The sequence below is a fragment of the Stenotrophomonas sp. PD6 genome (assembly GCF_049199305.1).
In the GTDB taxonomy this organism is placed as follows: domain Bacteria; phylum Pseudomonadota; class Gammaproteobacteria; order Xanthomonadales; family Xanthomonadaceae; genus Stenotrophomonas.
Genome location: NZ_JBLZQD010000001.1, coordinates 173015 through 229423 on the forward strand (window position 1 = coordinate 173015; position 56409 = coordinate 229423).

Genomic DNA, 56409 nt, shown 5'->3' on the forward strand with positions numbered 1-56409 from the left:
AGCTTTTCGGCCACCGGAGGGTTCAAGGCGCCCGGGACGACATTGGGAAGGTGTTGCATGGGGGTTGTCCTGCCTATTCGATTCGACTATTCTAGAAGCATGGAACATAAAAACGCAACTCACGCCCTGGCCGCCCTGGGTCACGCCACCCGGCTTTCCATCTTCCGCCTGCTGGTCCAGGCCGGAAGTGGCGGCAAGCTGGCCGGCGACATCGCCCAGTCCCTCTCCCTTCCCGGTGCCACCCTCTCTTTCCATCTGAAGGAGTTGCTGGCCGCTGGCCTGATCACCGCCGAGCAGCGCGGTCGCACCATCTGCTACCGGGCCGAGTTCGAGGCGATGAGCGCGCTGGTGGCCTACCTGACCGAAAACTGCTGCGCCGACGAACAAGCCTGCGAACGTCCTGCTGGCTGCTGACCTTCCCCCGTCATAGAGATCGCTCAAATGACCCGTCGTGTTCTGTTCTTGTGTACTGGCAACTCCGCCCGCAGCGTGCTTGCCGAATCGACCCTTAAAAAATGGGGCGAAGGCCGCTATCTCTCCTTCAGTGCGGGCAGCCAGCCGGCCGGTCGCGTCAATCCCTTTGCCATTGCCCAGCTGGAGCGCGAAGGCTTCCCGGTCGAGGGCATGCGTAGCAAGTCCTGGGACGAATTTGCCGAAGTCGATGCCGCTGCCATGGACCTGATCGTCACCGTGTGTGACAGCGCGGCCGCCGAGGCGTGCCCGGTGGTGTTTGGTGACTTCGTTCGCGTGCATTGGGGCCTGTTCGACCCGGCCGGCGTGGAAGGTTCGGATGCGCAGAAGGCAGAAGCCTTTGACCGTGCCCATCAGACCATCAAGCGACGCCTACAGGCCTTCCTGGAGATTCCTGACAGCGACTGGGACGACCGCGCAGCGCTGAAGGCCCGCCTCGACCCGATCGCGCAGATCGACTAACCGCTTTTCCGAGACCTGCCATGACTACTGATTCCCCCCGCCTGTCCTTCCTGGACCGGTACCTTACGCTCTGGATTTTCTTGGCGATGGCCCTCGGCGTCGGCTTGGGCGCGATGTTCGAAGGCGTCCCCAGCGCGCTCCACAGCCTGTCGATTGGATCGACCAACATCCCGATCGCCATTGGCTTGATCCTGATGATGTATCCGCCGCTGGCCAAGGTGAAGTACGAAGAGCTGCCCAAGGTGTTCGCCGACAAGCGCGTGCTGATGCTCTCGCTGGTGCAGAACTGGATCATCGGTCCGTTCCTGATGTTCGGCTTGGCGGTGCTGTTCCTGCGCGACTACCCCGAATATATGACCGGCCTGATCCTGATCGGCCTGGCACGCTGCATAGCCATGGTGCTGGTCTGGAACCAACTCGCCCGTGGCGATGGGCAGTATGTGGCGGGCTTGGTCGCCTTCAACTCGATCTTCCAGATCGCGCTGTTCAGTGTCTATGCCTGGTTCTTCCTGTCGTGGCTGCCGCCGGTGTTCGGGCTGCAGGGCAGCGTGATCGACGTCAGCTTCTGGACCATTGCCGAGGCGGTGCTGATTTATCTGGGCATCCCCTTCCTCGCAGGGTTCCTCACCAGCCGCTGGCTCAAGGCGCGCAAGGGCGTGCGTTGGTATGAAGATAAGTTCCTGCCGGCGATCAGTCCGATCACGCTGGCGGCGCTGCTCTTCACGATCGTTGCCATGTTCAGCCTGAAGGGGGGCGATGTGCTGCGCATCCCGATGGACGCAGTGCGCATCGCGATCCCGCTGACGCTCTATTTCATCATTCAGTTCGTGCTGAGCTTCTTCATGGGCAAGTTCATTGCCAAGGACTATCCGCGCACGACCGCGATCGCCTTCACTGCTGCTGGCAACAATTTCGAGCTGGCCATCGCCGTCGCCATCGCCGCCTTTGGTCTGGCTTCGCCGGTCGCCTTCGCTGCGGTCATCGGACCGCTGGTGGAGGTGCCGGTGCTGATCCTGTTGGTCCATGTCGCCCTGCGGCTGGGCAAGCGCTACTTTCCTGCCGACGCACGGAGTCATTGAGTCATGAGCAAGACCCAACACATCCCGCTGTTGATCCTCGGTTCCGGCCCGGCCGGCTGGACGGCCGCGGTCTACGGCGCCCGCGCCAACCTGAACCCGGTGGTGATCACCGGCCTGCAGCAGGGCGGCCAGCTGATGACCACCACCGAGGTGGACAACTGGCCGGGCGACGCGCACGGCCTGATGGGCCCGGACCTGATGGCACGCATGCAGGCCCATGCCGAGCGCTTCGAGACCGAGGTGATCTTCGACCACATCCACACCGCCGACCTTTCCAAGCGCCCGTTCACGCTGATCGGCGACAGCGCCGAGTACACCTGCGACGCGCTCATCATCGCCACCGGCGCCACCGCCAAGTACCTGGGCATTCCGACCGAAGAGGCCTTCAAGGGCCGCGGCGTGTCGGCCTGCGCCACCTGTGACGGCTTCTTCTACCGCGACCAGGACGTGGTCGTGGTCGGCGGCGGCAACACCGCCGTGGAAGAGGCGCTGTACCTGTCCAACATCGCCCGCAAGGTCTACCTGGTCCACCGCCGCGATACGCTCAAGGCGGAAAAGATCATGCAGGACAAGCTGTTCGCCAAGGTCGCCGCCGGCAAGATCGAGACCGTCTGGCACCACCAGGTGGACGAGGTGCTGGGCAACGACGCCGGCGTCACCGGCGTGCGCGTGAAGTCCACCCTGGACGGCAGCACCCGCGACCTGGAGGCGCACGGCTTCTTCGTGGCCATCGGCCACCACCCCAACACCAGCCTGTTCGACGGCCAGCTGACCATGAACAACGGCTACCTGGACATCCGTTCGGGCCTGGGCGGCAACGCCACCCAGACCTCGGTGGAAGGCGTGTTCGCCGCCGGCGACGTGGCCGACCAGCACTACCGCCAGGCGATCACCTCGGCCGGCTTCGGCTGCATGGCCGCGCTGGATGCGGAGCGCTATCTGGATGCACTCAGAATTTCCGATCAACAGCAGCGTAAGAACGCCGCCTGAGTGCGGCGGCGCGAGGGAGCACAGATGGACAGCGTCGACGTGCTGATAGTCGGAGGTGGGCAGTCGGGTCTTTCGGCCGGCTATTTCCTGCGTCGCAGCGGGCTGTCCTATGTGATTCTCGATGCGGAAACATCGCCCGGCGGGGCATGGCAGCATGCCTGGCACTCGTTGCATCTGTTTTCCCCGGCGGGCTGGAGCTCGATTCCCGGGTGGCCCATGCCCGCCAGCCAGGGCCCCTACCCTGCGCGGGCGGAGGTGCTCGCTTACCTGGCGCAGTATGAACAGAAATATGCGCTTCCAATCATTCGCCCCATCCGCGTGCAACGAATCAGCCGCGCCGGCGGACGGCTGCGGGTGGAGGCCAGCGACGGTCGGCAATGGTTGGCCCGGGCGGTGATCAGCGCCACCGGAACATGGGGGAAACCCTACATGCCTGAGTACGAGGGGCTGGACTCCTTTGCGGGGATCCAGCTGCACTCTGCCCACTACAGTACCGCTGCGCCGTTCGCCGGAATGCGGGTGGCCATCATGGGCGGTGGCAATTCCGGTGCGCAGATTCTGGCCGAAGTATCGATGGTGGCTGAAACCACTTGGATCACCCAGCAGGAACCGGCGTTCCTGGCCGATGACGTCGACGGCCGCGTGCTGTTCGAACGCGCGACTGAGCGATGGAAGGCGCAGCAGGAAGGCCGGGAGCCTGACCTGCCACCAGGCGGTTTCGGCGACATCGTCATGGTGCCGCCGGTGCTCGATGCGCGCGCGCGGGGGGTGCTCGCCGCAGTCCCACCGCCGGCCCGCTTTTCCCCCACCGGCATGCAATGGGCCGACGGCACCGAGCGGGCGTTCGATGCGGTTATCTGGTGTACCGGCTTCCGCCCGGCGTTGTCGCACTTGGACGATCTGCCGCTGCTTAACGTGCAGGGCCAGATCGAAATGGATCACTCCAAAGTTCGCTCTGTTGCAGAACCGTCGGTCTGGCTACTGGGCTATGGCGACTGGAACGGCATGGCGTCGGCCACATTAATCGGCGTTACACGCTACGCGCGCGAAGCGGTCAGGCAGATCAGCGACTACCTCCGACCCTCGAATTCGTCGACACCCGGTGAGTGATCTGCGCCAACGTCGGCGAGGCTGCGCGCCTCTGTCTGCAGTGTCATGCGGTCCAATGCTTCAGGCTTAAGCGCAAGCAACAACGTCAGGCGATGTTGAAGCTGATGAAGTGCTGTCAGGAAGGCCTTATGGACCTGCTCCTCACTTCCGTGCACCGCCGCCGGGTCGGGAATGCCCCAATGAGCCGTGACCGGATGACCAGGCCAAACCGGGCATGCCTCGCCTGCTGCACGATCGCACACCGTCACGATCAGATTCATGTGCGGCGCATCGGGGCCCGCGAAGACCTCCCACGGCTTGCTGGACAGATTCTCTATCTCGAAACCCGTCTCCTCAAGCACTTGGATGGCCATGGGGTGGACAACGCCCTTCGGATGGCTTCCTGCGCTATAGGCGTGCAACCGCTCGCGCCCAAGATGGTTGGCCAGAGCCTCGGCGATGATGCTCCGGGCTGAGTTGCCCGTGCAGAGGAAAAGAACGTTCAACTTTCTCATGCTCTTTAAACCATCTATCCGGAATAATGGAAGTATTCTCCGGCTGTGTGACTGTTCAATGACAGTCTGTGCCAGAACTTCCCGCCATCGCCGTTGAGCGGCGGTAGGCGGCTTGCAGTGGGCAAAGTCTGCACGGTGGAGCAGCCTAGCCGCAGGTTGCCCAGGTGAATTTGGCTACAATTGAGCTAAATAATGGTGGCATCCATGACCAGCAAGGCTCAGCGCCAACAGGCGCTCGTTGAAGCCAAGGCTTCGCTCCGATTAGAAGGCTTGCCCATTTCGACGCGCGATGATGACCTCTACGCGGCGGCCGTTGAGGGATCTATCTCAGGGACGCTTCGCGATGTCGTTTTGGCGCGAATTCGCGCTGAACTGGCATCAGAGACGAAGCTTGGCCGTCGATAGGCGGGACAGCTCGGCCGAACGTGCCTTTCAAATCCCGCAATTCATGGCACGTAGTTGCCCCAGTCCAGGGATGTCCTCAGCGCAACGGTCGCAACAGGGCCGAGGGGAAAGGCGGAGATGGGTGTTGCGTACTCGCCGGGTGCGAACGCAACACCTGAGGGGATGCGCGAGGCGCAACGGGTTCCATCCCCTTTCGAGAAGAAATGCCTGCGGTGCCGGGCATTTGCGAGCGCAACGCTTTGGATATGTACCAAGAATGCGAAAAGCTGGTACTTTTGCTGGTGTTGCGCGCAAAGTCCTTGGCTAGACCTTGTTACCGCAACACCGAGCTGATCAATGGTACAAAAGCCACGGTTCATGCAGCGAGGAACTCGCCATGCTTCAGCAGCTTGCCGACAATCATGTGCCCGGGCTACTCATGACGCACCTGATCAGCGTGCGCGGCGCCCTTCATTCATTCAGCCAGACACGTGGCCCTTGGCTTTACGTGTCTCATCTGGGCGTACATCATGTATACTCCAGCGCATGTCTGTGCGCGCACTCCTGATGCGGTTGTTTCTGATCGTGGCCGTGCTGGTCAACGGTCCCGGGGTCGCAGGTGCTTCTATGCATATGCACGCCGAGCACATGCGCGATGCAATGGGTCACGCAACTCCCATGACCACCACACAGACAATGGCTGAGGGCATGGCCTGCCACGACGCTGGGGAGATCACCCTGGCGGCCCTCGAGCATCATCCGCTGGCCGCTGGTCAACCCGATGCAGCGCCCCAGACAGACGATTGCTGTGAGACGGGCAACTGTTGCGCTTGTATGCATCACTGTTACGCCGCAGTGGATGGGCCCGCGCTTGCCGACATTACCGTCCGTTACCGGCAGATCGCCGAGCCGCTGTTGTCAGTGCATGCGTCCGCTGCACTGACCAATCTCTTCCGACCTCCGATCGGCTAAGTGTCGCCACGCGCCTCCTAAGGCGCGGATTTACCCTGCCTGCGGTTCCGCACGGGGTAACGCTCGCTTCGCGAGCACTCGACATTTTTTCCCGGGAGTTCCCATGTCATCCGATTCTTTCGGCCGTGCCGAGGGGCTGCTTGCCCCTTCCCGGCGCCGCTTTGTCCAAGGTCTCGCCTTTGGCGGCGCCGCCGCTGCCCTAGGCCTGTGGCCCCGTTTGAGTTGGGCCGTGCAAGCCCAAGGTGTACCCAATGTGCTTTCAGGCACCGACTTCGACCTGACCATCGGCGAGACGCCGATGAACTTCACTGGCGCCACGCGCCCTGCGATCACGGTCAACGGATCGATACCCGCGCCGCTGCTGCGCTTGCGCGAAGGCACCACCGTCAACCTGCGGGTCCGTAATGCCCTGCCCCCCGGCTCCATCCATGGCGACCAGGCGTCGATCCACTGGCACGGCATCCTGTTGCCGGCCGACATGGACGGCGTACCAGGGCTAAGCTTCAATGGCATCAACCGTGGCGAGACCTATCAGTACCGGTTCAACGTCGTGCAGAACGGCACCTACTGGTATCACAGTCACTCCGGCTTCCAGGAGCAAGCGGGGCTCTACGGCCCGCTGGTGATCGAGCCTTTGGAGCCCGAGCCCTTCGCCTATGACCGCGATTACGTGGTCATGCTGACCGACTGGACCGATCTCGATGCGAAGCGCCTATTCGCCCGGCTCAAAAAACGCTCCGACTACGACAACTTCTCCAAGCGAACGGTCGGCGACTTCTTTGACGACGTGAAGCAGAACGGCTGGGCCGCCACGACCGAAGACCGCAAGATGTGGGGCGATATGCGGATGACGCCAACCGACCTGTCGGACGTCAATGGCAACACCTACACCTTCCTGATGAATGGCACGACTTCGCTCGGCAACTGGACCGGACTGTTTCGGTCGGGCGAAAAGATCCGCCTCCGCTTCATCAACGGGTCGGCGATGACGTACTTCGACGTGCGCATTCCGGGCCTGAAGATGACGGTGGTCGCAGCCGATGGCCAGTATGTGCATCCGGTCGCGGTCGACGAGTTTCGCATTGCCACCGCTGAGACCTTCGACGTCATCGTCGAACCGACCGGGCAGGATGCGTTCACCATTTTCGCGCAGGACACGGGTCGCAGTGGCTACATCAGTGGCACCCTCGCCGTCCGGGAGGGATTGCGTGCGCCCGTGCCCAACCTCGATCCCAAGCCGATCCTGACCATGGACGACATGGGACACGGCGGAATGGGCGGCGGCGGTCATGATATGTCCTCGATGTCACACGGTGCGATGACCGGCGGTGCCATGGCGGGAATGGACCACAGCGGCCACGACATGTCATCGATGGCCGGAGGCGCGGCAGCCGGCGGGAGCATGGCGGGGATGGATCACGGTGCCGGCGGGATGCAGGAACACCCTGCAAGCGAAACCGGCAATCCGCTCGTCGACATGCAGACGATGGCGCCCGCGCCCAAGCTGGATGACCCGGGCATCGGGCTGCGCGACAACGGCCGCCGCGTGCTGACCTACGCCGACCTGCGCAGCACGTTCCGCGACCCGGACGGGCGCGAACCCGGGCGCACGGTCGAGCTGCACCTGACCGGCCACATGGAGCGCTTCGCTTGGTCATTCAACGGAGTGAAGTTCGCTGACGCGGAACCACTGCGCCTGAAATACGGCGAGCGCCTGCGGATCGTGCTGGTCAACGACACGATGATGTCGCATCCAATCCACCTCCACGGGATGTGGAGCGACCTCGAGGACGAATCCGGCAACTTCATGGTGCGCAAGCACACCATCGACATGCCGCCCGGTACCCGACGCAGCTACCGGGTACGCGCCGATGCCCTTGGCCGCTGGGCCTACCACTGCCACCTGCTCTACCACATGGAAGCGGGCATGTTCCGTGAAGTACGGGTGGAGGAATGAACGCCATGATCCTTTCCAGTCGCCACCCCCTGGCCATCGGCCTGGCCTCCGCAATGTCTCTCGCAGCTGGTTTATCGCCGGCGTGGGCGCAGGAGACGGACCACGCCTCGCACCACCCGGAAGCCAAGCCGGCTGCGACACCCTCGTCGCCCGAGCCCGTCGATCCACACGCCGGCCACCAGCCGATTCCGACAGACACGCGTTCCGACGACCACGGAGCCATGGACCACGGAAACATGGGCCACGGCACCAGGAAACCCAAGGGTGCGGAAGCTGCCGGAAGCGACCACTCCATGATGGATCACTCGGGCATGGACCACGCGTCCATGGGCCATCAGCCTGCTGCCAGTCAGGATCTCCCGGCGACGGCGGAGCCGCACGAGCCCATTCCTGTCATTACCCCTGCCGATCGGGCGGCGGCATTCCAGGACCTCGAGGCGCACGCGATGCACGGCGAATCGATTAACTCCTACTGGTCCCTTGACCGGCTCGAGGCGTGGGACGCGGAGGAGGACGGCACCGGCATGGCCTGGGAAGCGAAGGGCTGGATCGGCTCCGACTTGAACCGGCTCTGGCTTCGCAGCGAGGGCGAGCGTGCGGGCGGATCCACAGAATCGGCGGATGTGGAAGTCCTGTACGGCCGGGCCATTGCCCGATGGTGGGACGCAGTCGCCGGTGTCCGCCATGACTTCGGCTTTGGCGGCGGCCCGTCGCGCACCTATGCCGCCCTTGGCGTCATCGGTCTTGCCCCGTACAAGTTCGAAGTCGAAGCGACCGCCTACGTGGGCGAGTCCGGCCAGGTCGGCCTCGGCGCGGAAGCCGAATACGAAACGCTGTTTACCAATCGTCTGATCGGCCAGTGGCTGGTCGAGGGCCAGGCCTGGAGCAAGGACGATCCGGCGGTTGGAATCGGCAGCGGGCTGAGCAAGGTCGAAGCCGGTTTCCGGCTGCGCTACGAGTTCCACCGGCAGTTCGCTCCCTATGTCGGCGTGGTCTGGGAGCGTGCCTACGGAGGCACGGCGGACCAACGTCGCGCCCAGTCCGGGGACATCGACGACACCCGCATCGTGGCCGGCGTTCGAATCTGGTTCTGACAGGGCCAGAACATTGAAACCTGATACACCCGAAGCACGCTTGGCGGGTCGGCGTCTCCGCGGGCAAGCACACAACCACTGATTTCTTGGAGTCCACCACGCATGAAAGCAATAACAACTTCATTCACCCTAGCCATGGCGCTGGCGGTCATATCGCCCGCCATGGCGCAGGCGACACAGTCGCATGCACATCACCCCGCAGCCGCGGCATCGGCGGACATGGACGTCCCGGCGGCGGCAAAGGCCGCTGTCGCCGTGGCGGAGCGATTCAACACCGCCCTCTCCAGCGGCGACCTGGCCACGGTCGAATCCCTGCTTGCTGCCGACGTCCTCATCCTCGAGTCCGGAGGCGCGGAGCGCACTCGCGGGGAATATATGGGCCATCACGCCGCCAGCGATGCGGCGTTCCTCAAGGGGGCCCATCGACAGTTGCTCCGTCAGCGCGCACGCGCCGCTGGCGAGTTCGCATGGGTCGGAACCGAAAGCGAGTTGCATGCCCAGAAGAACGGAAAGCCACTGACCGTCCAGAGCGCCGAGACGATGGTGCTGAAGCAGACTGCGGACGGCTGGCGGATCGTCCACATTCACTGGTCCTCGCAGACCAGGTCCTGAGGAATGTTCCAGATGCGCACTTACGGATTGAATCGACTGGCTTGGGCCGCGCTTGCCATGGCAGGCCTAAGCGCCTGCAGCCAAGCCGCTGCACCCCTTGGAGTATCACCACCCGCACCTGCTGGACAGGCCGGATCGCAAGCAGGCCAAGCGCTTACGGCATTGCCGCGCATAACAGTCCACAAGACCCCGACCTGCGGCTGCTGCAACGCGTGGATTGACCACGTGCGCGAAGCCGGGTTCGCGGTGAATGTGCACGACATGGAGGACCTGGGCCCCGTCAAGGAACGTCTGGGTGTCCCGTATGCGAAGGGCTCCTGCCACACGGCCCAGGTCGAGGGATACGTCATCGAAGGCCATGTTCCTGCAGCTGACATCAAGCGTCTGCTGGAAGAAAAACCCGACGCACGTGGCTTGGTGCTGCCGGGAATGCCGCTCGGTTCACCGGGCATGGAGGTCCCGGACGGGCGCCAGCAGCCGTACACGGTCGAGCTGGTCCACCACGACGGGACCACTGAGCCGTTCGCACAGCACTGATCCGTCAGGGCAAAAGGGCAGCGTTACGAGCAAACCGGAAACATCAAAAGCGGAACAATGTTGGTCTCGCGCACACCCCGAAACATAACGCTTGCACCACAGCACGGCTCCACGAAACGAGCTTTTTTCACATTCCCAATGAGGATTATCCAAATGAAGTCGTCAAATATCTTTCGTTCCTTCGCGCTCGTCCTCGGCATTGCAGCGGGGCAGTTTTCACTACAGGTCGCCCACGCCCATGCAGCTCTGCAGCAGTCCACACCGGCGGCAAATAGCGTGGTGGTTTCTCCAAACGAAATCGATCTCGTGTTCAATGAAACATTGCTGTCGCGGGCGTCGCGTCTCGAGTTGCTGATGGTGCACGGCAATTCCACGATGCCGATCAAAAACTTCACCACGGAGATCGTCAATGATGGCAAGACCTTGCGTGCCAAGCTGCCCAAGCCGCTGGCTGCGGGTATGTATCGCGTGGAGTATCGCGCCGTTGGAGGCGACAACCACCCCATGACGGGCAGCTTCAGCTTCACGGTGCGCTGAGGAGATCCAAATGTTCGACTTGTCGGCTTATGCACTGAGATTCCTGGAATACCTTGTTCTCATGGTGCTCTTCGGGATCCCACTGTTCGGATGGTACGGTTCGCGTCGATCGGCAGTCGCCGACGCCTTGGCCGGGTGGCCACTCATGGGCGTTCTATTGGCGAGTGCCGCCGTCGCTGTCGTACTTACCGGGGCCGATGTCGTCTTCAAGACCGCGGGCATCATGGGAATGGCGATTGCCGAAGTTGATCGTGATTCGCTTGGCTGGTATCTGCTCGAGACGTCCGCGGGTCGGGCAGCGATGGCGAGAGGCGCACTGCTGGTCGCCCTGATGTTTGTGCTCGGATGGCATCGCCGCCACGGGAAGGTGGAGTCCGCCTTCCCGCTGGCGGCGACGCTGGCGGGCGGCGCACTCGCTTCACTGGCATGGAACGGCCACGCGGCCGCTGGTGAGGGCGTGGCAGGCGTGGCCCGGCTCAGTGCAGGCATCGTCCACCTTCTCGCGGCAGGCGGCTGGATCGCAGCGGTCCTGATGTTTCTGGGGATGCTCCTGCGCGACAAGCAGGCCTCGGGCAACGGGCGTCTGCGATCAACGCATGACTTGCTGCATGGATTTTCGACTCTGGGAACGATTTTCGTTGGGGCGCTCATGGTGTCCGGCATCGTGCATTACGGGGATCTCACCGCTTGGTCGTTTTCCGCGCTGTTCCTGACCACCTACGGGAAGTTGCTGCTGTTCAAACTGGCCCTGTTCGCTGGAATGCTGGGCTTGGGCGCGCTGCACCGATGGACGTTGGTGCCGCGCTTGGGACAGGCGCTGACCAGCGGTGATCCCGCGCAGGAGGTGCGTGCGTTGCGGCAGAGCGTTACGGCTGAGTCCGCCCTGGCCCTCTTGATCCTGATTGTTGTTTCAGTGCTCGGGACGCTCAGTCCTGCGTAACAGTTGCTTGCTTTGCGGCAGTTGAAATATCGAGCGCCTCTTCAGCACCACTCGCGGCATTAGTGTCGAGGCGTGAGTCGTTATCACTCATTTTGGCGGGATTTTTTCATGGGAAGTTTCAGTATTTGGCACTGGCTGGTCGTGCTGTTGATCGTGGTACTGGTGTTCGGTACCAAGCGGCTGAAGAATGCCGGCAAGGACGTCGGTGAGGCGGTCAAGGGTTTCAAACAGGGCATCAGGGACGACGCGCCGCCCCTGCAGTTACGCGACGCCAGCCCTGAGGCCGGGCTCGAGGCCCAGAGCAGCCGCAGCACCGAAACGACCTCGCACTAAATAGGCCACTGGCCTGAGCCACGTAGCCGGCATGCTGGTTTACGTTCCCTCAGACCAGATCGTCAGAGGGCTGACGACACCGATACCAAACTTGGCTGAAGTTTCCCGGTGATGCCCCACGTTCGGTGCCAGTTTCGCGATGGATGTTGCAGGCCCCCTTTCTCTGGGGGACAGGCCAGGGCAACTGCGAGACTTGCGCCGTTCCGGCAGATACGGGCGCGCCGCTCGAGACGGTCTTGACCTTGGTTACTCACCGGCCGAGAGGACACCGTGCGAATTTATTCGTCCCTGCCCTACTGACCTACGCCAGAGCCCCATTCAGCTGTAAAACTCCTGTAGCAAACTTCCTTGGCAGCCCATTCAACTCAACGAGCACCGGTATGACCGCACCGTCCTCCCAGCACCATTCCTCCCCTAAAGACGCAACTGCTGCAGAGGCCGTCGGGGGACAGGTGACCGATCCGGTCTGCGGCATGCAGGTGGATCCTGCCAGCACGGCGCATCATGCGATCCACGCCGGCACTCCTTTCCACTTCTGCTCGGAGCGATGCCGCGCGAAGTTTGTGGCCGACCCTGATCGCTACCTGACGCCCCAGGATGAGCCCGAGGTGGCACCGGCCGGCGCCATCTACACCTGCCCCATGCACCCCGAAGTCCGGCAACAAGGACCAGGCAACTGTCCCTTCTGCGGCATGGCGCTGGAACCGGAAATGCCGAGCTTGGAGGACGACGACAACCCCGAGTTACGCGACTTCTCGCACCGCTTCTGGTGGACGCTTCCGCTGACGGTGGTGACACTCGTGCTGGCCATGTTCGGCCGGCATCTCCCGCGGCTCGAGCTGGGCGGCGTCGAGATCCTGCCACTGTCGATCCACGTGCAGACCTTGGTCGAGCTGGTGTTGACCACGCCGGTCGTGCTGTGGGCGGGCTGGCCGTTCTTCGAACGCTGCGTGCAGTCGATCCGCAACCGCAGCCCGAACATGTTCACCCTCATCGGGATTGGCGTCGCGGCTGCCTTTGGCTACAGCCTGGTCGCCACGCTGGCACCCGGCCTGTTCCCGCCGTCGTTTACCGAGCATGGGCGCGTCGGTGTGTATTACGAGGCGGCGGCGGTGATCCTGTCGCTGACGCTGCTTGGCCAGATGCTGGAGCTGCGGGCACGTTCAAAAACGTCCGCGGCGATCAAGGGCCTGCTTGGCTTGGCCCCAAAGGAAGCCCGGCGCGTCAATGCCGACGGCACCGAGGAGGACATCCCGCTGACCCACGTGCATGTCGGCGACCACCTGCGCGTGCGCCCCGGCGAGAAGGTGCCGGTGGATGGCGAAGTGGTGGAAGGCCGCTCCAGCGTCGACGAGTCGATGCTCACGGGCGAACCGATCCCGGTCGAGAAGACCGCGGGCGACCAGGTCATCGGTGCGACCCAGAACGGCACCGGTGCACTCGTGATCCGTGCCGCCAAGGTGGGTTCCGATACCGTTCTCTCGCAGATCGTGCAGCTGGTTGCGCAGGCCCAGCGCTCCCGTGCGCCGATGCAGCGGATGGCCGACACTGTCGCCTACTGGTTTGTGCTCGCGGTGCTGGCGATCGCCGTGGCCACGTTCTTCATCTGGGGCGTCTTCGGCCCGGACCCGGCCTGGACCTACGCGGTGCTGAACGCGGTTTCGGTGCTGATCATCGCCTGCCCCTGCGCGTTGGGTCTGGCCACGCCGATGTCGATCATGGTTGCCACCGGCAAGGCGGCACAGGTGGGCGTACTGTTCCGCGATGCCGAGGCCATCGAGCATATGCGCCGCATCGACACCCTGATCGTCGACAAGACCGGCACGCTCACCGAAGGGCGCCCGGCTTTCAAGGAAGTCGTGGCCTTCGAGGGCTTCGATGCAGACCGGGTGCTGCACCTGGCGGCCAGCTTGGACCAGGGAAGTGAGCACCCGTTGGCGGACGCCATCGTCGCCGAGGCCCGGCGCCGTAAGTTCGAGTTCGACCGCGTGGAGGGCTTCGACTCGGTGACCGGCATGGGTGTGCGCGGGACCGTGGCGGGCCACGAATTGGCGCTGGGCAATACCGCACTCATGGAGGATCTGGGAGCCAACCCCGGTGCGCATGTCGACGTGGCCGAGCGTCTGCGTCGCGAGGGCGCGAGCGCCATGTTCCTCGCCGTAGATGGTCGCTTGGCGGGCCTGATCGCGGTCGCCGACCCGATCAAGGCATCAGCCGCGGCCGCCATTGATGAGCTGCACGCTGCCGGGCTGCGCATCATCATGGCCACCGGCGACGGGCTCACCACCGCGCGGGCCGTGGCCACGGAGCTGGGTCTGGACGAAGTGCATGGCGAGGTCCGCCCAGAGGACAAGGCCGAGCTGGTGCAGCGCCTCAAGCGCGAAGGCCGGCGGGTGGCGATGGCGGGCGACGGCATCAACGACGCGCCCGCGCTGGCCGCGTCCGATGTCGGCATCGCCATGGGTACGGGCACCGACGTCGCGATGTCGAGTGCCCAGATCACCCTGGTCAAGGGCGACCTGCGCGGCATCCTGCGCGCGCGGAAGATTTCCCAAGCCACCGTGGCCAACATGAAGCAGAACCTCACCTTCGCGTTCGTCTACAACGCGCTGGGGGTTCCCGTTGCGGCCGGGGTGCTCTACCCCGCGTTCGGGATCCTGCTGAGCCCGATGGTCGCGGCGCTTGCCATGAGCCTGAGCTCGGTGTCAGTGGTGGCCAATGCGCTTCGCCTGGCCAAGTCGGCAGCGGTTCCTGCGACACCGAACACGATCGCGCCGGACCGTACCCCCGGTCTGGCCAGGGATTGATCTGGATCAGTTGCGCAGACCGGAGAAGAGGTAAGCTCAACTTATGGCCCGCCTTCGCCATCGGAAATGGTTCCAGCGCACCATCCTCTTGGCGATGGCGGCGCTGCTCTGGTCGCAATTAGCGCTGGCGGGCCACGGCGGTTGCCTGGATCTTGCAGGTACATCGATGGCTGCCGTCGCGGACACCCGTCACGGCCACGATTGCGAATCGAAAGTTCCGTCGGCGGACAAGGCTCTCTGTGACACTCATTGCAACGAGGGGGGCATCTCGGCAGATAGTGGGCGCATCCCCCCGATCCCACCGTTGTTTGACTGCCCCGCACATCCGTGCGGCGCAGTGCTGTGCGTTCGTGCCGTGCGCGTCACGGCATGTGCTCCTGCCCTCGTCTGAGCGACCTGCGTCGCGTCGGCACAAGGACACTGATATGGCATCCCTGTTCGAACGGTTTCAGGCTAGACGCCTGCACCCTCGCCTGCTGATCCGCCGTCGGCCACCGCTCCGGCACCTGCTTTCCTTCGTGCTCGCCGCCGCATTGTGGACGCTGGCGCTGCCTGTCACCGCAACCGAACCCATACCAGGGCACAGCCTCGAGTCGATCCGCGCCTGGGTTCTCGCGCACAACCCCGAGCTGCGGGCGCTGGACTTCGAGGCACAGGCGGCCGAAGCACGGATCCAGCCAGCGGGTGCCCTGCCCGACCCGACGGCCTCCGTTGGATTCCGCGGCCTCGATCCGGACAAGCCCTGGCGAAGCGCCGGTGCTGACCGCGAGCTCGACTACGCGCTGCGCCAACGCTTCCCGCTCTGGGGCAAGCGCGGCCTGGCGCGGACCGCGGCCAGCCAAGACGCGGTCGCGGTCGGGCTCGACCGCATCACCACTGCGCGGGATCTGCTGGCTGACGCCGAGGCGGCCTACGCACGCTACTGGCACGCCGATCAAGCCGTGGCCATACTCGATCGCCGCATCGCCCTGCTCCGCCAGGTCGAAGAGATTGCCGGGGTGCGCTACGCCCTGGGCCGCGCGGCGCAGCAGGATGCCATCCGTGCCCAAGTCGAGCAGACCAGCCTCAAGCGCGAGCGGATCGAACGCCTCGCGGCCAAGCAGGAGGCGGCTGCAACCTTGAACGCCGTGCTGGGGCGCCGTTCCGATGCACCGCTGGTGACTCCTGATGAAGCGCCGCGTCTGACCGTTCACAGCGCCTCGCTCGCCGAGGCGCTGGATCGCGCCGACGGGCACCCCGCGGTGCGTTCACAGCAGGCCCGCGCCGCAGCCGCACACACGAACGTGGTGCTGGAGCGTCGCAACCGCTTTCCCGACCTCACCCTGGGCGTGGGTGCGATGCAGCTCGGCAATGGCATCGAGAGCACAGAGCTGATGCTTGAACTCGAGATCCCGTTCCAGCAGCGTGCGCGCCGCGAGCGCGAGCGCGGATCACGCCTGCTCGAAGACGCGGCGCTGGCACGCATGGACGCCACGCTACGGGCCGTCGAGGAACGCAGCACCACCGCATGGTCGCAGTGGACCAGCGCACGCGAGCGCCGCGGGCTGATCGAGAACACGCTGCTGCCGCAGGCCGACGCCACCTGGCAATCCGCGCTGGCCAGCTACCAGGTTGGCGAAGTCGACTTCGGAACACTGCTGGAAGCACTCAATGAATGGCAGGGCGCCGACCTCGCACGGGTCGATGCACTGCGTGACGAACTGTTGGGCGCCGCCGCCGTGCGCGCTATCGAAGGAGAGATCCGATGACCCGTGTCCAGACCCTGTCGCTCGCCATCGGCTTCGCAGTCGCCGCCCTCGCCGTCGGCTGGATGGCTGGCCGCGCAACGAATGATTCCCCGACCGCAGCCACGTCCGCCGAGGCGCCGGCCGCGGAACGCAAGGTGCTCTATTACCGCAATCCCATGGGTCTGCCGGACACCTCGCCGGTGCCCAAGAAGGACTCGATGGGCATGGACTATGTTCCGGTTTATGCCGACGACACGCCACCAGCGGCGCCGGGCACGGTGGTGATGCCACCCGACAAAGTGCAGGCGCTGGGCGTGCGCACCGAAGCGGTCAAGCGCGGGGCCCTGGCCAGCACCGTGCGCGCCAGCGGCACGGTCGAGGTCGACGAGACCCGGCTATACGCAATCGCGCCGCGCTTCGAAGGCTGGGTGGAGCGGCTGTACGCAAACCAGACCGGTATGCGGGTCCGTGCCGGGCAGCCACTGCTCTCCGTCTATAGCCCGCAGCTGGCTGCGGCGCAGCAGGAATATCGGCTGGCCGACGAAACTGCCCGAAGGCTGGCCGATTCTGATCCCGCCAGCGCGGTGTCGATGGTCCGTCTGCGCGATGCCGCCCGCACCCGCCTGCGCAACTGGGAAATCAGCGACGCACAGCTGGGCAAGACGGGCCTGGTCCTCACTGCGCCAGCGGACGCAGTCGTGACCGAGAAGCCGGTGGTCCAAGGCGCCCGCTTCGCGCCCGGCGAAACCATCCTGCGCCTGGCGGACCTGTCAACGGTGTGGGTGATCGCCAAGGTTCCGGCGGCGCAGGCCGCAGGCATCAAGCCCGGCCAGCCGGCCCGGTTCGAAACGGTGGCCCTGCCTGGCCAGGTGGCACAGGGCGAGGTCACCTTCGTGCAGCCCGTCATCGATGCGATGACCCGCACCGTGGACGTGCGCATCGCCCTGCCCAACCCTGATGGCGATCTGCGGCCGGGACTCTACGGGACAGTGCTGCTCGAGGAGCCGGGGGCCGGGCCGGTCCTGACCGTTCCGCGCTCGGCCGTGCTCGACAGTGGCACGCGCCAGGTGGTGCTGGTCGAGACCGGCCCCGGTCGCTTCGCCCCCCGCAACGTCATCCTGGGGCGGCGCGGTGGCGATCGTATCGAGATCCTTGACGGACTGGCCGAGGGCGAGCAGGTCGTGGTCTCCGCCAACTTCCTGATCGACGCCGAAAGCAACCTGCAGTCGGCCCTCCAGGGTTTGGAGGGTCACGCAGGACACGGCGCGCCCTCGGGCACCGCTGAGGATCCACACGCCGGGCACGGCGAGGACGCCGCCGACCCGGACGCAGGTCATGGTGACGACGCCTCTGATCCGCACGCGGGTCATTCCACGCCCGCCACCCCGGAGGAGACTCCGCCCTCCCCCACCGGTCACGAGAGGCACTGACATGCTTGGCCGCCTCATCGAATTGTCGGTCCGCAACGTCTTCCTGGTGCTGGTGATGACGCTGGCGATCGTGGCCGGCGGCATCTACGCACTGATGCACACCCCGCTGGACGCACAGCCGGACCTGTCGGACGTCCAGGTGATCGTGTTCACCGAGTACCCGGGGCAGGCGCCCCAAGTGGTCGAGGACCAGGTCACCTATCCGCTGACCAGCGCCCTGCTGGCGGTGCCGAAGTCGAAGGACGTCCGCGGCTTCTCGTTCTTCGGCGCCTCCTTCATCTACGTCATCTTCGAAGAGGGCACGGACCTGTACTGGGCGCGCTCGCGCGTGCTCGAAAACCTCAACGTCGCGTCGAAGAACCTGCCGGCCGGCGTGGCACCGGCGCTCGGGCCCGACGCGTCGGGCGTGGGCTGGGTCTACCAATACGTACTGAAAAGCGACCGCCACTCGCTGGACGAGCTGCGCGCCATGCAGGACTGGTACCTGCGCTACCAGCTCACCACCGCGCCCGGCGTGGCCGAGGTCGCCAGCGTCGGCGGCTTCGTGCGCCAGTACTCGATTACCGTCGATCCCGTCCGGCTGCGCGAGTTCGACGTCCCGATTTCGCGGGTGTCCGAGGTGATCGCCGCGAGCAACCGCGACGTCGGCGGCCGCGTGATCGAGATGGCCGAGACCGAGTACATGGTCCGGGGCCATGGCTATCTGCGTGGCATCGAGGACATCGAGAGCCTGGTGCTGCGCGCCGAAGGGGGCGCCCCGGTGCTGATCGGCGACGTCGCCCGGGTCGAACTGGTGCCCGACGAGCGCCGTGGCATCGCCGACCTGGACGGCGAAGGCGACGTCGTGGCCGGCATTGTCATTGCGCGATTCGGCGAGAACGCCTTGGCCGTGATCGGCGGGGTGAAGGACAAGATCGCGGAACTTGCACGGGGCTTGCCCGAAGGCGTCAGCGTCCAGGCGGTCTACGACCGGTCCGATCTCATCGTGCGTGCAATCAAGACCCTGCGCACGACACTACTCGAGGAAAGTCTGATCGTCGCGCTGGTGTGCCTGGTGTTCCTGTTCCATGCGCGCAGCGCGCTGGTCGCGATCGTCATGCTGCCGGTTGGCGTGCTGATCGCGGTGATCGCGATGCGGACGCTGGGCATGAATTCCAACATCATGAGCCTGGGCGGCATCGCGATCTCGATCGGCGTGATGGTCGACGCGGCGATCGTGATGATCGAGAACGCGCACAAGCACATCGAGCGCTCCGACGGCTCCCGAAGCCGGGCCCAGCTGATCATCGACGCCTGCCGCGAGGTCGGGCCGGCGCTGTTCTTCAGCCTGATGATCATCACGGTCTCGTTCCTGCCGGTGTTTGCCCTGGAGGCGCAGGAAGGCCGCCTGTTCAAGCCGCTGGCCTTCACCAAGACGTTCGCCATGGCCGGGGGCGCGTTGCTTTCGGTGACGCTGGTGCCGGTGCTCATGCTGTTGTTCGTGCGCGGCAAGATCGTGCCCGAGCGGAAGAATCAGGTGAACCGGTTTCTGATCGCGGCCTACCGTCCGGTGATCAACGTCGTGCTCCGACACCGGATGGCCACGATCGCGATCGCCTTGGTCGCCCTGTTTGCCAGCGCGTGGCCGGCGTCACGTCTGGGCAGCGAGTTCATGCCCACGCTCAACGAGGGCACGCTGCTGTACATGCCCGCGTCGCTCCCGGGTATGTCGGTGACCAAGGCGTCCGAGCTGTTGCAGCAGCAGGACCGGATCATCAAGGGCTTCCCGGAAGTGGAGTCGGTGTTCGGCAAGGCGGGTCGCGCCCTGACCGCCACCGACCCGGCGCCGCTGGAGATGTTCGAAACCGTCATCAACCTCAAGCCCGAGGACGAATGGCGGGACGGCATGACCACCGACAAGCTCATCGCCGAGATGGACGCGGCGCTGAAGTTCCCGGGCGTCGCCAACTCCTGGACGATGCCGATCAAGGCCCGCACCGACATGTTGGCCACCGGCATCCGCACCCCGGTGGGCATCAAGCTGTTCGGCAATGACCTGGCGCAACTCGACGCCCTGGCCACCGAGATCGAAGCGGTGGTGCGCGAGGTGCCAGGGACAACCAGCGCGTTCGCCGAACGCCTGACCGGCGCCTACTACCTCGACATCACCCCCGACCTGGGCCGCCTGGCCCAATACGGCGTGACCCTCGGCGACGTGCAGGACGTGGTAGCGGCCGCGCTGGGGGGTGAGATGGTCACCACCATCCTCCAGGGCCGCGAACGCTTCAGCGCGATCGTGCGCTATCCACGCGAGCTGCGTGACGACCCGCACCGCATCGGGACGCAGGTCCTGGTGCCGGTGCCCGGCGGCGCCCAGGTGCCACTGGGTGAGCTCACGCGCATCGAGGTCACGATGGGTGCGCCCAGCATCCGCACCGAGAACGCGATGCTGGCGGCCTACATCTACGTGGATACGCGCGAGAGCGACCTCGGTCGCTACGTGCAGGCGGCCCAACAGGCCGTTGTCGAACAGGTGCAGTTCCCGCCCGGCTACTACGTGACCTGGAGCGGGCAGTACGAGTACATGCAGCGCGCCGCCGAAAAGATGCGCGTCGTCGTCCCGGTGACCTTGGCGCTGATCTTCCTGCTGCTGTACCTCAACTTCCGACGCGTCACCGAGTCGCTGATCGTGATGCTGTCCGTGCCGTTCGCACTGGTCGGCGGCGTGTGGCTGATGTGGCTGCTCGACTACAACATCAGCGTCGCGGTGATCGTGGGCTTCATCGCCCTGGCCGGCGTCGCCGCCGAAACCGGCGTGGTGATGCTGATCTACCTCGACCACGCGCTGGAGGCGCGCGCCGTGCAGCGTCAGGCCGAAGGCCGCTCGCTGGATGCCGGCGACCTGCGCGAGGCGATCATCGAAGGCGCGGTCGACCGGGTGCGGCCGAAGATGATGACCGTGGTCGCGATCATGGCCGGCCTGCTGCCGATCATGTGGAGCAGCGGCACCGGCTCGGAAGTCATGCGCCGCATCGCCGCACCGATGTTGGGCGGCATGGTCTCTTCGACCGTCCTCACCCTGGTCGTGATTCCGGCGCTGTACTCGCTGATCAAACAGCGGCAGCTGGCCAGGAAGCTGCCGACACCCGCCGCGCTGCCGGTGGAAGTGCCGTGATGCGGCGCACGTCCAACGTAAGCGGGCAATGTCGGTCCGCAGGTGCGCGGGGGCCGTCTCTGGAGCATCGAGCCTTTGTAGATGGAATCGCGCCAGTCGCGCTTGACCTGTGTGCGAGACACAGGTCTAGCCTGCTCAGCATCTTTCCAGGAGTCGGCCAATGATGTCCAAAGACGAAGCAGGCCCGCCTCTGATGACAGTACGCCAGCTGGCACAGCGGGGCGATGTCACGGTGCATGTGGTGCGCAACTATCTGCGGCGCGGCCTGCTGCAAGCAGCCACGCAAACAGAGAGCGGCTACCAGCTATTTTCAGCCTCGGAGCTCCAGCGCCTGCACTTCATTCGTACGGCGCAACAGCTCGGTTTCACGCTGGCGGAAATCGAGGAGATTATCCGCCGCAGCCTGGTGCGACATAGTCCCTGCCCGCTCGTGAGGGACATCATTCGGCGCAGGCTCGACGACACTCGCCAACAACTGGACACGCTGCTGGCCATGCACGGACGGATGGAGCAGGCCATCCACGCCTGGGAAACGCTGCCGGACTCCATTCCGACTGGCGGCGATGTCTGCGCATTGATCGAGGCCGTTGCCGCGACGCAAGGCGGCAAGTTCGTCAAGTCCACCCCGCGACGACTCCTCGGACGTCGCCTCACTCGGGAGAATTTGCCATGAATCGTCTCAACCCAATCACTACCGGACTGTCTCTGGCCATTACCGTGGGACTGCTCTACCTCATGTGCGCGCTTGTGGTCGCGTTTGCCCCCGGCGCGTTTATGGCAGCGCTCGGTCTGGTCGCGCACAGTCTGAATCTCGCCCCGTTGATGCAGCAGGTGGCGCCGATGAGCCTGACCGCCGTGCTGGTGGGCCTGCTCGTCATCATGGCTTACAGCTTCATCGCCGGGCTGCTGTTCGGCCTGGTCAACAACGCGTTTGCCCGCAGCCGGAATCGTTGAGTCATCGCGCACCGTGTCCATCTCGTCGCGGGTGCGCGCTGGCTTCCCATCCTGTTGCTGCTCGCCGGTCCGCTGATCCACAGGCGGTCCGCGCGCGCAGATCCGATCTCCCGGCCGTCCGCGGCGCGTCCGGGTCACGCCACCCGATCGCCGCCTACCGAGGGTATCGCCATGACTGCCAACCGTACTCAAAACACGCCCGGATCCCGACGTTGGGTCTTCTGGATTTTCCTGGCGTTCGCCGTGTTCTACCTGGGCGTCGAACATCGTGCACACCTCGCAGGAATGCTCCGCTGGTTGCCTTTGGCCATCCTGCTGCTGTGCCCGTTCATGCACATGTTCATGCACAAGGGGCATGGAGGTCACGGGCGCGGCGGCAATGCCGACGACAAACCCAATGGCAGCCCCGACAGCCGTGGCAAGCCCGCAATGACCGACGAAAGGTCCGACACCCCACATGGAGGACACTGACATGCATGCATCTGAAAATGGCTATGGCCTGTGGCTCCTTGCGGCCATCAACGCCGCGTTATTCATCTTCTTTGCCTGGAGCTTCTACAAGCCGTTGACCCGGTGGGACTGGCGGGGATTCGGGATGTTCTCCGCCTTCGTCGTGGCCCTGTTCGCGGAAATGTATGGTTTCCCGCTGACGCTGTACGTCTTGGGCGGCTGGCTCAGCGCCAACTATCCGCAGGTGAACTGGCTCAGCCATGACGCGGGCCATCTGCTGGAGATGTGGTTCGGCTGGCGCGCCAACCCGCATTTCGGTCCATTCCACATGGCGAGTTTCGTCCTGATCGGCGGCGGCTTCTGGCTGCTGTCGGCAGCCTGGCCCGTGCTGTACCACGCACAGCGAGAGGGCCGGCTCGCCAGGGAGGGCGTGTATGCGCGTATGCGCCACCCGCAGTACGTCGCCTTCGTGCTGGTGCTGAGCGGTTTCCTGCTGCAGTGGCCCACGCTGCTCACGCTCGCCAGCTATCCGGTGCTGGTGTGGGCCTATGCCCGCCTGGCACGCCGTGAGGAAAAAGACTGCCTGAGCCGCTTTGGCGACGACTACGTCCGCTACATGCAGCAGGTGCCGGCCTTCATCCCGCGACTCCGGCGCGGCCCCGCCCCATCCCAAGGAGAAGCCCCATGACGCACGTCCACGAACCCACGGTGCGCACGCGCACCTGGCCTATCGGCGACATGGTCAGTACCGGTTGCGCGCGCACGCTGGAGAAGGCTGTGGCCGCGCTGCCTGGAGTCAATGCCACCCGCGCCAATTTCGCCACCGCGACCCTGCAGGTGTCCTACGATCCGGCCCGCCTGTCGTCGGGGGCGGTCGCCACCGCGATCCGCAACTGCGGCTTCCGATGCGACGCACCGATGGAGGATGCCGACCCGGCCGCAGGGGCACTTTCCCATCCTTCGCAGGCCGGGCACGGACAGAGTCCGGCCGTGCAGCACCCTGCCGCCGCCCACGCCGGCCACAGCGATGACGTCAAGGCTGCGGGGGGCCACGACGCCCACGCGGGCATGAACCACGGCAGCGATCTGCACGCCGCGGCGCGCGATATGGGCCGCCGCTTCCTCGTCGCCCTAGCGTTCGCGATCCCGGTGTTTCTGTGGTCGCCCATGGGCGGTCTCATGGAGCCGCCGCCGGTGCCGTTCGGGCTGCGCGACAACGTCTGGCTGTTCCTGCTGGCGACCGGCGCGGTGCTGTATCCGGGCTGGCCGTTCTTCAGCGCAGCGATCCGTTCGCTGCGCCGCGGTGTACTGGACATGGCGGTCCTGGTGCTTCTCAGCGTAGGCACCGGATATGGCTTCAGCATCGCGTCGACGTTCTTCTTCGACGGCCCCAACTTCTACGAGGCCTCGGCGGTCCTGTTGACGTTCGTCCTGCTCGGCCACTGGCTCGAGATGCGCGCCCGCGCCGGCGCCTCGGACGCGATGAAAGCACTGCTGAAGCTGTCCCCGCCCCGCGCGGTGGTGCGCCGCTACGGCCAAGAGCTCGAGATCCCCACTGCCGAAGTGCTGGTTGGCGATATCGTGGTGGTGCGGCCCGGGGCCAAGATTCCGGTCGACGGCATGGTCACCGAAGGCAGCTCGCAGGTCGACGAATCCATGCTGACCGGCGAGTCGATGCCGGTGCGCAAGGACCCGGGTGCGTCGGTGGTCGGTGGATCGATCAACAAGAGCGGCGCGTTTGCCTACACCGCCACCAAGATCGGCAGCGACACGGCATTGGCGCAGATCATCAAGCTGGTCCAGACCGCGCAGAACTCCAAGGCGCCCGCGCAGCTGCTCGCCGATCGCGCTTCGCAGTGGCTGGTGCTGGCCGCGATCGTGATCGGGCTGCTGACGTTCGCGGTCTGGTTCTGGTGGCTGGGACAGCCGCTCCTGTTCGCGCTCACCCTGACGATCACCGTCTTCGTCATCGCCTGCCCGGATGCGCTCGGCTTGGCGACGCCGATGGCGATCATGATCGGCACGGGCCTGGGCGCACGCCACGGCATCCTATTCAAGCATGCCGAGTCCATCGAGAAGAGCGCACGCCTGGACGTGGTGATCTTCGACAAGACCGGCACCCTTACGGTCGGCGCCCCCGAGGTGGTCGACATGGCGGTCGCTCCAGGTTGGACGCAGGAGCGGTTGTTGGGCACGGCTGCCGCGGTCGAAGCGCACTCCGAGCACCCGCTGGCCCAGGCCATCCTCAAGCGCGCCGGTGCGGTCGCCGAGCGCGCTACCGCGTTCACCAACATTGATGGCCAGGGTGCCACCGGCGTGGTTGACGGGGTGCAGGTGCTGCTGGGCAACCGGATCCTGATGGTCGAGCACGGCATCGACCTCTCCGGACTGGAAGCGGAGGCCGCACACCTCACCGGTGCCGGTCGCACGGTGATCTATGCCGGGGTGGGTGGCCAGCTCGCGGGCTTCTTCGCGATTGCCGACGCGATCCGCGAGACCTCGCGCGCCGCCATCGACGAGCTGCACCGGCGCAATATCAAGGTGGCGATGATTACCGGCGACAACCGCCCCACCGCCGAGCGCGTGGCGCAGGACCTGGGAATCGACATCGTGCTGGCCGACGTGCTGCCGGGCGGCAAGGCCGACGAGGTCATCAAGCTGCAGTCGCAGGGCCTAAAGGTCGGCATGGTCGGCGACGGCATCAATGACGCACCGGCACTGACCCAGGCCGACGTGGGATTCGCGATCGGCGCGGGCACCGATGTCGCGATCGAAAGCGCGGACGTGGTGCTCATGCACAGCGACCCCTACGACGTCGTGCGCGCGACCACCATCGCCCGCGCCACCCTGCGCAAGATGCACCAGAACCTGGGTTGGGCCGTGGGCTACAACGTCCTGGCGTTCCCACTGGCGGCCGGCGTGCTCTATCCGTTTGTGCTGTCACCCGAGATCGCCGCGCTGTCGATGTCGGGAAGTTCGGTGATTGTCGCGGTCAACGCCTTGCTGCTGCGCCGCGTGCGGCTAGTCCCGCGTACCGCAGGCGGCCCAACCCCTTCCTCTCTCGAGACCGTGGCGTAGCCGCCGCCCCACAGGAGCACCCATGAACAACGATACCAATCCCACCCTCCAGTTCCTTGGCGCTGCGGGTACTGTGACCGGCTCGCGCTATTTGGTTGAAGCCAATGGCCAGCGCGTGCTGGTGGACTGCGGCCTGTTCCAAGGCTACAAACAATTGCGCGACCGCAACTGGGCTCCGTTTCCCGTCGACCCGGCGTCAATCGACGCGGTGGTCCTGACCCACGCCCACCTGGACCATTCGGGCTACCTGCCGGCGCTGGTCAAGCAGGGGTTCCGCGGCTTGATTCACTGCACCCATGGCAGCGTCGCCCTGTGTGGTCTGCTGCTCCCCGACAGCGGACACCTGCTCGAAGAAGAGGCGAAATACGCGGCGCGCAAGGGTTACTCAAAACACAAGGAGCCCCGACCGCTCTATACCGAGGACGATGCCCGTCGCAGCTTGAAGCAGCTCAAGGGATATAACTACGAGCGCGACGTCGAGGTTGCCCCCGGCTTTACGGTCCGCTTCCATCCCGCCGGCCACATCCTGGGCGCCGCCCACGTCAGTGTGGACGTGCAAGGCCAGCGCCTGCACTTCAGCGGCGATCTGGGGCGGCAGCACGAGTCGCTGATGAACCCGCCGACGCCCCTTCCCGCCTGTGACGTGCTGGTCTGCGAATCCACGTACGGCAACCGGGCGCATGTGGCCATCGACCAGGAGGCCGAGCTGGCGCCCATCATCCGCCGCGTGGCCGCCCGCGGGGGCGTGATCGTCATCCCCGCCTTTGCCATCGGCCGCGCCCAGGCGCTCATGCTGCATATCGCCCGGCTGCGTGAGCGCGGGGAGATTCCGCGCGTGCCGGTCTACCTCAACAGTCCGATGGCGATCAACGCCACCAAGCTCTACCACGCGCACCATTCCGAGCACCACGTGTCCGAAGAGGACTGCCAGCGGATGTTCGAGGTGGCCACCTTCGTCAACACGGTGGAAGAATCGAAGGCGCTCAACCGCCAGCGCGGACCGATGATCATCATCTCCGCCAGCGGCATGGCGACCGGTGGGCGCGTGCTGCACCACATCGAAGCGTTCGGCCAAGATGACCGCAATGCGATCCTGCTGGCGGGCTACCAGGCCGGCGGAACACGCGGTGCCGCGCTGGCGGCGGGAAAGCGCACGCTGCGCATGTTCGGCCGGGAGGTCCCCATCCGCGCCGAGGTGGTGCAGCTGGAAGGCTTTTCCGGTCACGCCGACGCCGGGGAGCTGTTGGACTGGATGCGCACCGCGCCGTCCGCGCCGCGCATCGTCTACCTCACCCACGGCGAGCCCGACGCAGCCGACACGCTGCGCGGGCGCGTGCAACGCGAGTTGGGCTGGCGCGCACGGGTGCCGGAGCACCTGGAGCGCGTTGGACTGGAGGATGCGCAATGACCAAGCAGGTCCCCGGCCACAACCGGCTGCGCGTCACCCGTGCCGGCATCGACACCTACCAGCAGCCGGTGGTCTATATGCACCGCGACTGCGAAGTCTGTCGCTCGGAAGGCTTTGCTGCGATGACGCGCGTGAGACTGGACGTGGGCACGCGCACGCTGGTGGCGACGCTGAACGTGGTCATCGATGATCGGCTCGGCCTGGACGAGATGGCGCTGTCGGAGGTCGCATGGAGGCTCCTCGACCCCATGCCAGAAGCCTTGGCTTGGGTCCAGCATGCGGAACCCGCGGCGTCGGCCGGTGCGCTCCGCGCCAAGGTGTTCGGTGCACGGCTGGACAACGCCCAGTACCTCGCCCTGGTGCAGGACGTGATGGAAAGCAGGTTGTCGGATCTGGAGCTTGCCGCGTTCGTCACCGCCAGCGCGGGCGACCGCCTGGACCATACGGAGACGACTGCACTGACCCGGGCCATGATTGCCGTTGGCCAGCACCTGGACTGGGGCGAAGGGCCGGTGCTGGACAAACACTGCGTGGGCGGCCTGCCAGGCAATCGCACCACGCCGATCGTGGTGGCCATCGTGGCTGCGCTGGGCTACCGCATTCCGAAGACCTCATCACGCGCAATCACGTCGCCCGCGGGCACCGCCGACACCATGGAAGTCATGGCGCCGGTGGCGCTCGACCTGGCGGCGATGCGGCGGGTGGTAGAGCGCGAGGGCGGCTGCATCGTCTGGGGCGGCAACGTGCGCCTGAGCCCGGCCGACGACATCCTGATCCGGGTCCAGCGGCCGCTGGACTTCGACAGTGACGGCCAACTGGTCGCCAGCGTGCTGTCGAAGAAGGTGGCCGCAGGCTCGAGCCACGTCCTGATCGACATGCCGGTAGGTCCGACCGCCAAGGTGCGCAGTGAGGCCGCGGCTGACAGCCTCGGCTCGCGGCTCGCACACACCGCGGGCGCGCTTGGACTGCAGCTGGGCATCCATCGCTCCGACGGCAGCCAACCGGTGGGTCGGGGAATCGGTCCGGCGCTCGAAGCGCACGATGTGCTCAAGGTGCTGCGCAACGCCGCCGATGCACCGGCCGACCTTCGCGAACGCGCGCTTGCGCTGTCCGCAGCGCTGCTGGACATGGCACCGGGCAGCAGCGCCGGCACCGGATTGGAGCGCGCGCACAGCGTGCTGGATTCCGGGGCCGCACTGGCCAAGTTCCTGGCGATCTGCGAGGCCCAGGGAGGTTTTCGCGAACCGCCACGGGCGGCGTTTACCGCCGACGTGCCGGCAGCCACATCGGGACGCATCTTTGAGATCGACAACCGCAAGCTGGCCAAGCTGGCCAAGCTGGCCGGCGCACCGACATCCCCCACCGCCGGCCTGGAAACCGGTCTGCGGGTCGGCGATACGGTCGAGCGCGGACAGCCCTTGCTGACCCTGCATGCGGAGTCGCGCGGAGAACTGGCCTATGCCCTGGAGCACGCCGTCACGTTGCAACCCTTTGTCCTGGGAGAGGCCCCATGACCCGTGTGCTGATGCCGTTCCCGGCCGATGCAGTATTAGGCGGCACCATCAACCAGCCCCTGCAGGCGCGCATTGCACCCGTGGCCTGGCGGCACTTTCCCGATGGCGAGTCGCTGGTCACCCTGGACGACGCGCTGGCCGGCGCCGATGTTGCGATCCTGGCCAGCCTGCGCAACGCCGATGCCTTGGCCCTCCCGTTGCGCTTCGCCGCCCGGACGGCGCGCGAATTCGGGGCGCGCTCGGTGGGCCTGATCGCACCTTATCTGGGATACATGCGCCAGGACACCCGTTTCCATCGCGGTGAAGCGGTCAGTACGCCGCTGTTCGCGCAGTTCCTGGAGGAGTCGTTCGACTGGCTGGTGACCGTGGACCCGCACCTGCACCGCGTCGACCGCCTGCAGTCGCTCTACCGAATGCCGGCGGCCCACGTATCGGCGACCCCAGCGGTGGCCCGCTGGATCGCCCAGACCGTCCCCGACGCGGTGCTGATCGGACCCGATAGCGAGAGTGAGCAATGGGTCGCCGACATCGCGGCCCGGTCCGGCATGCCGTACCAGGTGCTGGCCAAGGAACGCCATGGCGACTATGACGTGCGCGTGAGCCTGCCTGACCCGGCGGCCGTGGCCGGCCGGACCCCGGTCCTGATCGACGACATCGTGTCGTCCGGCCACACGATCCTGGAGACCCTCGCGCACCTGCGTCGGTTGTCGCTGCCGCCGCCGTTGCTGGTCGCTATCCATCCGGTGTTCGCCGGCGATGCCTATGCCCGCCTGCAGCAGGCGGGCCTCGCCCGCATCGTGAGCACCGACAGCATTGCCCACCCGTCGAACGCGATCGCGCTGGGCGCGGACCTTGCCGCCGCAGCCTTGTCCTTGATGACCGCTTCGCCCGATTCCCCGGAGGACCCATGAACCTGCATCTCAACTGCTGTACCGCCGACCAGCTGTCGGCCGCCGAGCGCCAGCGGATCTCCGAATTGGCTAACGCCCACCGGCAGGCCGATCCCGCGTTCGCCCATTGGGCGGCCGGTTACGGCGTAATCCAACATGACCCGCTCACCCAGCTGAGGGTCCGCCAGATGGTGGACGAGCTGGTAGCCCTGGGCCGCACGCCCGATGCCCGCACCGCCTGGCAGCGGCTCGCCGCCGCCGACCGCGTCACCAGCGCCGGGATGTGGCTGGTGGCGCACATGACCTACAGTCACCGGGTCCGTACCGACGGTACGGCGCTCGAGTTTGAGGACTTCAAGACCACGCCTGAAGGTCACACCGGCGGGTCCCTCAACATGGTGCCCGCCTATGCCGGCTACCTGCTGATGGATTCCCTGGATGGCGTCACCCGCGCGTGGATGATGGGCCAAGGGCACTGTGTGGCAGCCATCGACGCGCTGAACCTGCTGGTGGACAACATGACCGACCGCCACGCCGAACGTTACGACCGCTCCGACGCGGGGCTGAGCAGGTTCGTCAGCGACTTTTACGCCTACACCCTCAATCCGGACGGAACGCCGGCGTCGCCCCTGGGATCGCACGTCAATGCGCACACCGCCGGCGGCGTGATGGAAGGCGGCTATCTCGGCTTTGCCGAGCTGCAATACGTGCATGGGCCGCTCAAGGACGAACGCCTGGTGGCGTTCCTGAGCGACGGCGCGTTCGAGGAACAGCGTGGCAGCGACTGGGCGCCGCGCTGGTGGCGTGCCGAGGACAGCGGGCTGGTCAGCCCGATCATCATCCTCAACGGGCGGCGCATCGAACAGCGCAGTCAGATCACCCAGCAAGGTGGCGAGCGGTGGCTGGACCGGCACCTGCGCTTGAACGGCTTTGATCCGATCGCGCTGGACGGGCGCGATCCGGCCAGCATCGCGTGGGGCATCCACGTAATGGAGTCGCGCCTGCAAGCTGGCGCCGCCGTTCCCGATACAGACGTGCGGCTGCCCTACGGCATCGCCGAAACCGTCAAGGGCTTCGGCTTCCCCGGCGCCGGGACCAACGCCTCGCACAACCTGCCCTTGCCCGGAAATCCGGCGAAGGATGCGCAGGCGCGCACGCTCTTCAATGAAGGCGCTGCGGCGCTGTTCGTGGCCGCGGCCGAGCTCGATGAGGCCGTTGCCGCCCTCAACAGCCACGAGCTCCAGCAGCGGGTGCGCGAGCGCGATCATGCGCTGGCCGATCGCCAGGTGCACCCGCCCCGCGTGCCAGCGATCGCCGACCGCGGCGCGGGCGGCGAGAGCTCACCGATGATCGCGCTCGACGAGCAGTTCGTCGCCATCGCTGAAGCGAACCCCGGGCTGCGCGTGCGCGTGGGCAATCCTGACGAACTGCGCAGCAACAAGCTCGACCGCACCCTGGACGCGATGAAACACCGGGTGCACGAGCCCGAACCCGGCATCGCCGAATCAACGACCGGCGCGGTCATCACCGCACTCAACGAGGAAGCCGTGGTCAGCGCTGCACTCGGCAACAAGGGTGGGTTGAACCTGGTGGTCACTTACGAGGCGTTCGCACCGAAGATGCTCGGCGCCGTGCGCCAAGAACTGATCTTCGCCCGCCATCAGGCCCAGGCGGGGCGTCCGCCCGGCTGGTTGGGCGTGCCTCTGGTGCTGACTTCCCACACGTGGGAAAACGCGAAGAACGAGCAGTCCCATCAGGATCCGACCATGGCCGAGGCGCTTCTGGGCGAAATGGCCGACATCTCACGCGTGGTATTTCCGCCTGACGCCAACGGCGCCGCAGCAGCCCTTGCCCACGCCTACTCGCAACGCGGCACGGTCACCGCCCTGGTCGTCCCCAAAAGGCCGGTGCCCCATGAGCTGACGCCGCAGCAGGCCCACTCACTGGCCGTGACCGGCGCGATCTGCCTGGCCGGCGATCCGGCGTTGGCGGCGATCCTGCTGGTCGCCACTGGTGCCTACCAGTTACAGGAAGTGCGCCGCGCGCAGGTGCGTCTCGTCGAACGCGGTGTGGCGGCGGCGATCCTCTATCTCGGCGAGCCCGGCCGGTTCCGCACGCCGCGCGATCCGGAGGAGGCGCGGTACGTGCACTCCGGCAGCGACGTCCATGCACTGTTCCCGACGGGGCGGCCGCGCGTATTCGTCACCCATACCCGACCTGAGCCTTTCCTGGGCGCGCTGCGTCGGCTCGACACCGGTCCGGCGACGACCGCGGCACTGGGCTTCGTCAACCGCGGCGGCACGCTGGACGTGCCGGGACTGTTGTTCGCCAACCGGAGCACTTGGGCGCACGTGGTCGATGCGGCCGCGGGTGTCCTCCGCTGGTCCCGTGGCAGCCTTTTGTCCGAGGTGGAACTGGCGGCAGTGGATGGTCGGGGCGATCCGGCCACCATCCTGCGTCCAGCAAGTGGGTCGACGCCGCTGAGTTGGCCAACCGGGAGCGCGCACTGATGGCGGGCACGGTGCGGCGCGGAGGCCAGATCGCTTGGGCCGGACTGACGCTCGGAGTCGCTGTGCTGCGCCTGCGCCGGCGCGCACCCGACCGCCTCCCCGCCTACATCAGCACGACCCTGGTGGGGCTGGGGACCACCTTCGTCAAGCTGGGCCAGGGCTTGAGCCTGCGCTGGGACCTGCTGCCAGTGCCCTATCGCGAGGCGCTGTCGCGATTGCACAGCGACGTGCCGGCGTTTCCTGCGGACCAGGCCAGGCACATGGTCGAAGAGGCGTTCGGCGCACCGGTCGACGCGCTCTTTGCCAGCTTCGATGACAAGCCGATGGCTGCAGGTTCAGTAGCCCAGATCCACCCTGCGCGCATGCATGATGGTCGCGACGTGGTCGTCAAGATCACCCGCCCCGGCATCCATGCCCAGGTGCAGGCCGACTTGCGGCTCCTGCGGCGCACGATGCGCGTAGCCCAGTGGATCTGGCCGCCCCTCAAACGGCACCGCCCGCTCGAACTCGTGGATGAACTGGGTGCCTTCCTGCGCGACGAGATCGACATGCGTCACGAGGCGCAGAACATGCGGCGCATGGCCAAGGTGCTCGACCCCCTGCCCGGCATCACCCAGCCACACGTCGTCGAGCCCTACGCCACCCGCGACGTACTGGTCCAGGATCGAAGCCACGGCACCCGTTTGGAGGCGGCTTACGGGACAGCGGTCGCTCCTACGCTCGCGAGCGCACTGCTCGATGCCTACGTGCATCAGCTCTTCGGCGCCGGCGTATTCCATGCCGACCCGCACCCAGGGAACCTGTTCTTCTTCGGCGACGGTCGTCTGTGCCTGCATGACTTCGGTTCGATCGGCGTGCTCGACCCGGCATCCCGGCTCGCGCTTGGCGGCATGGTCGAAGCCATCGCGGCGGACGATGCCGAGGGCGTGCTGGATACGGCAATCGCTCTGGGCTTCTTCCCGCCGCAGGTCGAGCGGCGCTCGCATGTGCGCGAGATGTATCTGATCCTGGCCGAGATGGCCAGTCGTCCATTGGCGCAGTGGTCCATTGCCGAAGCGATCTGGCGCGTGGCGCGTATTGGCCAGGGCGCTGGCTTCCGGCTTCCGGCCCACCTGCTGTCTCTGATCCGCACGCTCTTCCTGGTCGAGAACACGCTGCGGGCGCTGGATCCGGACCTTGACCTGCTGGGGTCGCTGTCGGCGCAGGCATCGGACATCGCCGACATCGCCGATGCCAGCCGCCCCGACGGTAGCAGACCGCTGGCCATGCGGCTGGCTCGCACTGCGCGTCAGTTGCCGCAGATCGCCACCGACCTGTTGCGACAGGCACAGCTTAGCGATGGCCGCCCAGCATTCTCGGTTCACCACCATGGCCTGACTTCGACCCAAGAGGCACTAGCGCGCACGGGCAACCGGCTGGCGCTGGCTTTGGTGACGCTGGGGCTGTACGTAAGTGGAGCGCTGCTGACACTGCATACGGACGGCCCCCAGGTGCTCGGCCACCTGCCCTTCCTTGCGGTGATGGCATTCGCCGCAGCAGGGTTCCTCTCGCTGCGGCTGGTCATTGCCATAACCCGATCGGGACACCTATGACCGGCCGCCGTCTTCTCGCCCTCAATGTAGGTTCTACGACGCTCAAAGGCGCCGTGTATGCGCTTGAGTCCGCAACGGCCGGCACGCCACCTCAGCTGGTCGAATGCAACCGAGCCGAGATCCATACGGGACCCGAGCCGGAGGAAAGTCTTGTTGCCCTGCTCAAGGCATTGTCGGAACCCGTACAATGCCCTGACGTGGTAGTGCACCGGATCGTGCATGGGGGTGGCCTGAGGGGCGCGCACGAGCTCAACGAGCAACTGATCGCTAAACTCGATGCATTGGCACCCTTCGCGCCATTGCATCAGCCGATTGCCCTTGCCTTTGTGCGCGCCGCGCGCGTGCGGTGGCCGCTGGCCCGGCAAGGCGTGGCGTTCGATACCGACTTCCACGCTTCGCTTGCGCCCTGGAGCCGGCGCCTGCCAGTCCCTGCGGAGTGGGATGCCACGGGCGTTCGCCGCTACGGCTTTCACGGGCTTGCCTTCGCGTCCGCTCTACGCGAAGTAACCGCCCACGACTCAAGCATCCTGAAGGGTCGCGCCGTACTGGCACATCTGGGTGGCGGCTGCAGCATCTGTGCGGTCAAAGACGGCCGCAGCCATGACACCACCATGGCACTTACTCCGTTGGGCGGCATCCCGGGACCCACCCGATCGGGGGACCTCGATCCGGGCGCGTTGCTGTATCTGCTGCGAAAGGACGGTCTGGGTGCTGACGCCGTCGAAGACCAGCTGTACCACGCGGCGGGTCTGGCAGGAATCGCGGGGCACGGCGACATGCGCGTGCTGCTCACCGACCCCGGTCCGCGTGCGCAGCTTGCCTTGGAGCTGTTCACCGTACGCATTGCACAGTCGATTGCCGCGATGGCGACGGGGATCGGAGGCATCGACCATTTGGTGTTCTCCGGCGGCATCGGCCATCGCGCGCCTCTGCTGCGGGCAGGAATCGTCGCGCGCCTGGAATGGCTCGGCCTTGGGTTGGATACTGACAAAAATGAGGCCGGTGCCACCCGTATCGACCGAGGCGTGGGGCCTGCCATATGGAACATCGCTGTCGATGAGGAGCGCGAGCTGGCCGAATCGGCGGCCTGGATCTAGAACCTGCCCGGTCCAGCACGCAAGCAATCAGCAAGAAGGATCAGAAGCCATGGCTGTTGTCGGCAGTACCGCAAGGGAATCCCCGCTCGGCAACGCACGGTTAGCTTGGCAAACTTTACAGCAGGAATAGTTAGACGTTGGCACCTGCGCCGGCTGCGTTTTGATGCCGGCGTCCACCCGTCGGCCATTGAGGTCGACAAACCTTGGAGAAAACTTATGAGCATGCAAATGTTGGCCACAAATGTCCGCACCCGAGACACCCGCAAACGCTTTGCCTTAGGCATAGCGATGGTGCTGGTGTTGTCGCTTGCAACTGCCGCTAATGCCGCGAATTTCACCCACAAGTACGTGATGCGCGGCCAAGTACTCGATGTCCAGGACAACACGCTGGTCGTTTGCATCGGGAAAGAGGACGGCGCCCAGGTGGGCCAGGTACTCAATGTTGTCCGCCACAAGCGCGGCCCTCACAGGCACAAGTCAACCTCGCCTACTTTCGTGCGCACGGACATTGGAAAGGTCCGCATCACTTCGATCATTGATGATCACTATGCCAACGCAGTCGTGGTGGACGGCAATGTAAAAATAAACGATAGCGTCGAACTCCTGCGCGACTGACTCACTGCCGGGTATCGGCTTAGCCGCCGCTCCGATACCCGGCCTGATTCCAAGAGACACTCCGCGCACTGGCTTTTGGCGAATTAAAATGTCGCCATCGCGTGGCTGTGTCGCGTGAATGAATGGTTGCTCATTGGGATCGCAGCGTCGACGAGGGACAAACACCGCTTGAGACCGGGGATCATGCAATCACGGCTGGCGTGGTCAGCACAGCTGCGAATCCGCCGCCTGGCGTGCGCATGTTCGTGGTCTGGCCTTGGTACAGCCTAGCTGCGAACAACAGCACACCGGCCTCGGTCGCGAAGCAGCGCACATCGGCCTTGAGGGACTGGCCCCCATGCACGATCCGAATGCTCGGTGGCGCGAAGGCCTGTGCGATATAGGTGGCGGACGTCATCGACTCCCACGTCCGCCGGGTGAGCTTGTCGCCTCGATAGCTCCCGCGGCTGCCGAACCCTGCTGCAGGCTTGAAAAAGTAGTTGTTGCGCGCTGCCCACAATGCATCCCGGTTCCCGGGGACCACTTCGACCGTGGGCGGAATCACCTGGGCCAGCAAGGCCGCCGAAGCCGCATCCACCCCAAAGCCGCCGAGCACCGCCGGGTCCCCGAGCACCGCAAGGTTGCGCTTGTCGGCGAACAGCGCGTGCGCACGCGGATGTGGGGTCATCGTGACGTCTCCTGCCAGGTACGCCTGCCGAAGGGCGGTATGCGAGGCTTCTTCAAGTGCGAAATCGGTCAAGCGGTTGTAGACCATGTCGATCCGGCCGTGGGCATCTGCAAGCCCGTCCGGACCAAGCCATAGTTCGTTGGGTGCGCGTATCACGCAGTCCACGCCGTGCTCCCGGAACGCGTCCGCGTAGAGCCCAAACTCGGGGTAAAGGAACTGTTCCCGCGGGGCGCTGTCCACGATGGCCAGACGCGACAGCGCATAGCCCGACTGCTGCCGGGCATCCTGCAGCCATGCATGGACCGCCGCGTTGCGAGCCTTTGCAGCGGTGGTCCAGGTGGTCCACGCAGCCGGCGCGCAGGACCGCACGCCATCGAGCAGCACTGCATTGAGGAGCAGCCCGCCGGGATTGGTGTTGACCTCGATCAACCGCGGGCCGTCGACGGTCAGGTGAAAGTCCAGTCCCAGGACGCCACCCGCCGAACCTGGCTCATGGGTTGCTATGTCGGGGGCCCATTGCAGGACGTGCTGGCGGTATCGCGGATTCCCTGCAACGTCGAAGACCGCCGCTGCGACACGCCCCATGGCGTCCAACGCCGCACGGTCAACGAACAGGGCATACGGGGAAAACAGGTGCGCGTGCACGGCGGGATCAGTCATGAACTCCGGAAAGGCACCGCGGATCGACTCATGTAGACGAAAGACGTCAACCACTTCGCATGCACACCGCTGGTTGAGCGGCGCACCCACCGAGGTGACGCATTTGATATCGCAGCCTGACTGGCCATTCATTACCGGAGGTTTCCTAGATTGCGACTCGACGCTGGGTGGCTGCTGCGCCGCTGCTTCAAGTCTTCCAAGCAGTCATGTTAGATGCTTTCGGGACAAACACCGCTGCGGCGTGACCCACGAAATGGAAGTCGGTGCCGTCTACAGGGGGAAGGCGCAAAGTAGGTCGCGTGTCTGCCAAAGCTTAAAGCTCCATTTCACTTGGCAGCCGCCCTGTTACCCCCGATAACGGTCCCTAGTCGCCGACGGCTCCTCGTTGGGGGCCAAGCTGATTGGGATCGGGGCACTGAGTCGTCCGTGTTAGAGATCTCGGCGCTCAAAATGACCGAAATTTCGGACATGAGGCTCGGGATGTGTAGAATAACGGACATGAAAGACATGATCCTCTTCCGCTTGGCCGACCAGATCAAGAGCATGCGCATTCGGCGCGGTCTGAGCCAGTCGGACCTAGCCGCAGCCGCAGGCGTGAACCGGAAAACGATCATCGAGCTGGAGAAGGGTGCTGCCGGGATCGCCATTGGGACCGTTGTCGCGGTATTGGAAAGGATGGGCGGCGAGCTGACAGTGGTGCCTGCGTCCAAGCCAACTACGGCTGAAGTGCAGGCGCTGCTTGGGCTCGAGTGAATCGCCCAGGGTTCCGTAGACACCTCGCAGCCATAAACTATGGCTTAGGCGGAGGTGGTTATGAGCACGAAGCGGTACACCGATGAGTTCAAGATCGAGGCGGTCCGACAGATCGTTGAGTACGGCCGTCCGGTAGCGGAGGTTGCCGAGCGACTGGGCGTGTCGATCCATAGTCTTTACGGCTGGAAGCGGCAACAAGGCAAAGGCGATGTTGGCCGGCGTGTCGAGCAGGACCAGAACGCGGAAGTGCGCCGCCTCAAGGCTGAGCTACGCAGAGTCACTGAATAGCGAGACATCCTAAAAAAAGGTTCTTCACCCAACTCCGGGGAAGGCCGCCCGGATCTTCAGGAAGAAGTACGCGTCGTCTCGGTATCCGTAGGCGACGCGCTTGATGACCTTGATCTTGTTATTGATGCCTTCCACCAGGTTCGTCCCGAGCGGCCATCGGCAGTGGGCCAGGATGCCCGGGAGATAAGGCTGCAGACGGCGGACAAAGATGCGCAGCGGCTCCAGCCCGCTTCGCAGGGCGCGATGCTTCCATGATCGCCAGGCCTTCTCCGCCCAGCTCTGGCTTCGGTAGCGCCACAGCTGCTTCAGGTCGTCTTTGAGCAGATAGGTGGTCAGCAGGGCTTTGTTGGCGGCCAGCAACTCCTCGAGTTGGACGCGCTGCTCTGCCGGGACGTTGTGCCGATTGCGCAGTAGGAGCCAGCGCGAGGTCTTCACCACCCGTCGGGCGGGCTTGTCGTTGCGCAGGCGATTGGCCTGGTCCACCCGCACCCGATCAATGACTTCGCGCCCGTACTTGGCCACCACATGGAAGAGGTCGTAGACCACTTCAGCATTGGGGCACTGGGCTTTGACCTCCACATCAAAGGCCGAATTCATGTCCATTGCTACGGCTTGGATGCGTTCGCAACCGACCCTGCCGAGTAGCTCAAAGAAGGGACGGATGTCAGCGCGGCTGCGTCCTCGGCCGACCCATAGCACGCGCTTGCGCGATGGCTCGACGACCACGGTGGCGTAGCGATGCCCCTTCTGGATCGCAAACTCGTCCATCGCGATCACGCGTACGTCCGATAGGTCCACCGGGCCCAGCGTCTGCATCAGATGCCTGAAATCAAGCGCCTTGACCGTCTTCCAGTCCAGACCATGCCACTTTGCGGTGGCGTGGATGGAGGTGGTGGCGCACATGCGTGCCACGCTCTGCGCAAGCCGTTGCGTTACCCGGGCATGCCGCTCCAGCCAATCCAAGTGCTCCAGTTTCGGCCCACAGCGAGGACAGGCCAGCCGCTGCCGCTGGACTTCCAACTCCACCGGCTCGTCGAACACGGGCAAGTCACGGATGCGCCGGAGCGTCTGGTCGTGGATGGCCACGACCCACTTGCCGCAGCCACTGCAGCGCCGTCGACGGCGTGAATCAGGCAACAGCGAAAGCACCAGCCACGTGGCTCCGCCACGTGTCTCGCGGCGCCATCCATCCAGGCGATACCCCGCCCAGCCTCCCAGTAACGGCATACAATCCAGCTTGGCCACGGCCGGCCTCGGTTTGTTTTCTCGACAACTACAAATCTAGCTGGTCGGCCGTGCGCCTTCTCCCCTCAGATGGGAGAAGAACCTTTTTTTTCGCCTCGCTCGGGGTCTCCTCGTTTTCAGTGCAATAAGTGACGGTACGCAAAGCTAGCACTGGCGCGGGGGTGGTCTGGGTAGACCGTTGATTTCATTGACTTTCCTGTTCGCTTTGTAAACGGGTATGGTGGCCTCCCACTTTTGAGGTTCACGATGCAGGGTTGGCACACAACGTTTTTGGGGATGCGTGGGCTCCCCCGCGATATCAGCGACTTCGAGATGAAGGCATTTTTCACCTTCGATGGTGCCGAGCGCGACGCAATCAATGCACGCCGAGGTGATTCCCACAAGCTTGGTCTGGCGCTCCATATTGGTTTCCTGCGCATGAGTGGGCGTTTGCTCGGTGCCTTTCGGGTAATTCCAGTAGCCTTGTGGCGCCACCTTGGCAACGAGCTTGGCATTGCAGCACCAGAAGTCGCCTCGCTGAGAGCCATGTATGAACGCGGGCGCACGCTATTCGATCACCAACAAGTAGCCTGCACGGTCCTTGGATTCCAGTGGATGAGCGAGCACCAGCGCCGCTCACTGGTACGTGAACTGCGCGACGAAGTGGCGCGCTGCGCCGACCGCGATCAGCTACTCGTGCGGGCGCGTCAATGGCTGTACAAGAACAAGCTGGTGATCGTGCACGAGCGGGCAATTCGGACACTGATTGCGGCGGCACTTGCCCAGCTTGAAGTTGAAACAGGCACCGCCATCGCCGCCAGCGTTGATCCAGCAACACTTGATCGCTGGCGAGCCTCAGTTTCAGAGCTGCGCCCAGATGGACAAACCCAGCAGAGTTGGCTATGGGCTGCACCGGCGAAACACTCAACCCGCCAAATCAGCGAGGTACTGGAGCGCATCGACCTGCTTTACACGCTGGACGTTCATAAGCACCTGGCAGACATCCCCGATCTCATCTTGCGCCGCTACGCGCGCCGACTTGTCTCCAGGCCGCCCTCAGCCGGAGCCAAGATCAAAGAGCCAGCGCGCACCGTGGAGGTCGCATGCTTTCTTCGGTATTGCCTGTTCACCACCACAGACCAGTTGATCCTTATGGTGCAGCGCCGGATCGCCGATCTGTGGCGTCAGGCTGCCGCCGATGTCCCCGCTACCGTCAATTGGGCCGCAATGTACAAAACGCTGCTCGGCGAACTTGTTGCCTTGAGCGCGCAAGGTGCGGTGCCAGATGCTGAGTTGCGTGCCCGTCTTGAAGCCTTGATCACCGAAACCCAGAAACGCAAACCACCGAGCAGGGCCTCCCTGGTCCGCGAGGGATTGATTGATGGAATTCGCCCCGTGCGGTCGTTGCTCGTCGCCATTGCAAAGCTGCCCTGGCAGGCCACCGGCGAGCATCCTGCCATCGAGTACCTTGCCAAGCTGCAAGCTTTATATCTCAAAGGATCCAGAAAGCTGCCAGTTGAAGTGGTGGCACCAAGTCTGGGAATGATCTGGCAGGTTTCGATCTCCAGCCCAGACCGGGAACGGGCGTTTCAGGCGTTGGAGGTGGCCACCCTGTTTGCCCTGCGCCGCGCGGTGCGCAATGGCTCGGTCTGGATTGAGCACAGCCTGAGCTTTCGGGGTCGTGCGCGCTTGTTCTTCACGGACGAGCGTTGGCAGGCAGAGTCCAAGAAACACTATGCCCGTCTATCGTTACCCAGCAAGGCTGCCACTTTCTTGAAGCCTTTGCTGGCCAGAGTAACTGCCGGTGTCGATGCGGTGGCCGCTGCAGCCCGCAGTGGCGTACTGCGCGTGGATGATGAACTCCATTTGTCGCCATTGCCCGCAGAGGACGAAGACCCAGAAGTGACCAAGCTGCGCGCGGCTTTGGATCACCGCATCGGTGAGGTTCAATTGCCGGAAGTGATTCTGGCCGTTGACGCCCAGGTGCGCTTTAGCTGGATCATGCTCGGACGTGAGCCGCGCTCTACCGACGAGCTGCTGATGGTCTATGCCGGCATCATGGCCCACGGCACCAGTCTGACTGCGGTCGAATGCGCGCGCATGATTCCGCAGCAGAAGGCGGCGCGGCAGTGCTGCCTCAACTTCGGGTGTCACGTCTGTGCTCCTTGAAGAAGCGGCGCCGTCGGTCTGTGCCGGCGGCGCCGCCTTGAGAGGTCGTCCGGCGCACCCACGATCAGCGGGTGCACCTGCTGCTTAGCGCTGACTTCAGCTCAGTTCGCCGCCGAAGCGCTGCACGCCCTTGCCGGTGGCAAAGTTGTGCAGTCCGAAGCTCGGGAAGGTGCCGCGCAGGCCTTCGAACTTGCCGGTGGAATCGACCACCTTGTGCATGACGGTGAGCGAGACCTCGTCGATGCCCGGCACCTGGATGCCTGTGGCGGTGTCGACCGTCGAGATGCGGCTGCCGTCGCGGCTCATGAATTCATGAACCATCGTGAAGCTCGCGCGGCCGTCGACGAACTTGATTTCACTGGTGGCCTTGGCCCAGATCGGGCCGTCGAAGTCACCGTCGCCGGTGGCCAGGAAGGTTTCGATATGCGGCAGGTATTGCACGGCGGCGAAAGCGCCGATGCTGAGGGGCTTGGACATGATGCACTCCTAGGTTGGTGTTGGCCTGATGAATAGGCCGCGGGGACGGACGCTGCCGACGCTCGTCACGCCGGCAGCACCGGGATCACTTGCTGTTGCTCAGGCGGAAGCTGATCACCTTGGCAGCGTCCGTCTTGGAAGCGTTGACGACCTGCGTGTCGGGTGCGCTCTTGGGCTGATAGAACGTTTGACCCGTCAGATAGACGATCGGCGCTTCACCGCGCACTTTGACGCTGACCGCACCCTTGTCGTCGTATTCGTGGCGGTATAGCTTGCCGCCGCGCCGGCTGTCCATCACGTAGGGCGGATCGGCGTAGACGAACTCGGAGCCGGTGAACTGGTGGGACTCCAGCCAGGCCACGGCGTCGCCGTGGTGCAGCTCCAGGCCGGGCACGTCGAGCTGCTGCCAGACCTCGATCACCTCGGGATCAACGTCGATGCCGACGCTGCGGGCAGCGGGCCGCTTGCGCTCCAGGATGTTGCCGCCGCCCAGGTGCGTTTCGATGTACGTGTCGTGAGGCGGGATGTTGTTGATGATCGTCTGGTAGACGCCGGCACCGCCCTTGCCGCCGGGGTATCTCATGGCCTTCTTCCTGGAGTAAATCGGGACTTGGCCAGCATCGTCAGAAATGGCGATGCTGTCAAGGGAAGCCGGCCGGGCCTGCATCGTCAGAGCCGACGATGCGAAGCTGCTGGAGCGTCCTGCAGCACCGCCAGGAATGGCGATGCCGGATCGCTCAGTAGGTGGGGATGTAGACCACCTCAATGTCCACGCGCTGGTTCTCGCGCCGGCCCTCGGCCGTCGAGTTGTCTGCCACGAAATCGGCGGCCGATGCGAAGTTCACCATGATCTTGAGCGGCGAGACGCCGCGCGCCACCAAGTACGACCTGGCCGAGAGCGCACGGCGTAGTGCAAGGGCCTCATCGGCCGCGCTGGGCCGTAGTGTGCTGGTGCGCCCGCTGATGTAGATGATCGCCGCATTCCTAGCGTCGGCCAGCAGCTCCAGGGCCTCTGGCGTCGGCTGGAATGTCGCGCTGCTGTCGGGGAAGGACACCGATACGCCGGACTTGATCGGCGTGCCGAAGTTGCCGGCGTCGCCGGCGGCCAGTGCGCTTTGCGCGCTGACCAGGAACGCCAGAGAGAGGGCCAGAAGAACGGGTTTTCGCATGGGGCAGGACTCCAATCAGAAGAACAGGTAGCCGGCCTTGCTCATGGGGATGCGGATCAACCAGAGCGAGGCCAGGTGCAGCGGGTAATAGGCGTAGAAGGCCCAGCGCAGGCGCGGCACGCGCACATCCACCCGCGAGGCCAGGAAGAGCACCGGCAGGGCTGCCAAGGCCCACAGGTTGCGATTGACGAACCACAGGGCCGCGCAGGCCAGCACCGCGACCGCCGCGGCGGCCCAGCTCGGCCGGCGCGTGTACGACCACACCGCCAGGCCGAAAGCCACGGCCGGCCACCAATATTCGACCGAGCTGCCGCCGACCAGGAACACCACGCCGGCGGCCGCCAGGTGCAGCTTGCCGCCACGTTCGACCAGGTAAGCCGTGGCCGTGACGACCAGCAGCGTGAACATCACGTTGAGCGGCCACCAACCGGCGTACAGGCCGCCGAGGGCCACGAAGGGCACGGAGGCCAGCGCGCCGAACATCGCCAGGCGCGACATGGTGCGGCCGTACACGCCGCGTTCGAGCGTGCCCGGCCGGGCCAGGTTGTAGGCCAGGACGAACACGAAAAGGGGGAGCGCCACGCGGCCGGCCTCGAACAGCACCGGCAGCGTCGCGTTGAACAGGTACTTGTTGACGTGATCGCCGGTCATGAGAACCAGTGCGAGCCACTTCAACGCTTCGACGGTTCCATCAGGAATCCGCAGGGCCTTCATCAGCGCCGGCCCCCGCGAATCGCGTAGGCGCGCAGCACCAGGAAGATGATGTAGAGCGCTGGCAGTGAGAGCACGAAGGCGATGGGCTTGCCGATCCACGCCGGCAGCGCCCACAGCAGAAGGCCCAAGGCGAAGATCGGGCCGAGGCCCAGCAGAAGCAAATCGAGCTGGTTCTTGGCCTGTCCTTCCGCCCACTTGCAATAGGCTTGAAGCAACCGGCCGACGCCCAGCGTGTACCGCATCATGAAGGCGTGGAATTTGTCCATGTTTAGCCGCTAAATCGGAAGAGCCGGCCTACTCGGCCGACCCCTCGCGTGAAGTGTTGAAAGACACCGTGCGGGGCACGTAGCCGGCCACCGACACGCTGCGAGCTGCTGCGGCCGCTGGGGCGGCCTGCTGGGGTGCTGGTGCCGGCCTGGCCGCCGGCGTCGCCCGCTGGGCCACCGTCGCGGGCTGGCTGGGCGTCGAGGGCGTGGCCCCGGCCTTCGTCACGTCAAGCGTGACGAACCGAGCTTCGAGCCAATCGGCCCACTTCGACGCCTTGCGCATCAAGTCGGCCCGGTACACCGCGTTGTACTGCGGCGTGCGCGAGTGGTAGTTCGCCGCCTTCGTCCAGAGGTCGCCCTTGTCGTTGCGGATGTGCATCCGCAGCCGCCAGGCGGCCAGGTCGAACGAGTAGCAGCCGGCAGCCGCCACATCGTTCGCCGTGATGCCGTATCGGGCCAGGTCGCCCAGGTACGCGGTGTTGAACTGCATCGGGCCAACGTCATGCGTGCCATTCGAGTTGCGCACCCACTGGCCCGGCTTGCCGCCCTCTTTCTCGGCGACGGCCAACACGATGTTGACCGGCACCTCGTACTTGACGGCGGCCGAGATCGAGCAGACGACGCGCTCCTGGAGCTGCGGCGGCAGATCGGCGAAGAACGGCATGCCCTCCCCTCCCTCAGTTCAGCCAGGACTGACGGCGGCGCTCTTCGTCCTCGCGCCGGATGCGTTCGTTGTACTCGGCCAAGGCGCGGTCATAGTCGCGCGCTTCGACCCAATACCCGCCCCGCTCTGGCGTCCCGACATAGCGCGGCAGCGTGCCGCTGCTGGCGAAGTCGGTGTAGGCGTGGCCGGTGTAGGCCCCGCAGTAGTCAGGCAACTGGTTGCTGATGTACGTGCGCCCATCGTCGTAGCCGCCCGTCCACATCACCAACGTCGAGTTCAGCGACTGCGCGTCGCAACGGCCAGCGCCGCGCGAGATCGCCGACACGAGCGACTGCATTTCCGGCGTCTGGCTCGCCACCGGGCAAAGCTGGAGGAAGTTCAGGCGGGCGCGGATCGTGTCCGACAGCTTGCGCTTCGTGATGTTGAAGTACCGCGACAGCGACGGCGTGCATTCGCTCGGGCGCGTGCCCGACGACAGGCACAGGATCGCCTCGCAGGCCAGGCGCGTGTCGCCGGTCAGCACGTCTTGCGCGCTGGCCGTGCCGGCGGTCGATCCGAGGGCTGCCACGAGGGCGGCCAGGGCAAACAGTTTCTTCTTCATGGTTGGACTCTCCTTGGTTACGCAGTTGTGCCGTCGCGGCCTTGCTCGCGGTTGGCGAACGCAGCTACTTCGGACTCGGGATCGGCATCGGCGGGGCCGCCTGCCAGGCTGTTGTCGCCGAAGCTCGGCGCGGGCTGCTGGTCGGGCACGTCGATGTTCTCGGCCGTGCCGCTTCCTTGCGCCTTGATCGCGGCGGCGATCTTTCCGCCAGTGGTGTCGGCGATCCGCTCGGCTGCGGCTTCGCGCAGGCTCGCGGCTTTGGCCTTGGCAACATCGGCGGTTCCCTTCGCCAAGTTCGCGCCGGCGTCGGCGGCGATGCGGCCGGCCGTGCCGAGGGCCGATGCGGCCGATGCGAGCAAGCCGGGGCCGGTGCTGCCCGGTGCGGCCTGCTGCCCTTGCCCTGCCCCGCCGGCGGGCTTGGGTTCGTTCTTGGCGGCCTTGTCGGCACTGCTGCCGGTGCTGGCCGTCGAGCTGCTGCCCTGGCCGCCGGCGTCGGCTTTGCCGCCGCCCTTATCGCCGCCCTTCGAGCTGCCCGAGCTGCTGCCGGTCGAGGGGCTGCCGCCACCCGACGAAGAGCCACCGCCGGAGCTGCCGCTAAAGCCCGCAGCCTGAGCGAAGGGCGTGCTGCCGGTGCCGGCGTCGCCGCCGCCGCCCGCACCGCCGCCCGAGCTGCCGCCGCCCGAGAAGGCCGACATAACGTCCGTGCCTGCCGACACGTTCTCATTGGCCTTCGAGAAGGCGGCCATGACGGCAGAGGCACCACCGGCGGCCGAGGCTGCGCCGGCGGCCAGAGCGGCGCCGCCGGTCGCGGCCGCTGCTGCTGCCATGCCTGCGGCACCCAACGCAGCGCCTGCACCGAACTGGCCGATGCCGGCACCGCCCACGCTCGCGCCGGTGATGATCCCGGCGATGAGCGGCGGAATCTTGTTGACCAACGCCAAGAGGATGATGACGACGATCAGCATCACGCCCATTTCCTTGAGGCTGATGCCGGCGCTCATGCGCGAGTAGTAGTCATCGAGGAAGGTCTTGCCGATGCCCACCAGGAGCACCATTGCGAAGAGCTGCGCGGCCACGCCCAGGACGACCTTGTAGTAGTTGATCGCCATGTCGGAAGTCCAGCGCGAACCACCGAAGCCGAGGAAGAACACGCCGCCGTAGGCGAGCACCCAGCCCGACGCGAGCAGCAGAAGCATATTCACACCGACCAGGGCCAGGATGACCAGGATCGCCACGGCCATGAGGATGCCGGCCATGCTGTCCACCGGCGACCACACCGAGGACTGATCCATCACCTTGTCGAAGATCGCAAAGCCCACGTCCACGATGCCCGAGGGCGACAGAGCATTGCCCAGGCCCGTCGCGTTGCCGGCGAGCTGCCGCAACGACGCATAGATGGACGAGGCGAAGTTAGGGCCGTTGGTCAGCGCCCACCAGAAGAAGCCGGTAAAGATCGTGAAGCGGACGAACTCCGCGAAGAACTCGCCAATGTCGGCCTTGCGCAAGGCCATCATGCCGAACGTCCAGACCATCGAGATCACAACCAGCGTCCAGAAGAGCCAGGTTGCGGCCGTGGTGATGACACCGGCCCAGCCGCTCGCGGCGGCCTGGTAGCGATCCAGCACGCTATCGAACACGCCGGCGTTGTCGATGGCCGCGTGGGCATCGACCGCGAAGAACGCCAGCCAGACGAACAGCGGCAGGGCGAGGGTTTTTAGATTGGCTGGCATTCTCATCGTCAGCACCTCACCATTCGCGTTTCGGGCTGGGCTTGAAATCCCCACCACGACGCAAGCACAGCGACGAAAAAGCCTGCTGGACGCCCTTGTCCTCGATCTTGGCGATGTTCTCGGGCTTGCAGTTCTCGTCGTTCACTTCCGGCATGGGGGCCGTGGCCGGCTTGTTGTCGCAGCCGGCGACCAAGGCCGCCACGAGGGCGGCCGAGGCCAAGGACAGAGCCTTGATTGCTTTCATGAATCCCCCTTACCAGGTGCGCGCCGGGCTGGCCCGGTAGCTGCCCTGGCGCAGTTGTGCGGCCGCTGCCGCCTGCTGGGCTTCCTTGTCGGCGTCGGCCTGCATCTTGGTTGCCATCGCGTTCTGCTGCGCGATCAGCAGGCCACGAATCTGCAAGAGCTGGTTGGCCTGCTGGCTGGCGAGCTGGTTGGCGTAGCCGATGGCCTGCATTTGGCCCTGCGCGCCCTGCGCTGCCGATTGAAGACGCTGCAACGTCGCTGCATCGGCCGTGAGATTCGTTTGCTGCCTATCGAGGCCCTTGAACAAGGCATCGTTGGCCTTCTTCTGCGACTCGCTCGCGAGCTGGGCCACATTCCGAAGTGCTGCGCGTTCCGCGTCGGAGCACCCTGCCGCCGTAAAGCACGGCGAGTTCTTGTAGTAGTTCACGTCCTGGAACTTGCCGATGTAGCTGTCCAGGCTGCCGAGTTGGGTCTTGTAGTAATCCAGCGTGTTGACCGCGTTCATCAACCCGTTGATGGTCGATTGCGCCTGATCCCAGATATACGCGGCCGGGGCCATCGTGTTCTGGAGTTGGTTTTGATACTGCTGGAGCTGGGTGCTGTACTGCTCAATTTGCTTGAGCGTCTGGGCCACCGATTCGATGGCCGTCATGATGTTCTGCGACAGGTTGGTGCCGTCGATGACGGGGATGCCAGCCTGCACAGGTGTGACCGCCAGCGTGCTCGAAACAGCAATGACGAGGGCCAATTTAGCGGCTAAAAACTTCGGCTTGAGGGTTGGCAGGGAATCGTTACGAACACGGCCAGATCTTCGCTAACCGATTGATGGATCGCTGAATTCTACCCTCGGCCGCACGTCCAGGCTCGGCCCTCCCCGGGAAGCTGTGGCACCATTCAATCATGGCCACCACGTACTACTTCTTGGACACCGAGTGGGCCGATGTAACGGGCAGCGAGCTGGTGAGTCTGGCGCTGGTGAACGAAGGTGGAGACCGCCTTTTCTACGCTGAGCGAGCCAGCCTGCCCGAGGCTCCCACCGACTTCGTTCGTCAAAGCGTCTACCCGCTGCTAGACCGCGGCGACGCAGCCCTGCCGGATGCCGCCCTGACGACCGAGCTGCGCGCCTTCCTCAGCGAGGCCGACGCGCCGGCGGTGATGGCGGATTTCCCGAACGACCTTCAGCTGCTGCGGTATGCCTTGGATGGGTTTGAGCTCCCTGATGCCCAGGTTGCTGCGTGCGGCCCCCGGCCGGCCCCGGTCATGACGCGCATGTCCAAGGAAGGCCTTCCGGGATTGCTGGTGGAAGATTGGTTCGCGGCCCATCCGGAACATAGGGCCAGGCGCCACCATGCCTTGGTGGACGCGCAGGCCTTGCGGATGGCTTGGCTGGTGGCCACCGACCGCATCCCTGCTCCGGCGTGGGCCCACTCCTATCGCCGCGCCCGGGGATAGCGGCATGGCGTCCATCCCCGGTATGCTTGCCCCATGAACCGCCTGTGCCAGCTCGACCCTCGAATACCGGCGTGATCGCATCGATCGATCACGCCCCTGTTGCTCATGTTGGTCAGAGCGCCGGCCTTATACCCCGGTGAGAGCACGCGCCAGATAAGCGCGTACACGTCGGTTCGATTCCGACCAGGGGCACCACCGTCAACGACGGAAGAATGCTTCTACTTGCGCGCCATGACAGCGCTTGTACTTGCTGCCGCTGCCGCACAGGCACGGTGCATGCTCGCGCAATCCCGCACCGAGTGACTGGCCCAGAAAGTCTCTGGCCTGCAGAAGAGGCTGGATTTCATTGGCGGGCACGCTGACCTCGCCATACTGGGATGATCGCTCGCCGCGGTTCATCACCTGGACAATCGCTTCGGACATCTGGATGAAGTGCTTGATCAGCAGGTCATCGCGTAATGGCATGCGGACGTTGTCGATGGCCAGGCCCTCGTAGCGTCTTCGCGGATCCGGCACAAAGAGAATGCGTGTCTCACCTTCAGGCTTTGGCGTGATGTCGACCATTTCCCCTGCGGGACTGACCCACACGGCATGGAATTCTGCCTCAACCAGCACGTGCGGCCATTCCCACAGCTGCCACCCGCACAGCATCTGACCACCGTCGCGCGCGACCTTGGCCTGCACGTTGGGAAAGCACTCGTGCACGATCGCGTCGGCTTCCGGCTGTACATCAAGATAGACCGGCTCTGCGCCGCGCACGACGGATTCGGTCAGGCGCCGCACGGCACGGGTGATTTCCGGGGGTGTGGTGGTTATTCCGCTCATGCCAAAGCTCCTTGTGATCGTTGCGCCGGGTGTTCTCTTCGCAGGCTATGGCGCCGGCGTCTCTTCCGATGAGATCCGCTTGGCGCCTTTGCCGCCGGCACTGGCCGGCTGTAGCTGGGCCAACAGCGGCTCCAAGGTGCTCAGGCGCACGGTTGCGCGCAGCGTTTCCGCCTCGGCCTGCTCGCGTCGTTCGCGCTCCTGGGCCAGCTCGGTTCTGGCTTGTGCGAGGTCTTGCCGAGCGGTGTCCAAACTCTGAGCGTCTTGGCCCCAGCGCACCTGCACCGCCTGGTGTTCGGCCGCCGTCAGGCGCAGCGTATCGAGCTCGCCCTGTTGCGTCTGGATGGTCTGACGCAGCTGCGCCACCTCCTTTTCCAGTCGAGTATGACGCTCCAGCCACTGGCCGTTTTCCCGGTTGAGCTGCACAAGATCATGGTTCTTGGCGGTCAATGCCTCGTTGGCCTGGCGCAGGCCGACCTGTAGTTCCTGCACTTGGTGCTCGTGCCGGCGTTGCTCCTGCTCGCGCTGGTCTTTGACCGATGTGCGGTAGTGCTCAAGGGCTTCCCTGGCATGCTCATGCTTCTGCTCCAGGGAGCGCGCGTGGCTTTCGTGCTCTGCCAGCCGCGCCGTGAGGCCGGCAATGCGCTCCTCCAGCTGGGCCAGTTCGGTGGTGCGGCTGGCCACTTCGCCCCTGGCCACTTCACTCGCCTGGCGTTCTGTCTGTAGCAGCGTCTCGGTGCGCTGAAGCTGCGCGCTGAGATTGCCGGTGTCCTGCCGGGCCTGCTCCAAGGCTTGGGTGCGCTCGTGCAGCTCGGCCTGGAACCGCTCTTGCGCTTGAGCGACCACGGTTTCGGCCTCGGCGTGCAGCCGCTCGGCCAGACGAGCCACCAGGTCCTGCAGGGCGTCGCTGACGGCAATCTTGGCGCCTACGCCTTGCCCGTCCTCCTCTTCCAGCTCCTTCAGGTAGCGGTGGATGGTGGTTTTGGACCCCGTGTTGCCCAGCGCCACGCGGACGGCGTCTACCGAGGGGTTCTTGCCTTCGGCCCGGAGGCTGTCCCGGGCACGTTGCACATCGCTTTTGTACAAGCCAGACCGAGCCATGCGTCCTCTCCGGTTATTTCGTAATGTATTACATACCATGTAATTACGTACTACTCAACGCCAAAGAAGGCCGAGCCAGCGACCCAAACATCAAGCGGGATAATATTGAATTATCCCGCCTGATCGTCTTTTTGCTCCAGATTTCACCGGTGGCACGTACGAAACGGTCCGAGAGGAGACGCCCCTGCAGACGCCTATGGCACCTCTATCGACCAGGCCATCCAGAGGGGCCTCGTGCTGGGTTAAAATTGAGCGCGAATGGCCCATTCTTCTCCCACGACCACGCCAATGCCGCCCTAGACCCAGCCTGGGCCTAGATCGTCAAGACGTGGTTACAGCGCACAGCGCTTGAGGGAGTCTTATGCCGACCCATACCGCGGAGGCCGCGCGCCGCCGCACGTTTGCCATCATTTCGCACCCGGATGCCGGGAAAACCACCCTGACCGAGAAGTTTCTGTTGTTTGGCGGCGCCATTCGCCAGGCCGGTAGCGTCAAGTCCCGGAAGTCAGCCAAGCACGCCACGTCCGACTGGATGACGCTGGAGAAGGAACGCGGCATTTCGGTCACCTCGTCGGTGATGCAGTTCCCCTACGATGGCCGCATCGTCAACCTGCTCGATACGCCGGGGCATGCCGACTTCTCCGAGGACACCTACCGTGTGCTGACCGCGGTCGATTCGGCGCTGATGGTCATCGACTGCGCCAAGGGCGTGGAAGAGCGCACGATCAAGCTGATGGAGGTCTGTCGGCTGCGGGACACGCCGATCATGACCTTCATCAACAAGCTCGACCGCGAAGGCAAGTCGCCGGTCGAACTGCTGGACGAGGTCGAGCGCGTCCTCGACATCCCCTGCGCACCGATCACCTGGCCGATCGGCATGGGATCGAGGCTCAAGGGCGTGATCCATCTGATGACCGGCGAGGTCCACCTGTTCGAAACTGGCAAGAACTTCACGCGACAGGATTCGACGATCTTCCCATCCATAGAGGATCCTGCACTGGTCAAGCGCGTCGGAGCGCAGCTCCTCGATGAGGTCCGGGAGGAGCTGGCCCTGGTTCAGGGCGCGTCTCATCCCTTCGATCGCGAACTGTATTTGGCAGGTCTGCAGACTCCGGTATTCTTCGGCTCGGCGGTGAACAACTTTGGTGTCCAGTTGCTGCTCGACTTCTTCGTCACGCATGCGCCGGCACCCAAGCCACGCGACGCATCCCTGAGGAAGGTTTCGCCAGAGGAGCCGGCTTTCAGTGGCTTCGTGTTCAAGATCCAGGCCAATATGGATCCATTGCATCGCGACCGCGTCGCCTTCCTGCGCGTGTGCTCCGGCAGCTATCAGCACGGCATCAAGGCACTCCATGTCCGCACGGGCAAGGAGATGCGGCTTGGCGATGCCTTGACGTTCATGGCGTCCGAGCGTGAGTTGGCCGAGCACGCCTACCCGGGCGACGTCATTGGCATTCATAACCACGGCACGATCGCCATCGCCGACACGTTCACCGTCGGCGATCCGTTGCAGTTCACCGGCATACCGAGCTTTGCCCCCGAGCTGTTCCGGCGCATCCGCCTGCGGGACCCGTTGCGTCTCAAGCATTTGCAAAAGGGTCTGACCCAGTTGTCTGAAGAGGGAGCCACGCAGTTTTTCCGGCCACTGTTGTCCAACGACCTGATCCTCGGGGCAATCGGAACCCTGCAGTTCGAGGTGGTGGCCTATCGGTTAAAGGACGAGTACGGCGTGGAAGCGAGTTTCGAACCGGTCCAGATCCACACTGCGCGCTGGATCCAGGCTGAGAGCGATTCCGATCTCGAAGAGTTCCGTGAGAAGGCGGCAACCCATCTTGCGCTCGATGCTTCCGGAGCCCTGGTCTACCTGGCACCCAGTCGCGTCAACCTGCAGATGGCGCAGGAACGTGCACCGAAGATTTGCTTCACAGCCACACGCGAGCACTCCCAAGCCGTGGGTCGCGCGGACTAGGGGTTGTCCGTGTAAAAATGGTTCTTTGCGGATTACCGTGGAGCCTCGGCTGACCAACGGTGCCCTTGAGGCCTGATTTCCTAGATTCGAGGATGCAGCCATGCTGGACCGGAAGACGATCGAAAAGCTGGATGGCCGGGAAGGCTATCGGGTAGAGCGCGTGGCGTGGCCTGAGGATGACAGCCGGACCGTCACGATCTACCTCAAGCCATCGGCGCGGACGATGTACTGCGAGCACTGCGACACTCCCAAGCCGTGGGTCGCGTGCAGCGCAGGGGAAACCATCACGTTCATGAACCCCTCACCTCCGGTCGAATCGGCAATTGATCGGCGCGGACGTCGACCGCGTGCTCGATAGGCATTGATGCCGGACGTCTAACCCCCACGCTCCCGCATCACCTCGCGCACGATGAACAGCGACGCGATCGAGCACGCTTCAGAGCAGTCCTCGCGCAGGGCCAATTCGTGGAGGCGATCGAGCTGCCAAGGGACCACCTCGAGCTCTTCGGGTTCGTCCCCCGGCAAGCGCTCCGGGTACAGGTCCTCCGCCAGTACCAGATGGATGGCGTTGCTCATGTAGGTGGGGGCCAAGGTCAGTGGCCGCAGATAGCGCATAACCTTGGCGCCCATTCCGACCTCTTCCTTCAGCTCGCGATTGGCGGCCTCGAGAATCGACTCGCCGGGGTCCATACGTCCCTTGGGCAGGCCAAGTTCGTATCGATGGGTGCCCACCGCGTACTCGCGAATCAAAAGTACCGTGTGCGGATCGGGCATCGCGGCGATGATGACGCTTCCAGGTGAGCGGGTGTGGAGCCGCTCGTAGAGCCGTCGCTCCCCGTTCGCGAATTCGAGATGCACCTGTTCCAGGCAATACGGGCCGAGCTCGGTCGCATCAGCCCGATGGATGACCGGTAGGCGCAGGATCGTGTTGAGGCGGGACATCAGCCGTCTTCCGATTGCACCGCGCCCGGCGGTTCTGCTTCGGCAATCGCGACGCCGCTGCTGAGGAACATGCGGGCAGCAGCGGCCGCATTCTCCAAGGCCAAGCGGGTGACCTTGGTCGGATCGAGGATGCCGAACGCGACCATGTCGCCGTATTCGCCGGTCTGGGCGTTGTAGCCGAAATTGCCGCTGCCTTCCTTGACTTTGTTGACCACGACCGATGGCTCTTCACCGGCGTTGGCGACGATCTCGCGCAGCGGTGCTTCCATCGCGCGCAGGGCGATCTGGATGCCGTGGTTCTGGTCTTCGTTGGCGCCCTTCAGGCCTGCAATCGCGGCCTTGGCGCGCAGCAGCGCGACGCCGCCGCCCGGGACGATGCCTTCTTCCACCGCCGCACGCGTGGCGTGCAGGGCGTCTTCGACGCGGGCCTTCTTTGCCTTCATCTCGATCTCGGTCGACGCACCGACCTTGATCACCGCCACGCCGCCGGCCAGCTTGGCAACGCGCTCCTGCAGCTTCTCGCGGTCGTAATCCGACGAGGTGTCTTCGATCTGGGTCTTGATCTGGGTGACACGCGATTCGATGTTGGCCTTCTCGCCGGCGCCATCGATGATCGTGGTGTTTTCCTTGGAGACCTGCACCTTCTTGGCGCGGCCCAGGTCCTTGATCGTCGCCTTTTCGAGCGACAGACCGATTTCCTCGGAGATCACGGTGCCGCCGGTCAGCACGGCCATGTCTTCCAGCATCGCCTTGCGACGGTCGCCGAAGCCCGGTGCCTTGACGGCCACGACCTTGACGATGCCACGGATGGTGTTGACCACCAGAGTCGCCAGCGCTTCGCCTTCGATGTCTTCGGCGATGATCAGCAGCGGCTTGCCGGACTTGGCCACGCCTTCCAGCACGGGCAGCAGGTCGCGCACGTTGGAGATCTTCTTGTCGTGCAGCAGCACGTACGGATCGTCCAGGTCAGCGGTCTGCGACTGCTGGTTGTTGATGAAGTACGGGGACAGGTAGCCGCGGTCGAACTGCATGCCTTCGACGACGTCCAGCTCGTTTTCCAGGCCCGAGCCTTCTTCAACGGTGATCACGCCTTCCTTGGTCACGCGGCGCATCGCTTCGGCGATGATGTTGCCGATCGATTCGTCGGAGTTGGCCGAGATCGTACCGACCTGGGCGATCGCCTTGTCGTCGGTGGTCGGCTTGGAGATGTTCTTCAGCTCGGCGACGGCGGCGATCACGGCCTTGTCGATACCGCGCTTGAGGTCCATCGGGTTCATGCCGGCAGCAACGGCCTTGGCGCCTTCGCGGATCAGGGCCTGGGCCAGCACGGTGGCGGTGGTGGTGCCGTCGCCGGCGTCATCGTTGGTGCGGGAAGCAACTTCCTTCACCATCTGCGCGCCCATGTTCTCGAACTTGTCAGCCAGTTCGATTTCCTTGGCGACAGACACGCCGTCCTTGGTGATGGTCGGGGCGCCGAAGCTCTTTTCGAGCACGACGTTGCGGCCCTTCGGGCCCAGGGTGGCCTTGACGGCATTGGCGAGAATGTTGACGCCGCGCAGCAGGCGCAGCCGCGCATCATTATCGAAAAGGATCTCTCTGTGCGTCATGACCGTTCCTCCGCAATAAAAACGCATGCCGGAGGGGAGCCGCCAGAACCCCCGGCATACGCCGACTCCGGCAGCAACACTTTCGTTCCGTCCACCGCCTTCATCGAAAGCCGAACCCGACCCTGCATGTCCACTTCCAGGACCTTGACCTTCACCACATCCCCTTCCGACAGAACGGAATTCGGGTTTTCCACTCGCTCGTCAGAAATCTGCGAGACGTGCACCAGTCCGACCTTGCCCGGCGCGATGGTGACGAACGCGCCGAAGTCAAGCACCTTTGCCACCTTACCTTCGTAGACCCGACCCGGTTCGATTTCGGCCGTGATCTGTTCGATACGCCTGCGCGCCGTGTCGGCGGCTCCGCCGCTGGTCGAAGCGATCACGATCGTGCCGTCGTCCCGGATATCGATCTGCGTGCCAGTTTCCTTGGTGAGCGCCTGGATGGTGGCCCCGCCCTTGCCGATCACCTCGCGGATCTTGTCCGGATGGATCTTGATCGTCAGCAGGCGCGGTGCGAACTCCGACATCTGCTCGCGCGGGGCCTGGATGGCCTTGGCCATCTCCCGAAGGATGTGCAGTCGCCCTTCTCGCGCCTGCGCCAATGCCACCTCCATGATCTCGGCGGTCACGCCGTCGATCTTGATGTCCATCTGCAGGGCCGAGATACCGTCGATAGTGCCGGCGACCTTGAAATCCATATCGCCCAGGTGGTCCTCGTCACCCAGGATGTCGGACAGCACCGCGAACCGATCGCCTTCCTTGACCAGGCCCATGGCGATGCCTGTCACAGGCCCCTTGACCGGAACGCCCGCAGCCATCAGGGCCAGCGAGCTGCCGCACACTGAAGCCATCGAGGAAGAACCATTGGACTCGGTGATCTCCGACACTATTCGAATGGTGTAAGGGAATGCTTCCATCGACGGCATGATCGCGGCGACGCCACGCTTGGCCAGACGGCCGTGGCCGATTTCGCGTCGCTTTGGGCCGATCATCGGACCCGTCTCGCCGACGCAGTAAGGCGGGAAGTTGTAGTGGAAAAGGAAGTGTTCCTTGTACTCGCCGGTGACGGCATCGATGACCTGGCCGTCACGCGTAGTGCCGAGCGTGGTGGTCACGATGGCTTGGGTTTCGCCGCGTGTGAACACCGCCGAGCCATGAGTGCGCGGCAGCACGCCGAGTTGGATCGAGATCGGACGTACGTCTTCGAGACCGCGACCGTCCAGCCGACGCCGATCCTGCAGCACCATGCGGCGCACAGCGGTGTACTCGAGGTCGTCCAGCTCCGCGCGGACTTGGGCGACCTCCCAACCCGTTGCCGAGGTCGTCGGTGCAGCTAGCGCAATCAACACTTCATTTCTGATCGCCTGCACTCGTTTCTTGCGTGCGATCCGGTCGGTGATCAGCAAGGCGCTGTTGAGGTTGTTTCCAATCTGTGTGCGCACCGTATCGGCCAGGGCCAGGTCGCGTGGTGGATGGCTCCACTCCCACTTGGTCACCTTCGCTTCTTGGGCGAGTTCCTCGATCGCTTCGATCACGGGCTGCATGGCGTGGTGGCCAAGCGACACCGCCGCCAGCATGATCTCCTCCGAGAGCACGTTGGCTTCGGACTCGACCATCAACACGCCGTGCCGGGTGCCGGCGACGACCAGATTGAGGTCGGAGGCCTTGAGCTCTTCGGTGGTCGGGTTGACCA

General features: G+C 64.8%; 52 protein-coding genes, 1 tRNA gene and 3 pseudogenes (2 of these 56 only partly in view). 37 read left to right on the top strand and 19 right to left on the bottom strand.

The window, feature by feature from the left end; genetic code table 11:
* Nucleotides 1-59, bottom strand: partial view of an arsenical resistance protein ArsH gene (arsH, locus tag ACOZHM_RS00680; protein ID WP_046272488.1) — the start only. Its footprint begins 682 nt before the window's first position; only the first 59 of its 741 coding nucleotides appear in the window; it begins with the start codon at nucleotides 57-59; its stop codon lies off the left edge, out of view.
* Between the two features lie 40 nt (nucleotides 60-99).
* Between arsH and ACOZHM_RS00685 the strand changes: the two genes are divergently transcribed.
* Genes ACOZHM_RS00685 through ACOZHM_RS00705 form a run of 5 tightly spaced genes read left to right on the top strand, consistent with a single transcriptional unit; the run spans nucleotide 100 to nucleotide 4112 of the window.
* A complete protein-coding gene (locus ACOZHM_RS00685; protein ID WP_046272489.1) occupies nucleotides 100-414 on the top strand; it encodes an ArsR/SmtB family transcription factor in 315 nt (104 codons plus the stop codon).
* Between the two features lie 27 nt (nucleotides 415-441).
* Entirely contained in the window at nucleotides 442-933 is a 492-nt protein-coding gene (locus tag ACOZHM_RS00690; RefSeq protein WP_046272490.1) for an arsenate reductase ArsC, read from the top strand.
* Between the two features lie 20 nt (nucleotides 934-953).
* Entirely contained in the window at nucleotides 954-2012 is a 1059-nt protein-coding gene (gene arsB / locus ACOZHM_RS00695) for an ACR3 family arsenite efflux transporter (RefSeq protein WP_046272491.1), read from the top strand.
* A 3-nt stretch (nucleotides 2013-2015) separates the two neighbouring features.
* Nucleotides 2016-3002, top strand: a complete 987-nt coding sequence (trxB, locus tag ACOZHM_RS00700; RefSeq protein WP_046272492.1) for a thioredoxin-disulfide reductase — start codon at nucleotides 2016-2018, stop codon at nucleotides 3000-3002.
* Between the two features lie 24 nt (nucleotides 3003-3026).
* Nucleotides 3027-4112 (top strand): ArsO family NAD(P)H-dependent flavin-containing monooxygenase, encoded by a 1086-nt coding sequence (locus ACOZHM_RS00705; RefSeq protein WP_046272493.1) that lies wholly within the window; start codon nucleotides 3027-3029, stop codon nucleotides 4110-4112.
* Here ACOZHM_RS00705 and ACOZHM_RS00710 read toward each other — a convergent pair.
* Nucleotides 4073-4606 (bottom strand): arsenate reductase ArsC, encoded by a 534-nt coding sequence (locus tag ACOZHM_RS00710; RefSeq protein WP_080341466.1) that lies wholly within the window; start codon nucleotides 4604-4606, stop codon nucleotides 4073-4075. The two genes, ACOZHM_RS00705 and ACOZHM_RS00710, sit on opposite strands and share 40 nt — an antisense overlap.
* A 204-nt stretch (nucleotides 4607-4810) precedes the next feature.
* On the opposite strand from ACOZHM_RS00710, the gene ACOZHM_RS00715 reads away from it, so the two are divergent.
* The 25 genes from ACOZHM_RS00715 to ACOZHM_RS00835 all read left to right on the top strand — a co-directional run bounded on the left by ACOZHM_RS00715 (nucleotide 4811) and on the right by ACOZHM_RS00835 (nucleotide 35198).
* Nucleotides 4811-5011, top strand: coding sequence for a hypothetical protein (locus tag ACOZHM_RS00715; protein ID WP_160298434.1), 201 nt, complete (start codon nucleotides 4811-4813; stop codon nucleotides 5009-5011).
* Between the two features lie 525 nt (nucleotides 5012-5536).
* Nucleotides 5537-5962, top strand: coding sequence for a CopL family metal-binding regulatory protein (locus tag ACOZHM_RS00720; protein ID WP_046272495.1), 426 nt, complete (start codon nucleotides 5537-5539; stop codon nucleotides 5960-5962).
* Between the two features lie 103 nt (nucleotides 5963-6065).
* Nucleotides 6066-7919, top strand: coding sequence for a copper resistance system multicopper oxidase (locus ACOZHM_RS00725; protein WP_350462835.1), 1854 nt, complete (start codon nucleotides 6066-6068; stop codon nucleotides 7917-7919).
* Nucleotides 7916-9013, top strand: coding sequence for a copper resistance protein B (locus ACOZHM_RS00730; RefSeq protein WP_046272496.1), 1098 nt, complete (start codon nucleotides 7916-7918; stop codon nucleotides 9011-9013). The genes ACOZHM_RS00725 and ACOZHM_RS00730 overlap by 4 nt, the downstream gene beginning before the upstream one ends.
* A gap of 102 nt (nucleotides 9014-9115) precedes the next feature.
* A complete protein-coding gene (locus tag ACOZHM_RS00735; protein ID WP_046272497.1) occupies nucleotides 9116-9625 on the top strand; it encodes a nuclear transport factor 2 family protein in 510 nt (169 codons plus the stop codon).
* A 12-nt stretch (nucleotides 9626-9637) separates the two neighbouring features.
* Entirely contained in the window at nucleotides 9638-10162 is a 525-nt protein-coding gene (locus ACOZHM_RS00740) for a DUF411 domain-containing protein (RefSeq protein WP_232528986.1), read from the top strand.
* 153 nt (nucleotides 10163-10315) lie between these two features.
* Nucleotides 10316-10699, top strand: a complete 384-nt coding sequence (gene copC, locus ACOZHM_RS00745) for a copper homeostasis periplasmic binding protein CopC (protein WP_046272498.1) — start codon at nucleotides 10316-10318, stop codon at nucleotides 10697-10699.
* 10 nt (nucleotides 10700-10709) lie between these two features.
* On the top strand, nucleotides 10710-11639 hold the full coding sequence (copD, locus tag ACOZHM_RS00750; protein WP_046272499.1) for a copper homeostasis membrane protein CopD: 930 nt from the start codon (nucleotides 10710-10712) through the stop codon (nucleotides 11637-11639).
* Between the two features lie 108 nt (nucleotides 11640-11747).
* Nucleotides 11748-11972 carry a Sec-independent protein translocase subunit TatA gene (gene tatA / locus ACOZHM_RS00755; RefSeq protein ID WP_046272500.1) on the top strand — a complete coding sequence of 75 codons (225 nt, stop codon included), beginning with the start codon at nucleotides 11748-11750 and terminating at the stop codon, nucleotides 11970-11972.
* Between the two features lie 473 nt (nucleotides 11973-12445).
* On the top strand, nucleotides 12446-14779 hold the full coding sequence (locus tag ACOZHM_RS00760) for a heavy metal translocating P-type ATPase (protein WP_200899479.1): 2334 nt from the start codon (nucleotides 12446-12448) through the stop codon (nucleotides 14777-14779).
* Between the two features lie 425 nt (nucleotides 14780-15204).
* Nucleotides 15205-16527 (top strand): TolC family protein, encoded by a 1323-nt coding sequence (locus ACOZHM_RS00765; RefSeq protein ID WP_235318855.1) that lies wholly within the window; start codon nucleotides 15205-15207, stop codon nucleotides 16525-16527.
* Nucleotides 16524-17936: an efflux RND transporter periplasmic adaptor subunit gene (locus ACOZHM_RS00770; RefSeq protein WP_046272501.1), complete on the top strand. Its 1413-nt coding sequence runs from the start codon at nucleotides 16524-16526 to the stop codon at nucleotides 17934-17936. The genes ACOZHM_RS00765 and ACOZHM_RS00770 overlap by 4 nt, the downstream gene beginning before the upstream one ends.
* A gap of 1 nt (nucleotide 17937) precedes the next feature.
* A complete protein-coding gene (locus ACOZHM_RS00775) occupies nucleotides 17938-21090 on the top strand; it encodes an efflux RND transporter permease subunit (RefSeq protein ID WP_046272502.1) in 3153 nt (1050 codons plus the stop codon).
* Between the two features lie 163 nt (nucleotides 21091-21253).
* A complete protein-coding gene (locus ACOZHM_RS00780) occupies nucleotides 21254-21763 on the top strand; it encodes a MerR family transcriptional regulator (protein WP_160298435.1) in 510 nt (169 codons plus the stop codon).
* A complete protein-coding gene (locus ACOZHM_RS00785) occupies nucleotides 21760-22044 on the top strand; it encodes a DUF5676 family membrane protein (protein WP_152663673.1) in 285 nt (94 codons plus the stop codon). Before ACOZHM_RS00780 ends, ACOZHM_RS00785 begins: the two co-directional genes overlap by 4 nt.
* A gap of 171 nt (nucleotides 22045-22215) precedes the next feature.
* On the top strand, nucleotides 22216-22515 hold the full coding sequence (locus ACOZHM_RS00790; RefSeq protein WP_080341468.1) for a DUF2933 domain-containing protein: 300 nt from the start codon (nucleotides 22216-22218) through the stop codon (nucleotides 22513-22515).
* Nucleotide 22516: 1 nt separating this feature from the next.
* The gene (locus ACOZHM_RS00795) at nucleotides 22517-23182 is read left to right on the top strand and encodes a methyltransferase family protein (RefSeq protein WP_046272515.1); all 666 of its coding nucleotides are present in this window, start codon (nucleotides 22517-22519) and stop codon (nucleotides 23180-23182) included.
* A complete protein-coding gene (locus ACOZHM_RS00800) occupies nucleotides 23179-25572 on the top strand; it encodes a heavy metal translocating P-type ATPase (RefSeq protein WP_152663674.1) in 2394 nt (797 codons plus the stop codon). The genes ACOZHM_RS00795 and ACOZHM_RS00800 overlap by 4 nt, the downstream gene beginning before the upstream one ends.
* A 22-nt stretch (nucleotides 25573-25594) precedes the next feature.
* Nucleotides 25595-26980 carry an MBL fold metallo-hydrolase RNA specificity domain-containing protein gene (locus ACOZHM_RS00805; RefSeq protein ID WP_046272504.1) on the top strand — a complete coding sequence of 462 codons (1386 nt, stop codon included), beginning with the start codon at nucleotides 25595-25597 and terminating at the stop codon, nucleotides 26978-26980.
* Nucleotides 26977-28494: a thymidine phosphorylase family protein gene (locus tag ACOZHM_RS00810; RefSeq protein ID WP_046272505.1), complete on the top strand. Its 1518-nt coding sequence runs from the start codon at nucleotides 26977-26979 to the stop codon at nucleotides 28492-28494. The genes ACOZHM_RS00805 and ACOZHM_RS00810 overlap by 4 nt, the downstream gene beginning before the upstream one ends.
* On the top strand, nucleotides 28491-29405 hold the full coding sequence (locus tag ACOZHM_RS00815; RefSeq protein ID WP_080341469.1) for a ribose-phosphate diphosphokinase: 915 nt from the start codon (nucleotides 28491-28493) through the stop codon (nucleotides 29403-29405). The genes ACOZHM_RS00810 and ACOZHM_RS00815 overlap by 4 nt, the downstream gene beginning before the upstream one ends.
* Nucleotides 29402-31894, top strand: coding sequence for a xylulose 5-phosphate 3-epimerase (locus tag ACOZHM_RS00820; RefSeq protein WP_235318856.1), 2493 nt, complete (start codon nucleotides 29402-29404; stop codon nucleotides 31892-31894). The genes ACOZHM_RS00815 and ACOZHM_RS00820 overlap by 4 nt, the downstream gene beginning before the upstream one ends.
* Entirely contained in the window at nucleotides 31894-33486 is a 1593-nt protein-coding gene (locus ACOZHM_RS00825) for an ABC1 kinase family protein (RefSeq protein ID WP_421567039.1), read from the top strand. The genes ACOZHM_RS00820 and ACOZHM_RS00825 overlap by 1 nt, the downstream gene beginning before the upstream one ends.
* On the top strand, nucleotides 33483-34583 hold the full coding sequence (locus tag ACOZHM_RS00830; protein WP_046272506.1) for an acetate/propionate family kinase: 1101 nt from the start codon (nucleotides 33483-33485) through the stop codon (nucleotides 34581-34583). Before ACOZHM_RS00825 ends, ACOZHM_RS00830 begins: the two co-directional genes overlap by 4 nt.
* A gap of 216 nt (nucleotides 34584-34799) precedes the next feature.
* On the top strand, nucleotides 34800-35198 hold the full coding sequence (locus ACOZHM_RS00835) for a hypothetical protein (RefSeq protein WP_052727471.1): 399 nt from the start codon (nucleotides 34800-34802) through the stop codon (nucleotides 35196-35198).
* A gap of 181 nt (nucleotides 35199-35379) precedes the next feature.
* On the opposite strand, the gene ACOZHM_RS00840 is transcribed toward ACOZHM_RS00835, so the two are convergent.
* Nucleotides 35380-36657, bottom strand: coding sequence for a hypothetical protein (locus tag ACOZHM_RS00840; protein ID WP_235318857.1), 1278 nt, complete (start codon nucleotides 36655-36657; stop codon nucleotides 35380-35382).
* A gap of 366 nt (nucleotides 36658-37023) precedes the next feature.
* Here ACOZHM_RS00840 and ACOZHM_RS00845 point away from each other — a divergent pair, with 366 nt between their 5' ends.
* The gene (locus tag ACOZHM_RS00845; RefSeq protein WP_046272522.1) at nucleotides 37024-37278 is read left to right on the top strand and encodes a helix-turn-helix domain-containing protein; all 255 of its coding nucleotides are present in this window, start codon (nucleotides 37024-37026) and stop codon (nucleotides 37276-37278) included.
* 60 nt (nucleotides 37279-37338) lie between these two features.
* A pseudogene (locus ACOZHM_RS00850) lies at nucleotides 37339-37563 on the top strand (transposase); the annotation flags it as partial.
* Nucleotides 37564-37590: 27 nt separating this feature from the next.
* Here ACOZHM_RS00850 and ACOZHM_RS00855 read toward each other — a convergent pair.
* Nucleotides 37591-38793 (bottom strand): ISL3 family transposase, encoded by a 1203-nt coding sequence (locus ACOZHM_RS00855; RefSeq protein WP_046272508.1) that lies wholly within the window; start codon nucleotides 38791-38793, stop codon nucleotides 37591-37593.
* A 264-nt stretch (nucleotides 38794-39057) separates the two neighbouring features.
* On the opposite strand from ACOZHM_RS00855, the pseudogene ACOZHM_RS00860 reads away from it, so the two are divergent.
* A pseudogene (locus ACOZHM_RS00860) lies at nucleotides 39058-40911 on the top strand (Tn3-like element IS1071 family transposase); the annotation flags it as partial.
* Nucleotides 40912-41055: 144 nt separating this feature from the next.
* On the opposite strand, the gene ACOZHM_RS00865 reads toward ACOZHM_RS00860, so the two are convergent.
* The 10 genes from ACOZHM_RS00865 to trbJ all read right to left on the bottom strand — a co-directional run bounded on the left by ACOZHM_RS00865 (nucleotide 41056) and on the right by trbJ (nucleotide 47607).
* Nucleotides 41056-41436 (bottom strand): hypothetical protein, encoded by a 381-nt coding sequence (locus ACOZHM_RS00865; protein WP_011655359.1) that lies wholly within the window; start codon nucleotides 41434-41436, stop codon nucleotides 41056-41058.
* A gap of 85 nt (nucleotides 41437-41521) precedes the next feature.
* Nucleotides 41522-42019 (bottom strand): SAM-dependent methyltransferase, encoded by a 498-nt coding sequence (locus tag ACOZHM_RS00870; protein WP_011655360.1) that lies wholly within the window; start codon nucleotides 42017-42019, stop codon nucleotides 41522-41524.
* Between the two features lie 154 nt (nucleotides 42020-42173).
* Entirely contained in the window at nucleotides 42174-42605 is a 432-nt protein-coding gene (locus ACOZHM_RS00875) for an OmpA family protein (RefSeq protein ID WP_001665065.1), read from the bottom strand.
* A gap of 15 nt (nucleotides 42606-42620) precedes the next feature.
* Nucleotides 42621-43319 (bottom strand): TraX family protein, encoded by a 699-nt coding sequence (locus ACOZHM_RS00880; RefSeq protein WP_011114053.1) that lies wholly within the window; start codon nucleotides 43317-43319, stop codon nucleotides 42621-42623.
* A complete protein-coding gene (locus tag ACOZHM_RS00885; protein ID WP_010890140.1) occupies nucleotides 43319-43585 on the bottom strand; it encodes a hypothetical protein in 267 nt (88 codons plus the stop codon). The genes ACOZHM_RS00880 and ACOZHM_RS00885 overlap by 1 nt, the downstream gene beginning before the upstream one ends.
* Nucleotides 43586-43613: 28 nt before the next feature.
* Entirely contained in the window at nucleotides 43614-44249 is a 636-nt protein-coding gene (locus tag ACOZHM_RS00890; RefSeq protein WP_011114052.1) for a transglycosylase SLT domain-containing protein, read from the bottom strand.
* Nucleotides 44250-44262: 13 nt separating this feature from the next.
* Nucleotides 44263-44850 carry a TrbM/KikA/MpfK family conjugal transfer protein gene (locus ACOZHM_RS00895; RefSeq protein WP_010890138.1) on the bottom strand — a complete coding sequence of 196 codons (588 nt, stop codon included), beginning with the start codon at nucleotides 44848-44850 and terminating at the stop codon, nucleotides 44263-44265.
* A gap of 17 nt (nucleotides 44851-44867) precedes the next feature.
* Nucleotides 44868-46586, bottom strand: coding sequence for a P-type conjugative transfer protein TrbL (gene trbL / locus ACOZHM_RS00900; protein ID WP_011114051.1), 1719 nt, complete (start codon nucleotides 46584-46586; stop codon nucleotides 44868-44870).
* A 10-nt stretch (nucleotides 46587-46596) separates the two neighbouring features.
* The gene (trbK, locus tag ACOZHM_RS00905) at nucleotides 46597-46824 is read right to left on the bottom strand and encodes an entry exclusion lipoprotein TrbK (protein ID WP_000644148.1); all 228 of its coding nucleotides are present in this window, start codon (nucleotides 46822-46824) and stop codon (nucleotides 46597-46599) included.
* A gap of 9 nt (nucleotides 46825-46833) precedes the next feature.
* A complete protein-coding gene (gene trbJ, locus ACOZHM_RS00910; protein ID WP_421567464.1) occupies nucleotides 46834-47607 on the bottom strand; it encodes a P-type conjugative transfer protein TrbJ in 774 nt (257 codons plus the stop codon).
* A 116-nt stretch (nucleotides 47608-47723) separates the two neighbouring features.
* Between trbJ and ACOZHM_RS00915 the strand changes: the two genes are divergently transcribed.
* Both ACOZHM_RS00915 and ACOZHM_RS00920 read left to right on the top strand, forming a co-directional pair.
* Complete coding sequence (locus tag ACOZHM_RS00915; protein ID WP_057681749.1) at nucleotides 47724-48275, top strand: 3'-5' exoribonuclease; 552 nt, start codon at nucleotides 47724-47726, stop codon at nucleotides 48273-48275.
* A gap of 92 nt (nucleotides 48276-48367) precedes the next feature.
* Nucleotides 48368-48470, top strand: a tRNA-Ile gene (locus tag ACOZHM_RS00920).
* Between the two features lie 3 nt (nucleotides 48471-48473).
* Here the strand turns inward: ACOZHM_RS00920 and ACOZHM_RS00925 are convergent.
* Both ACOZHM_RS00925 and ACOZHM_RS00930 read right to left on the bottom strand, forming a co-directional pair.
* The gene (locus ACOZHM_RS00925; protein WP_081029745.1) at nucleotides 48474-49100 is read right to left on the bottom strand and encodes an SEC-C domain-containing protein; all 627 of its coding nucleotides are present in this window, start codon (nucleotides 49098-49100) and stop codon (nucleotides 48474-48476) included.
* A gap of 45 nt (nucleotides 49101-49145) precedes the next feature.
* Nucleotides 49146-50198 carry a DNA-binding protein gene (locus ACOZHM_RS00930; RefSeq protein WP_057681750.1) on the bottom strand — a complete coding sequence of 351 codons (1053 nt, stop codon included), beginning with the start codon at nucleotides 50196-50198 and terminating at the stop codon, nucleotides 49146-49148.
* A gap of 361 nt (nucleotides 50199-50559) precedes the next feature.
* Between ACOZHM_RS00930 and ACOZHM_RS00935 the strand changes: the two genes are divergently transcribed.
* Nucleotides 50560-52167, top strand: a complete 1608-nt coding sequence (locus ACOZHM_RS00935; RefSeq protein ID WP_005413425.1) for a peptide chain release factor 3 — start codon at nucleotides 50560-50562, stop codon at nucleotides 52165-52167.
* 100 nt (nucleotides 52168-52267) lie between these two features.
* Nucleotides 52268-52408, top strand: a pseudogene (locus tag ACOZHM_RS00940) (ISL3 family transposase); the annotation flags it as partial.
* 134 nt (nucleotides 52409-52542) lie between these two features.
* On the opposite strand, the gene nudE reads toward ACOZHM_RS00940, so the two are convergent.
* The 3 genes in view from nudE to pnp are tightly spaced (each overlapping or abutting the next) and all read right to left on the bottom strand, a layout consistent with a single transcriptional unit that may run on beyond the window.
* Nucleotides 52543-53109, bottom strand: a complete 567-nt coding sequence (gene nudE, locus ACOZHM_RS00945) for an ADP compounds hydrolase NudE (protein ID WP_032966771.1) — start codon at nucleotides 53107-53109, stop codon at nucleotides 52543-52545.
* A complete protein-coding gene (gene groL, locus ACOZHM_RS00950) occupies nucleotides 53109-54716 on the bottom strand; it encodes a chaperonin GroEL (protein WP_005413427.1) in 1608 nt (535 codons plus the stop codon). Before groL ends, nudE begins: the two co-directional genes overlap by 1 nt.
* Nucleotides 54713-56409 carry the 3' portion of a polyribonucleotide nucleotidyltransferase gene (pnp, locus tag ACOZHM_RS00955; RefSeq protein ID WP_005413428.1) on the bottom strand. The gene runs 508 nt beyond the window's last position, so the window shows 1697 of its 2205 coding nt (coding positions 509-2205); its start codon lies off the right edge, out of view; its stop codon occupies nucleotides 54713-54715. Before pnp ends, groL begins: the two co-directional genes overlap by 4 nt.

Coding starts and splice junctions, on each gene's coding strand:
- ACOZHM_RS00880 (WP_011114053.1), bottom strand. CDS start 43,319: ATGAAGGCCCTGCGGATTCCTGATGGAACCGTCGAAGCGTTGAAGTGG.
- nudE (WP_032966771.1), bottom strand. CDS start 53,109: ATGTCCCGCCTCAACACGATCCTGCGCCTACCGGTCATCCATCGGGCT.
- ACOZHM_RS00725 (WP_350462835.1), top strand. CDS start 6,066: ATGTCATCCGATTCTTTCGGCCGTGCCGAGGGGCTGCTTGCCCCTTCC.
- ACOZHM_RS00875 (WP_001665065.1), bottom strand. CDS start 42,605: ATGCGAAAACCCGTTCTTCTGGCCCTCTCTCTGGCGTTCCTGGTCAGC.
- arsB (WP_046272491.1), top strand. CDS start 954: ATGACTACTGATTCCCCCCGCCTGTCCTTCCTGGACCGGTACCTTACG.
- copD (WP_046272499.1), top strand. CDS start 10,710: ATGTTCGACTTGTCGGCTTATGCACTGAGATTCCTGGAATACCTTGTT.
- ACOZHM_RS00785 (WP_152663673.1), top strand. CDS start 21,760: ATGAATCGTCTCAACCCAATCACTACCGGACTGTCTCTGGCCATTACC.
- groL (WP_005413427.1), bottom strand. CDS start 54,716: ATGACGCACAGAGAGATCCTTTTCGATAATGATGCGCGGCTGCGCCTG.
- ACOZHM_RS00685 (WP_046272489.1), top strand. CDS start 100: ATGGAACATAAAAACGCAACTCACGCCCTGGCCGCCCTGGGTCACGCC.
- ACOZHM_RS00690 (WP_046272490.1), top strand. CDS start 442: ATGACCCGTCGTGTTCTGTTCTTGTGTACTGGCAACTCCGCCCGCAGC.
- ACOZHM_RS00780 (WP_160298435.1), top strand. CDS start 21,254: ATGTCCAAAGACGAAGCAGGCCCGCCTCTGATGACAGTACGCCAGCTG.
- ACOZHM_RS00760 (WP_200899479.1), top strand. CDS start 12,446: ATGCAGGTGGATCCTGCCAGCACGGCGCATCATGCGATCCACGCCGGC.
- ACOZHM_RS00795 (WP_046272515.1), top strand. CDS start 22,517: ATGCATGCATCTGAAAATGGCTATGGCCTGTGGCTCCTTGCGGCCATC.
- ACOZHM_RS00830 (WP_046272506.1), top strand. CDS start 33,483: ATGACCGGCCGCCGTCTTCTCGCCCTCAATGTAGGTTCTACGACGCTC.
- ACOZHM_RS00870 (WP_011655360.1), bottom strand. CDS start 42,019: ATGAGATACCCCGGCGGCAAGGGCGGTGCCGGCGTCTACCAGACGATC.
- ACOZHM_RS00765 (WP_235318855.1), top strand. CDS start 15,205: ATGGCATCCCTGTTCGAACGGTTTCAGGCTAGACGCCTGCACCCTCGC.
- ACOZHM_RS00930 (WP_057681750.1), bottom strand. CDS start 50,198: ATGGCTCGGTCTGGCTTGTACAAAAGCGATGTGCAACGTGCCCGGGAC.
- ACOZHM_RS00730 (WP_046272496.1), top strand. CDS start 7,916: ATGAACGCCATGATCCTTTCCAGTCGCCACCCCCTGGCCATCGGCCTG.
- ACOZHM_RS00770 (WP_046272501.1), top strand. CDS start 16,524: ATGACCCGTGTCCAGACCCTGTCGCTCGCCATCGGCTTCGCAGTCGCC.
- ACOZHM_RS00715 (WP_160298434.1), top strand. CDS start 4,811: ATGACCAGCAAGGCTCAGCGCCAACAGGCGCTCGTTGAAGCCAAGGCT.
- ACOZHM_RS00840 (WP_235318857.1), bottom strand. CDS start 36,657: ATGAATGGCCAGTCAGGCTGCGATATCAAATGCGTCACCTCGGTGGGT.
- trbL (WP_011114051.1), bottom strand. CDS start 46,586: ATGAGAATGCCAGCCAATCTAAAAACCCTCGCCCTGCCGCTGTTCGTC.
- ACOZHM_RS00855 (WP_046272508.1), bottom strand. CDS start 38,793: ATGCCGTTACTGGGAGGCTGGGCGGGGTATCGCCTGGATGGATGGCGC.
- ACOZHM_RS00925 (WP_081029745.1), bottom strand. CDS start 49,100: ATGAGCGGAATAACCACCACACCCCCGGAAATCACCCGTGCCGTGCGG.
- ACOZHM_RS00705 (WP_046272493.1), top strand. CDS start 3,027: ATGGACAGCGTCGACGTGCTGATAGTCGGAGGTGGGCAGTCGGGTCTT.
- ACOZHM_RS00775 (WP_046272502.1), top strand. CDS start 17,938: ATGCTTGGCCGCCTCATCGAATTGTCGGTCCGCAACGTCTTCCTGGTG.
- ACOZHM_RS00825 (WP_421567039.1), top strand. CDS start 31,894: ATGGCGGGCACGGTGCGGCGCGGAGGCCAGATCGCTTGGGCCGGACTG.
- tatA (WP_046272500.1), top strand. CDS start 11,748: ATGGGAAGTTTCAGTATTTGGCACTGGCTGGTCGTGCTGTTGATCGTG.
- ACOZHM_RS00815 (WP_080341469.1), top strand. CDS start 28,491: ATGACCCGTGTGCTGATGCCGTTCCCGGCCGATGCAGTATTAGGCGGC.
- ACOZHM_RS00740 (WP_232528986.1), top strand. CDS start 9,638: ATGCGCACTTACGGATTGAATCGACTGGCTTGGGCCGCGCTTGCCATG.
- ACOZHM_RS00845 (WP_046272522.1), top strand. CDS start 37,024: ATGAAAGACATGATCCTCTTCCGCTTGGCCGACCAGATCAAGAGCATG.
- ACOZHM_RS00810 (WP_046272505.1), top strand. CDS start 26,977: ATGACCAAGCAGGTCCCCGGCCACAACCGGCTGCGCGTCACCCGTGCC.
- ACOZHM_RS00790 (WP_080341468.1), top strand. CDS start 22,216: ATGACTGCCAACCGTACTCAAAACACGCCCGGATCCCGACGTTGGGTC.
- copC (WP_046272498.1), top strand. CDS start 10,316: ATGAAGTCGTCAAATATCTTTCGTTCCTTCGCGCTCGTCCTCGGCATT.
- ACOZHM_RS00805 (WP_046272504.1), top strand. CDS start 25,595: ATGAACAACGATACCAATCCCACCCTCCAGTTCCTTGGCGCTGCGGGT.
- ACOZHM_RS00720 (WP_046272495.1), top strand. CDS start 5,537: ATGTCTGTGCGCGCACTCCTGATGCGGTTGTTTCTGATCGTGGCCGTG.
- trbK (WP_000644148.1), bottom strand. CDS start 46,824: ATGAAAGCAATCAAGGCTCTGTCCTTGGCCTCGGCCGCCCTCGTGGCG.
- ACOZHM_RS00835 (WP_052727471.1), top strand. CDS start 34,800: ATGAGCATGCAAATGTTGGCCACAAATGTCCGCACCCGAGACACCCGC.
- ACOZHM_RS00800 (WP_152663674.1), top strand. CDS start 23,179: ATGACGCACGTCCACGAACCCACGGTGCGCACGCGCACCTGGCCTATC.
- ACOZHM_RS00895 (WP_010890138.1), bottom strand. CDS start 44,850: ATGAAGAAGAAACTGTTTGCCCTGGCCGCCCTCGTGGCAGCCCTCGGA.
- ACOZHM_RS00935 (WP_005413425.1), top strand. CDS start 50,560: ATGCCGACCCATACCGCGGAGGCCGCGCGCCGCCGCACGTTTGCCATC.
- ACOZHM_RS00885 (WP_010890140.1), bottom strand. CDS start 43,585: ATGGACAAATTCCACGCCTTCATGATGCGGTACACGCTGGGCGTCGGC.
- ACOZHM_RS00890 (WP_011114052.1), bottom strand. CDS start 44,249: ATGCCGTTCTTCGCCGATCTGCCGCCGCAGCTCCAGGAGCGCGTCGTC.
- trxB (WP_046272492.1), top strand. CDS start 2,016: ATGAGCAAGACCCAACACATCCCGCTGTTGATCCTCGGTTCCGGCCCG.
- ACOZHM_RS00735 (WP_046272497.1), top strand. CDS start 9,116: ATGAAAGCAATAACAACTTCATTCACCCTAGCCATGGCGCTGGCGGTC.
- ACOZHM_RS00915 (WP_057681749.1), top strand. CDS start 47,724: ATGGCCACCACGTACTACTTCTTGGACACCGAGTGGGCCGATGTAACG.
- ACOZHM_RS00865 (WP_011655359.1), bottom strand. CDS start 41,436: ATGTCCAAGCCCCTCAGCATCGGCGCTTTCGCCGCCGTGCAATACCTG.
- ACOZHM_RS00710 (WP_080341466.1), bottom strand. CDS start 4,606: ATGAGAAAGTTGAACGTTCTTTTCCTCTGCACGGGCAACTCAGCCCGG.
- ACOZHM_RS00820 (WP_235318856.1), top strand. CDS start 29,402: ATGAACCTGCATCTCAACTGCTGTACCGCCGACCAGCTGTCGGCCGCC.